The organism is Streptomyces sp. NPDC006339, assembly GCF_040612775.1.
Taxonomy (GTDB): Bacteria; Actinomycetota; Actinomycetes; order Streptomycetales; family Streptomycetaceae; genus Streptomyces.
In genome coordinates this window covers 1-55863 of record NZ_JBEXQW010000040.1, presented here as the reverse complement: position 1 = coordinate 55863, position 55863 = coordinate 1, and the positions used below count along the sequence as shown (strand labels likewise).

The 55863-nt window shown below is 70.1% G+C and carries 57 protein-coding genes, 5 pseudogenes and 1 riboswitch (1 of these 63 only partly in view); of the genes and pseudogenes, 39 read left to right on the top strand and 23 right to left on the bottom strand.

Going from position 1 to position 55863, the window contains the following annotated elements; genetic code table 11:
* The 4 genes in view from ABZ135_RS28370 to ABZ135_RS28355 are tightly spaced (at most 15 nt apart) and all read left to right on the top strand, a layout consistent with a single transcriptional unit that may run on beyond the window.
* A protein-coding gene (locus ABZ135_RS28370) for a hypothetical protein (RefSeq protein WP_356699431.1) crosses the window boundary here: on the top strand, nt 1-81 show its end. 783 nt of this gene lie to the left of the window's left edge; only the last 81 of its 864 coding nucleotides appear in the window; its start codon lies off the left edge, out of view; its stop codon occupies nt 79-81.
* Nucleotides 78-1367 carry a DNA cytosine methyltransferase gene (locus tag ABZ135_RS28365; RefSeq protein ID WP_356699429.1) on the top strand — a complete coding sequence of 430 codons (1290 nt, stop codon included), beginning with the start codon at nt 78-80 and terminating at the stop codon, nt 1365-1367. The genes ABZ135_RS28370 and ABZ135_RS28365 overlap by 4 nt, the downstream gene beginning before the upstream one ends.
* Nucleotides 1367-2512: a DnaB-like helicase N-terminal domain-containing protein gene (locus ABZ135_RS28360; protein WP_356699503.1), complete on the top strand. Its 1146-nt coding sequence runs from the start codon at nt 1367-1369 to the stop codon at nt 2510-2512. Before ABZ135_RS28365 ends, ABZ135_RS28360 begins: the two co-directional genes overlap by 1 nt.
* Before the next feature lie 15 nt (nt 2513-2527).
* Entirely contained in the window at nt 2528-3820 is a 1293-nt protein-coding gene (locus tag ABZ135_RS28355) for a DUF317 domain-containing protein (RefSeq protein ID WP_356699428.1), read from the top strand.
* A 574-nt stretch (nt 3821-4394) separates the two neighbouring features.
* Here the strand turns inward: ABZ135_RS28355 and ABZ135_RS28350 are convergent.
* On the bottom strand, nt 4395-5159 hold the full coding sequence (locus ABZ135_RS28350) for a DUF5655 domain-containing protein (RefSeq protein ID WP_356699502.1): 765 nt from the start codon (nt 5157-5159) through the stop codon (nt 4395-4397).
* A gap of 375 nt (nt 5160-5534) precedes the next feature.
* Nucleotides 5535-6287 (bottom strand): annotated as a pseudogene (locus ABZ135_RS28345) (IS5 family transposase).
* A 174-nt stretch (nt 6288-6461) separates the two neighbouring features.
* Between ABZ135_RS28345 and ABZ135_RS28340 the strand changes: the two are divergent.
* The 4 genes from ABZ135_RS28340 (at nt 6462) to ABZ135_RS28325 (ending at nt 11246) form a co-directional block, all read left to right on the top strand.
* A complete protein-coding gene (locus ABZ135_RS28340) occupies nt 6462-6680 on the top strand; it encodes a cation transporter (protein ID WP_356699427.1) in 219 nt (72 codons plus the stop codon).
* A 37-nt stretch (nt 6681-6717) separates the two neighbouring features.
* The gene (locus tag ABZ135_RS28335; protein WP_356699426.1) at nt 6718-8985 is read left to right on the top strand and encodes a heavy metal translocating P-type ATPase; all 2268 of its coding nucleotides are present in this window, start codon (nt 6718-6720) and stop codon (nt 8983-8985) included.
* 295 nt (nt 8986-9280) lie between these two features.
* A complete protein-coding gene (locus tag ABZ135_RS28330) occupies nt 9281-10192 on the top strand; it encodes a F510_1955 family glycosylhydrolase (protein ID WP_356699424.1) in 912 nt (303 codons plus the stop codon).
* Between the two features lie 268 nt (nt 10193-10460).
* Nucleotides 10461-11246 (top strand): SGNH/GDSL hydrolase family protein, encoded by a 786-nt coding sequence (locus ABZ135_RS28325; RefSeq protein ID WP_356699422.1) that lies wholly within the window; start codon nt 10461-10463, stop codon nt 11244-11246.
* Between the two features lie 28 nt (nt 11247-11274).
* Here the strand turns inward: ABZ135_RS28325 and ABZ135_RS28320 are convergent, their stop codons facing one another.
* Nucleotides 11275-11859 (bottom strand): histidine phosphatase family protein, encoded by a 585-nt coding sequence (locus tag ABZ135_RS28320; RefSeq protein WP_356699420.1) that lies wholly within the window; start codon nt 11857-11859, stop codon nt 11275-11277.
* Between the two features lie 256 nt (nt 11860-12115).
* Here ABZ135_RS28320 and ABZ135_RS28315 point away from each other — a divergent pair, with 256 nt between their 5' ends.
* Nucleotides 12116-13156, top strand: a complete 1041-nt coding sequence (locus ABZ135_RS28315) for an NlpC/P60 family protein (RefSeq protein WP_356699418.1) — start codon at nt 12116-12118, stop codon at nt 13154-13156.
* 59 nt (nt 13157-13215) lie between these two features.
* Here ABZ135_RS28315 and ABZ135_RS28310 read toward each other — a convergent pair whose 3' ends face one another.
* The 3 genes and pseudogenes from ABZ135_RS28310 to ABZ135_RS28300 form a co-directional block, all read right to left on the bottom strand.
* On the bottom strand, nt 13216-13980 hold the full coding sequence (locus ABZ135_RS28310; RefSeq protein WP_356699417.1) for a CbtA family protein: 765 nt from the start codon (nt 13978-13980) through the stop codon (nt 13216-13218).
* A gap of 20 nt (nt 13981-14000) precedes the next feature.
* Nucleotides 14001-14215 (bottom strand): annotated as a pseudogene (locus ABZ135_RS28305) (CbtB-domain containing protein).
* 35 nt (nt 14216-14250) lie between these two features.
* A riboswitch (cobalamin riboswitch) is annotated at nt 14251-14427 on the bottom strand.
* Nucleotides 14428-14490: 63 nt separating this feature from the next.
* Nucleotides 14491-15669, bottom strand: coding sequence for a peptidoglycan bridge formation glycyltransferase FemA/FemB family protein (locus ABZ135_RS28300; RefSeq protein WP_356699415.1), 1179 nt, complete (start codon nt 15667-15669; stop codon nt 14491-14493).
* Nucleotides 15670-15893: 224 nt separating this feature from the next.
* Between ABZ135_RS28300 and murJ the strand changes: the two genes are divergently transcribed.
* From murJ to ABZ135_RS28265, 7 genes are all read left to right on the top strand, one after another.
* Nucleotides 15894-17513, top strand: coding sequence for a murein biosynthesis integral membrane protein MurJ (gene murJ, locus ABZ135_RS28295; RefSeq protein WP_356699500.1), 1620 nt, complete (start codon nt 15894-15896; stop codon nt 17511-17513).
* Nucleotides 17510-18085, top strand: coding sequence for a SigE family RNA polymerase sigma factor (locus ABZ135_RS28290; RefSeq protein ID WP_356699413.1), 576 nt, complete (start codon nt 17510-17512; stop codon nt 18083-18085). The genes murJ and ABZ135_RS28290 overlap by 4 nt, the downstream gene beginning before the upstream one ends.
* Nucleotides 18078-18908 (top strand): hypothetical protein, encoded by an 831-nt coding sequence (locus tag ABZ135_RS28285; RefSeq protein WP_356699411.1) that lies wholly within the window; start codon nt 18078-18080, stop codon nt 18906-18908. The genes ABZ135_RS28290 and ABZ135_RS28285 overlap by 8 nt, the downstream gene beginning before the upstream one ends.
* 740 nt (nt 18909-19648) lie before the next feature.
* Nucleotides 19649-20011 carry a hypothetical protein gene (locus ABZ135_RS28280; protein WP_356699410.1) on the top strand — a complete coding sequence of 121 codons (363 nt, stop codon included), beginning with the start codon at nt 19649-19651 and terminating at the stop codon, nt 20009-20011.
* An 82-nt stretch (nt 20012-20093) separates the two neighbouring features.
* On the top strand, nt 20094-21245 hold the full coding sequence (locus ABZ135_RS28275) for a PLP-dependent cysteine synthase family protein (RefSeq protein ID WP_356699408.1): 1152 nt from the start codon (nt 20094-20096) through the stop codon (nt 21243-21245).
* Nucleotides 21245-22540, top strand: coding sequence for an MFS transporter (locus ABZ135_RS28270; RefSeq protein WP_356699406.1), 1296 nt, complete (start codon nt 21245-21247; stop codon nt 22538-22540). Before ABZ135_RS28275 ends, ABZ135_RS28270 begins: the two co-directional genes overlap by 1 nt.
* Nucleotides 22541-22618: 78 nt before the next feature.
* The gene (locus ABZ135_RS28265; protein WP_356699404.1) at nt 22619-23842 is read left to right on the top strand and encodes a DUF1015 domain-containing protein; all 1224 of its coding nucleotides are present in this window, start codon (nt 22619-22621) and stop codon (nt 23840-23842) included.
* Nucleotides 23843-24060: 218 nt separating this feature from the next.
* On the opposite strand, the gene ABZ135_RS28260 is transcribed toward ABZ135_RS28265, so the two are convergent.
* The 5 genes and pseudogenes from ABZ135_RS28260 to ABZ135_RS28240 form a co-directional block, all read right to left on the bottom strand.
* Nucleotides 24061-24294, bottom strand: coding sequence for a helix-turn-helix domain-containing protein (locus tag ABZ135_RS28260; protein WP_356699402.1), 234 nt, complete (start codon nt 24292-24294; stop codon nt 24061-24063).
* A 169-nt stretch (nt 24295-24463) separates the two neighbouring features.
* Nucleotides 24464-24739: pseudogene (locus ABZ135_RS28255) on the bottom strand (response regulator); the annotation flags it as partial.
* A 194-nt stretch (nt 24740-24933) separates the two neighbouring features.
* Complete coding sequence (locus tag ABZ135_RS28250; protein ID WP_356699400.1) at nt 24934-25572, bottom strand: DUF305 domain-containing protein; 639 nt, start codon at nt 25570-25572, stop codon at nt 24934-24936.
* A gap of 93 nt (nt 25573-25665) precedes the next feature.
* A complete protein-coding gene (locus ABZ135_RS28245) occupies nt 25666-26013 on the bottom strand; it encodes a DUF6153 family protein (RefSeq protein WP_356699498.1) in 348 nt (115 codons plus the stop codon).
* A 129-nt stretch (nt 26014-26142) separates the two neighbouring features.
* Nucleotides 26143-27297, bottom strand: a complete 1155-nt coding sequence (locus ABZ135_RS28240) for an aminotransferase class V-fold PLP-dependent enzyme (RefSeq protein WP_356699398.1) — start codon at nt 27295-27297, stop codon at nt 26143-26145.
* Between the two features lie 356 nt (nt 27298-27653).
* On the opposite strand from ABZ135_RS28240, the gene ABZ135_RS28235 reads away from it, so the two are divergent.
* Both ABZ135_RS28235 and ABZ135_RS28230 read left to right on the top strand, forming a co-directional pair.
* Nucleotides 27654-28022, top strand: coding sequence for a BlaI/MecI/CopY family transcriptional regulator (locus ABZ135_RS28235; RefSeq protein ID WP_356699396.1), 369 nt, complete (start codon nt 27654-27656; stop codon nt 28020-28022).
* The gene (locus tag ABZ135_RS28230; protein ID WP_356699395.1) at nt 28019-28927 is read left to right on the top strand and encodes a M56 family metallopeptidase; all 909 of its coding nucleotides are present in this window, start codon (nt 28019-28021) and stop codon (nt 28925-28927) included. Before ABZ135_RS28235 ends, ABZ135_RS28230 begins: the two co-directional genes overlap by 4 nt.
* A gap of 90 nt (nt 28928-29017) precedes the next feature.
* On the opposite strand, the gene ABZ135_RS28225 is transcribed toward ABZ135_RS28230, so the two are convergent.
* A complete protein-coding gene (locus ABZ135_RS28225) occupies nt 29018-29164 on the bottom strand; it encodes a hypothetical protein (protein ID WP_356699393.1) in 147 nt (48 codons plus the stop codon).
* 94 nt (nt 29165-29258) lie between these two features.
* Here ABZ135_RS28225 and ABZ135_RS28220 point away from each other — a divergent pair, with 94 nt between their 5' ends.
* The 5 genes from ABZ135_RS28220 to ABZ135_RS28200 all read left to right on the top strand — a co-directional run bounded on the left by ABZ135_RS28220 (nt 29259) and on the right by ABZ135_RS28200 (nt 32983).
* Nucleotides 29259-29675 (top strand): MerR family transcriptional regulator, encoded by a 417-nt coding sequence (locus tag ABZ135_RS28220; protein WP_356699391.1) that lies wholly within the window; start codon nt 29259-29261, stop codon nt 29673-29675.
* A 46-nt stretch (nt 29676-29721) separates the two neighbouring features.
* Entirely contained in the window at nt 29722-30138 is a 417-nt protein-coding gene (locus ABZ135_RS28215; protein WP_356699390.1) for a hypothetical protein, read from the top strand.
* A 206-nt stretch (nt 30139-30344) separates the two neighbouring features.
* Nucleotides 30345-31079, top strand: coding sequence for a hypothetical protein (locus tag ABZ135_RS28210; RefSeq protein WP_356699388.1), 735 nt, complete (start codon nt 30345-30347; stop codon nt 31077-31079).
* 91 nt (nt 31080-31170) lie between these two features.
* Nucleotides 31171-32373, top strand: coding sequence for an Ig-like domain-containing protein (locus tag ABZ135_RS28205; protein ID WP_356699386.1), 1203 nt, complete (start codon nt 31171-31173; stop codon nt 32371-32373).
* Nucleotides 32374-32527: 154 nt separating this feature from the next.
* Entirely contained in the window at nt 32528-32983 is a 456-nt protein-coding gene (locus ABZ135_RS28200; protein ID WP_356699384.1) for a hypothetical protein, read from the top strand.
* 152 nt (nt 32984-33135) lie between these two features.
* Here the strand turns inward: ABZ135_RS28200 and ABZ135_RS28195 are convergent, their stop codons facing one another.
* The gene (locus tag ABZ135_RS28195) at nt 33136-33798 is read right to left on the bottom strand and encodes a hypothetical protein (RefSeq protein WP_356699382.1); all 663 of its coding nucleotides are present in this window, start codon (nt 33796-33798) and stop codon (nt 33136-33138) included.
* Nucleotides 33799-34727: 929 nt separating this feature from the next.
* Here ABZ135_RS28195 and ABZ135_RS28190 point away from each other — a divergent pair.
* Entirely contained in the window at nt 34728-35027 is a 300-nt protein-coding gene (locus ABZ135_RS28190; protein ID WP_356699496.1) for an NADH-quinone oxidoreductase subunit A, read from the top strand.
* Between the two features lie 362 nt (nt 35028-35389).
* Here the strand turns inward: ABZ135_RS28190 and ABZ135_RS28185 are convergent, their stop codons facing one another.
* The gene (locus ABZ135_RS28185; protein WP_356699381.1) at nt 35390-35554 is read right to left on the bottom strand and encodes a hypothetical protein; all 165 of its coding nucleotides are present in this window, start codon (nt 35552-35554) and stop codon (nt 35390-35392) included.
* Between the two features lie 6 nt (nt 35555-35560).
* On the opposite strand from ABZ135_RS28185, the gene ABZ135_RS28180 reads away from it, so the two are divergent.
* The 12 genes and pseudogenes from ABZ135_RS28180 (at nt 35561) to ABZ135_RS28125 (ending at nt 46714) form a co-directional block, all read left to right on the top strand.
* Nucleotides 35561-36385, top strand: a complete 825-nt coding sequence (locus ABZ135_RS28180) for a hypothetical protein (RefSeq protein ID WP_356699379.1) — start codon at nt 35561-35563, stop codon at nt 36383-36385.
* The gene (locus ABZ135_RS28175) at nt 36378-37265 is read left to right on the top strand and encodes an NADH-quinone oxidoreductase subunit H (RefSeq protein WP_356699377.1); all 888 of its coding nucleotides are present in this window, start codon (nt 36378-36380) and stop codon (nt 37263-37265) included. The genes ABZ135_RS28180 and ABZ135_RS28175 overlap by 8 nt, the downstream gene beginning before the upstream one ends.
* A gap of 7 nt (nt 37266-37272) precedes the next feature.
* Nucleotides 37273-37833: an NADH-quinone oxidoreductase subunit J gene (locus tag ABZ135_RS28170; protein ID WP_356699375.1), complete on the top strand. Its 561-nt coding sequence runs from the start codon at nt 37273-37275 to the stop codon at nt 37831-37833.
* Nucleotides 37830-38135, top strand: a complete 306-nt coding sequence (locus tag ABZ135_RS28165; protein WP_356699373.1) for an NADH-quinone oxidoreductase subunit K — start codon at nt 37830-37832, stop codon at nt 38133-38135. The genes ABZ135_RS28170 and ABZ135_RS28165 overlap by 4 nt, the downstream gene beginning before the upstream one ends.
* Complete coding sequence (locus tag ABZ135_RS28160; RefSeq protein WP_356699371.1) at nt 38132-39979, top strand: proton-conducting transporter membrane subunit; 1848 nt, start codon at nt 38132-38134, stop codon at nt 39977-39979. Before ABZ135_RS28165 ends, ABZ135_RS28160 begins: the two co-directional genes overlap by 4 nt.
* Nucleotides 39980-39983: 4 nt before the next feature.
* Nucleotides 39984-41489, top strand: a complete 1506-nt coding sequence (locus ABZ135_RS28155; RefSeq protein WP_356699369.1) for an NADH-quinone oxidoreductase subunit M — start codon at nt 39984-39986, stop codon at nt 41487-41489.
* 5 nt (nt 41490-41494) lie between these two features.
* Nucleotides 41495-42913, top strand: coding sequence for an NADH-quinone oxidoreductase subunit N (locus ABZ135_RS28150; RefSeq protein WP_356699367.1), 1419 nt, complete (start codon nt 41495-41497; stop codon nt 42911-42913).
* 372 nt (nt 42914-43285) lie between these two features.
* A complete protein-coding gene (locus tag ABZ135_RS28145; RefSeq protein WP_356699365.1) occupies nt 43286-43927 on the top strand; it encodes a DUF1326 domain-containing protein in 642 nt (213 codons plus the stop codon).
* A 119-nt stretch (nt 43928-44046) separates the two neighbouring features.
* Nucleotides 44047-44680, top strand: a pseudogene (locus ABZ135_RS28140) (DUF3105 domain-containing protein).
* A gap of 60 nt (nt 44681-44740) precedes the next feature.
* Entirely contained in the window at nt 44741-45166 is a 426-nt protein-coding gene (locus ABZ135_RS28135; protein ID WP_356699363.1) for a hypothetical protein, read from the top strand.
* Nucleotides 45167-45281: 115 nt separating this feature from the next.
* Nucleotides 45282-46439 carry a sulfite exporter TauE/SafE family protein gene (locus ABZ135_RS28130; RefSeq protein ID WP_356699361.1) on the top strand — a complete coding sequence of 386 codons (1158 nt, stop codon included), beginning with the start codon at nt 45282-45284 and terminating at the stop codon, nt 46437-46439.
* Nucleotides 46436-46714 carry a heavy metal-associated domain-containing protein gene (locus ABZ135_RS28125; RefSeq protein WP_356699359.1) on the top strand — a complete coding sequence of 93 codons (279 nt, stop codon included), beginning with the start codon at nt 46436-46438 and terminating at the stop codon, nt 46712-46714. The genes ABZ135_RS28130 and ABZ135_RS28125 overlap by 4 nt, the downstream gene beginning before the upstream one ends.
* A 43-nt stretch (nt 46715-46757) precedes the next feature.
* On the opposite strand, the gene ABZ135_RS28120 is transcribed toward ABZ135_RS28125, so the two are convergent.
* The 7 genes from ABZ135_RS28120 to ABZ135_RS28090 all read right to left on the bottom strand — a co-directional run bounded on the left by ABZ135_RS28120 (nt 46758) and on the right by ABZ135_RS28090 (nt 52850).
* Nucleotides 46758-48371 (bottom strand): multicopper oxidase family protein, encoded by a 1614-nt coding sequence (locus tag ABZ135_RS28120; protein WP_356699357.1) that lies wholly within the window; start codon nt 48369-48371, stop codon nt 46758-46760.
* Between the two features lie 75 nt (nt 48372-48446).
* Nucleotides 48447-48830, bottom strand: coding sequence for a hypothetical protein (locus ABZ135_RS28115; RefSeq protein ID WP_356699355.1), 384 nt, complete (start codon nt 48828-48830; stop codon nt 48447-48449).
* A gap of 151 nt (nt 48831-48981) precedes the next feature.
* Entirely contained in the window at nt 48982-49710 is a 729-nt protein-coding gene (locus ABZ135_RS28110) for an ElyC/SanA/YdcF family protein (protein ID WP_356699353.1), read from the bottom strand.
* Nucleotides 49711-50054: 344 nt separating this feature from the next.
* The gene (locus ABZ135_RS28105) at nt 50055-50465 is read right to left on the bottom strand and encodes a four-helix bundle copper-binding protein (RefSeq protein WP_356699351.1); all 411 of its coding nucleotides are present in this window, start codon (nt 50463-50465) and stop codon (nt 50055-50057) included.
* A gap of 140 nt (nt 50466-50605) precedes the next feature.
* On the bottom strand, nt 50606-51295 hold the full coding sequence (locus ABZ135_RS28100; RefSeq protein ID WP_356699349.1) for a class F sortase: 690 nt from the start codon (nt 51293-51295) through the stop codon (nt 50606-50608).
* The gene (locus ABZ135_RS28095; RefSeq protein ID WP_356699347.1) at nt 51223-51891 is read right to left on the bottom strand and encodes a DUF305 domain-containing protein; all 669 of its coding nucleotides are present in this window, start codon (nt 51889-51891) and stop codon (nt 51223-51225) included. Before ABZ135_RS28095 ends, ABZ135_RS28100 begins: the two co-directional genes overlap by 73 nt.
* Before the next feature lie 299 nt (nt 51892-52190).
* Entirely contained in the window at nt 52191-52850 is a 660-nt protein-coding gene (locus ABZ135_RS28090) for a TetR/AcrR family transcriptional regulator (RefSeq protein WP_356699346.1), read from the bottom strand.
* Nucleotides 52851-53096: 246 nt separating this feature from the next.
* Between ABZ135_RS28090 and ABZ135_RS28085 the strand changes: the two genes are divergently transcribed.
* Nucleotides 53097-53663 carry a hypothetical protein gene (locus ABZ135_RS28085; RefSeq protein WP_356699344.1) on the top strand — a complete coding sequence of 189 codons (567 nt, stop codon included), beginning with the start codon at nt 53097-53099 and terminating at the stop codon, nt 53661-53663.
* Here the strand turns inward: ABZ135_RS28085 and ABZ135_RS28080 are convergent.
* The gene (locus ABZ135_RS28080) at nt 53612-53839 is read right to left on the bottom strand and encodes a 2Fe-2S iron-sulfur cluster binding domain-containing protein (RefSeq protein ID WP_356699343.1); all 228 of its coding nucleotides are present in this window, start codon (nt 53837-53839) and stop codon (nt 53612-53614) included. The genes ABZ135_RS28085 and ABZ135_RS28080 overlap by 52 nt on opposite strands.
* Before the next feature lie 329 nt (nt 53840-54168).
* Between ABZ135_RS28080 and ABZ135_RS28075 the strand changes: the two are divergent.
* Nucleotides 54169-54216: pseudogene (locus ABZ135_RS28075) on the top strand (hypothetical protein); the annotation flags it as partial.
* A gap of 67 nt (nt 54217-54283) precedes the next feature.
* Nucleotides 54284-54502, top strand: a complete 219-nt coding sequence (locus ABZ135_RS28070; RefSeq protein WP_356699341.1) for a MerR family DNA-binding protein — start codon at nt 54284-54286, stop codon at nt 54500-54502.
* Nucleotides 54503-54511: 9 nt separating this feature from the next.
* On the opposite strand, the gene ABZ135_RS28065 is transcribed toward ABZ135_RS28070, so the two are convergent.
* Entirely contained in the window at nt 54512-55189 is a 678-nt protein-coding gene (locus ABZ135_RS28065) for a TVP38/TMEM64 family protein (protein ID WP_356699494.1), read from the bottom strand.
* Nucleotides 55190-55863 lie beyond the last annotated feature (674 nt).

Genomic DNA, 55863 nt, shown 5'->3' with positions numbered 1-55863 from the left:
GAGCTGGGCGTGCTGAACGGCTGCTCCCCCTGGAGCTGCCGCGGCGACGCCGAGCAGGACGACTTCGGTCTGGCGTCGTGATCCCGCCGAAGGGGCTCGTGCTCGACCTGTTCGCCGGCCCCGGCGGCTGGAGCGTTCCCCTGCACCGCTTCGGGATCCGCGACGTCGGGCTGGAATGGGACGAATGGGCCTGCAAGACGAGGGCGGCGGCCGGCCTGCTGACGATCCGCACCGATGTGGCGATGTACCCGGCATGGATCTTCGCCGGCAGGGTCCGCGGGTTCATCGCTTCGCCGCCGTGCCAGGCATGGTCCATGGCGGGCAAGCGTCTCGGCCTGGTGGACCAGCCACACGTCCACCAAGCGGTCGCCGATCTCGCCGCCGGCCTCGACACCCGCACCAAGCTCCTGGCCGCCTGTCGCGACGAACGCTCCCTGCTCGCGGCCGAGCCGATGCGCTACCTCCACGCCCTGAACACGGTGGGCGAGCCGGAGTGGGTGGCCATGGAGGAGGTCCCCGACGTGCTGCCGCTGTGGAAGCAGTACGCGCAGATCCTGAGATCCTGGGGCTTCTCCGTGTGGTGCGGCATCCTCAACTCCGCGGACTACGGGGTGCCGCAGACCCGGCGGCGGGCGATCCTGCTCGCCTCCCGCGTCCGTCCGGCCGAACCCCCGACGCCGACCCACGCCCAGGTTTCCGAACCCGAGAGCCTCTTCGGGCCGGGCCGCGCCCGCTGGGTGTCCATGGCCGAGGCCCTCGGCTGGGGAGCGACCGACCGCCCCGTCCCGACCGTCTGCGCCGGTGGCGGGCCGGGCGGCGGGCCCGAGCCGTTCCCGTCGGGTTCCCGCAAGACTCTCAGCGACGCGCGGGAGCGCGGCACCTGGATGCCGCGTCCGGACGGAGTGGTCCTGAACTCCCGCCGCGAAGGCGCAGGGTGGGCGGCCCGGCACGGCACCCGCGAGAACCGTGCCGCCACCGCCCCGGCGCCGACGTTCACCGCCGAGGCGCATCGCTGGTCGTGGTCTCTGCGCAGCAACAACCAGGCCAACGCCACCGTCCGGTCCATCGAGGAGCCGGCAGGCACGCTGTTCTTCGGACACCGTGCCAACGAGTGCACCTGGGTCGCCGAACCGGTCCCGACGTCGCCGCAGGACGGGGACGTGCCCGTAGTGCCGGAACCGATCCGGATCACCGCTCGCGAGGCCGGCCTGCTGCAGACCTTCCCCGGCGACTACCCGTGGGCCGGGAACAAAGGCCAGCAGTTCTCGCAGATCGGCAACGCGGTCCCCCCGCGTCTGGCCGCTCACCTCCTCGCCCCGCACCTCGGTGTCACCCTGGACCCGACCGACTTCGCCCTGGCCGCTTGATGCCCCACAGCCCCGATCCGGACGAGGACGACCTCGGCACGATCCCGGCGCCGCCGCCGGTGTTCCATGTCGAGCAAGCCCTCCTCGGCGCCCTTCTTCTCGATCCGCGACGCCTCGGCGACGTGACCGGGATCTGCGCCGACTCGTTCTCCACCGCCGCGCACGCCGGCCTGTTCGCCGCGATCAACGCCCTGCCGCCACCCGACCCGGATGAGCACGCGAGGAACATCACGTGGCTCAACAAGGTGCTCGCCGCAGGCCGGGAGCAGGCACGCGGCTTGACCGCCTCCTACCTGCACACCCTCATCCAGGTCTGCCCCTGGCCGAGGCACGCGGCGGCCTACGCACGGATGGTCGAGGCCGAACACGCCCGCCGCCGGCTACGCGCCGCCACAGAACACCTCCTCCAGACCGCCCACGACGACACCCTCCCGGAGCCCGTCCCGTCGGTGCTCGCCGAGGCCGACGCGCTCGCCGCGGTCGTGGACGACATCGCCACACGCTTCCCTCCACGCGCCGGCGCCCTGCCCCGCACGCCTGTGTCCCCGCCGGCCGTCGTGCCCGACCACACCGAGGCGGCGGAGGAGGAGCAGTTGCTGCTCGCAACCGCCACCGCCCGCCCGGCCGACATCGAGTCCGTACGGTGGCTGCTGCCCGAGGACTTCACCCAGCCCCTGCACGCCGGTCTGTGGCAGTGCCTCACCACCCTCGTCCGCCGCCACGAGCCCGTTGATCCCGTCACCGTCCTGTGGGAAGCCCAGCAGCGCGGCCTCCTGCACGACGGAAGCGAGCCGAGCGACGTACTGCGTCTTCTCGCCGAACCGGCAGGCTCCGTCGAGCACTGGAGCCAACGCGCCCTCATGCGCTCGCTCCTGACCACGGTGGACGACGCCGCCCGCCGCATCCAGGCGTACTCCGACGACCCGATGAACACACCGTTCCAGCTCGTCGCCGGTGCCCGCCGGACCCTCGCCGACATCGGCGCCGTCCGTACCCGCTGGCAGCATGCCACCGGCCGCCCGCTGTCCCAGCGAGCGCGGGCCGCGCCCACCACACGCGCCGGCCCCTCGACGCGCCGTACCCCCGTCGTCTCGCCGCCGTCCGCCCGCCCCGTCGCACGGGCCGCCACCGGGCGAACCCCCTGACCTACGAAGGACCCGATGCCGTACGCCCCCGCCGACGCCCACGTCCGTTTCGCGCTCCACTCCGACCACCAGCCCGCCGTCATCGCCACCACGACAGGCCCCACGGCAGACGCCGCCCGCTCCCACCTCCACGACCACGGCTTCCGCAGCACCGGCCCGACCACGATGGTCCTGGCCCGCATCGACCACGAAGCGCCCCACTACACCGCCCAGGCCGCCGAACAGCTCCGGCGGTACGGCTTCACCACCGAGATCGACCCCGCCCTCCAGGAGGAAATCGACACCGAGTGGACCTGGGCGAACTACTCCATGCCCTGGTGCTCCCGCGCGGAGATCCGCCAGGTCGGCGCCGCGGCCCAGCGCATCCACGACGACATCGCCGAAGGCCGCCTGACCATCCACCTGCACGCCGACGACGGCCACACCACCGTCGCCGTCGGCTCGTACGCAACCGGCGTGCGCCGGCACGTCCACCTCCACGGGGAGAACCACCTCCGACAGGTCTCCACCTCGTACGACACCGAAGCCGAGGCCGTCGCCGAGTTCCACCGGCTCTACTCCGTCGCCGTCCGCCCCGGCCCCGCCCCGCTCACCGACCTCGAACAGACCGTCCGCCGGCTCCTCGCGGGCACGACCCCGTCCACCTCCGAGGGGACCTCTGCGCCCGCGGCCGAGCCTCCGGTCGCGGAGCCCGGCGAGCACGAGGCGTTCCTCGCCGCCCTCTTCGACCAGGACCGCCAGTGGGAGAGGTACCGCCCCTTCGACGAGACGACCATCGCCTCCCACGAATCCCTCACCGTACGAGTCGAGTTCACCCACGAGGCCCGGCACCGCACCGACGTCGCCTGGACGATCGCGGAGTACGACGGCCCCGTCGGCGAGCGCCTCTGGCACGCCACCATCACCGCCTGCACCCCCGTCTCCCTCATCCACACGATGCTCCAGTACCTCGACGCCCCGCCGCTCGCCACCGCAGACCACCCCGACGGCGTCCTGCACGACGCCGCCTGGCACCCGGCGAGCCACCCCGCCCGCACCACCTGGGCCGCGCCGGACCGGAGCATCGTCTTCGAGTCCGCCCCACACGCCGTGGCGGACCGATGGATGTTGTACGGCGGAGAGGACCTCGACCGAGCTGCGTGGACCATCCGCCTGTCCGCCGGCGTTCCCCTCCCCCTCTTGGCCGAGCTCGCCGAGAGCGCTGCCGACCTGTTTCCGTCACCCACACGGCCGACCACGCGGTCGCTCCCGTCGCCCGCCCGCGGGCTCCCCGCTGCCGTGCCCGCCCAGCGCACCCGCGGCCGGTAGTCGGCCCCGGCCCGGCAGCCTCCGACACGCCTCGTCCTGGGCCGGTACGACGAAAACGGTGCCCTGCGCCCGGTCGGCCGGACCGTGCCCCTCTCACCGGATGCCGCCCGCCAGATCGCCGGGCACCTCCGTCCGGCCCCGTCCGGCCACCCGTGGACTGGAGTGCGGTTCTCCTCGACCTGGGGCTCCCGCGAATCTCTGGAGGTGGTCCTCGTCGCGCCCGACGTGGTCGCGGAGGTGGATGCCGACACGGCCATCGACCGAGGGGCCTGGCGCCACCCCCTGCGGTTCGTCCGCCCGCGGCAGGACGTCGCTGTCGATGACGTTCCCCGCTTCGGTGAAGGAACCGTCGCCGGATGACGCCAGCCGCTCCGGACCCTTGACCCGCCCCGACCCGGCCGGGTCACGAGCAGAACATGGCCGTGGAACATAGCTCGGAATCGCCGGTTGGCCAAACCGGCGATACCACGGAGTATTGATGGTCCACCGCCACGCCCTGCCCGTCCGTCGAAGGGAACAGACGACGACCACAGACCACCCACGAAGCGCGCACTGCCGACAAGGCGGCAGACGATCACGCCGCCGCGTAGCTCGCCCGGAAGAGATCGTGTGCCCGTTCCACGTCCCTCGGCGTACGGAGCTGCACCTCCAGATCGCCCGTCCCGTGGTGCCCGAGACCGGACACGTCCCGGGTGAAGCCCGGAACAAGATCGACATCTTTCGGGTCGACCTTCAGATAGACCAGGAGCTTGCTCCGCTGCGGCGGACACACGCAGGCGAAGTTCCGCAGCCGCTGGTACGCCCGGTACATCTTGCGCTCGACGCGGTTCACGCCGTCACCGAGACCGAGCAGCGCCTCGTCGACCGCGCTCGCCAACTCCGCCATCGACGCGCCCTGGACGTCGGCTGCCGCCCGAGCAACCGCCTGCCGGCGAGTCTGGCGGGCCACCCGCGTACCGCTGCTGCCGGACGCCACGGTCTCAAGCCCGAGCAGATCGCTACCGAAGAGTCGGTAGCGGACCAGGTGCTCGAACTCGGCTCGGTGGTCCACCAGCCAGCTGAGATAGAACAGGCCCTGGTTGATGACGCCGGCGTCGACCCCTCGCTTGTACTCGACGATGACCGGCGATCCGTTCTCGTCCAGCCCAAGCGAGTCGATCCGGCCGCCGTGGACGGGTCCCGTGCCGTACTCGCTCGCCAAGAACCGGACGCCCAACAGCGTCTCCATGTTCTTCTCGACGAGACCCTGTACATCAGCCTCGACCTCGGCAAGACGCGGCGTGACCTCAGTCACGCCGCTTCTCGTTGCGTCCGTACGGAACAGCTTCAAGCCAACCACCCCCCATATCGCGTGGGAGATCAACAACGTCGGGCAGGTGGAGATTTGTTTCCGCAACGGCCGTTAACCCTGTGAAGAACGTGTGCGGAAGAGCCTCCCGAGCCGGGATCCGCAACCGCCGACTCATGCCCGCACCCCTACATGCTCGCGCGGCCCGTCGGCATCCAGCACGAATCCAGCACGGTACGGAGTATGAGGGGTGATGACAGGTGACGAGAGGTCAGAAAATCCAGCACCTATCCAGCACGGTAAAAACGAAGGGGCCCGACCCCGAAGAGTCGGACCCCATCTGACCTGCATGTTTGCCAGATCATCAACGTGGTGCTATGTGACGCACTACACGTTGAAGCGGAATTCCACCACCAAGACCGTGTCCTATGCGGTGAGGCGGAGGAGTCGCTTGTAGCAGCAGATGGCGGCGGCGAGGCCGAGAAAGGCCAGGTAGGTGCGGGGGTGTCGTTCGTAGCGGTGGCTGAACCGGCGGTAGCCGGTCAGCCAGGACATGGTCCGCTCGATCACCCACCTGCGGCGCCCGAGTCGTTCGCTGGCCTCGATGCCCTTGCGTGCGATGCGAACGCCGATACGTTTCCGCGGAGCCAGTTCCGCAGTTCAGGTATGCCGTAAACCTTGTCAGCATGCAGACGCTGGGGTTTGAAGTTCCGGCCTCGGTGGGGGTCATGTCTCGTTTGGTCGAGGACCATGGGGTTCAGCCCTGGCTGTCGTGGGTGTTGGCGGCCGAGAGGCCGCCAGTGAGGGGCAGTCCGTTCGCGTCCGACAGGACGTGCGTTTTGTAACCCGCTTTGCCCCGGTCCGCGGGGCTCGGGCCGGTGAGGTCGCCCCATTTTCGCCCGGACGCGGACAGAGTCGGCTGACCGCCCGGGACAGGTCGAGCAAGCCGGCGTCGTCGAGGCGGTGCAGGATCTCCTCGTGCAGCCGGCCCCACGCCCCGGCACGCGACCAGATCAGGAACCGGCGATGGGCCGTGGACTTCGATATGCCGGAACAGGGTGGCAAGGCCCGCCAGGCGCAGCCACTGACCAGGACGTACACGATCGCGGCAAACAGGGTCTCATCGGGTGTGTCCTGCGTCCCGCCGTCCTGCGGCCGCACCTTCGACGGCGGGGTCAACGGCTTCGCGAGCTCCCACCGTCCGTGACGACACCACTCGGGAGGTCTTCAGGCGGGACACCTAGCGATACCCCTCGGGGGTATTCGTTGCTGTTGCACTCCAAGCGAGCAACGCGATATACATGAACCTAGATATACCCCCCGGGGGTATCCCCTTAGGGTCTAGGAGGTTCCATGTCCGCGTACTCCGCCACTTACAAGGTCGCCGGCGTCAACAGCGGCCACTGCAAGGCGATCGTCAGCAGTGCCTTGCGGGAGCTCGACGCGGTCGACACCGTTCATGTTGAGATCTCCACCGGCCTGGTGACCGTGAACAGCGCCGCCCTTCTGGACGACAAGCTCATTGAGGAGACCATCGAGGACGCCGGCTACGACTTCGTCGGCCGCGCCTGACCGTAACGATCGCCATCACGAACGAGGAGCAGCAGTCATGAGCACCCCCACGACGGCAGGCGTCGCCCAGGTCGAGCTCGCCATCGGCGGCATGACCTGCGCCTCGTGCGCGGCCCGTATCGAGAAGAAGCTCAACCGCATGGACGGGGTCGAGGCCACCGTCAACTACGCGACCGAGAAGGCGAAGGTCACCTTCTCCGCCGACGTCTCCGTCCAGGACCTGATCGCCACCGTCGAGGCCACCGGCTACACCGCCGAGGAGCCCGCTCCCCCGCGGACGGAGTCCGGCGGCGAGGACGGGCCCTCCGACGAGGAGAAGGCCGACGAGGAGCTGCGGCCGCTGAAGCAGCGCCTGGTCACCGCCGTCGCCCTCGCCGTGCCGGTCATCGCGATGGCGATGGTCCCGGCCCTGCAGATCGAGTACTGGCAGTGGCTGAGCCTCACGCTCGCCGCGCCGGTCGTCACGTACGCCGCCTGGCCCTTCCACCGGGCCGCCTGGACCAACGCCAGGCACGGCGCGGCCACCATGGACACGCTGATCTCGGTCGGCACCATCGCCGCTTTCCTCTGGTCGCTGTGGGCGCTGTTCTTCGGCACCGCCGGCACGCCCGGCATGACGCACCCCTTCGAGTTCACCATCGCCCGCACCGACGGCGCCGGGAACATCTACCTGGAGGCCGCGGCCGGTGTCACCGCGTTCATCCTGGCCGGCCGCTACTTCGAGGCCCGTTCGAAGCGCAAGGCGGGCGCCGCGCTCAAGGCGCTGATGCAGCTGGGCGCCAAGGAGGTCACCGTCCTGCGGGGCGGCCGCGAGGTCACCGTACCCACCGCCGAACTCGCCGTCGGGGACCGCTTCCTGGTCCGCCCGGGCGAGAAGATCGCCACCGACGGCACCGTCGTCGAGGGCTCGTCCGCCGTCGACGCCTCCATGCTGACCGGCGAGTCCGTCCCGGTCGAGGTCTCCGCCGGCGACTCCGTCACCGGCGCCACCCTGAACGCCGGGGGCCGGCTCGTCGTCGAGGCCACCCGCGTCGGCGCCGACACCCAGCTCGCCCGGATGGCCAAGCTGGTGGAGGACGCGCAGAACGGCAAGGCCGCGGCCCAGCGCCTCGCCGACCGGATCTCCGCCGTCTTCGTGCCGGTCGTCATCGCGCTCGCGCTCGGTACCCTCGGCTTCTGGCTCGGCACCGGGCAGGGACTCACCGCCGCGTTCACCGCCGCCGTCGCCGTCCTGATCATCGCCTGCCCCTGCGCCCTGGGCCTCGCCACCCCGACCGCCCTCATGGTCGGCACGGGCCGCGGCGCCCAGCTCGGCATCCTCATCAAGGGCCCCGAGGTCCTGGAGACGACCCGCAAGGTCGACACGATCGTCCTGGACAAGACCGGCACCGTCACCACCGGCCGGATGACCCTCATCAAGGTCCACACCGCCGCCGGTACGGACGAGAGGGACGTGCTGCGGCTCGCGGGCGCCCTGGAGCACTCCTCGGAGCACCCGATCGCGCAGGCCGTCGCCACCGGCGCCGCGGCCAGGGTGGGCACGCTGCCGACGCCCGAGGACTTCGCCAACGTCCCCGGTCTCGGCGTGCAGGGCGTCGTCGAGGGCCACGCCGTCCTCGTCGGCCGCGAGAAGCTGCTCGGCGAGTGGGCGATGGAGCTGCCGAAGTCGCTGAAGTCCGCCAAGGACGCGGCGGAGACGGCCGGCAGGACCGCCATCGCGGTCGCCTGGGACGGCGAGGCCCGCGCGGTCCTGGAGGTCGCCGACGCCGTCAAGGAGACCAGCCCGGAGGCCATCCGGCGGCTGCGCGCCCTCGGTCTGACCCCGATCCTGCTCACCGGCGACAACAAGGCCGTCGCCGAGGCCGTCGCCGCCGAGGTCGGCATCGACGAGGTCATCGCCGAGGTCATGCCGCAGGACAAGGTCGACGTCGTCAAGAAGCTCCAGGGCGAGGGCCGTTCCGTCGCCATGATCGGCGACGGCGTCAACGACGCCGCCGCGCTCGCCCAGGCCGACCTGGGTCTCGCGATGGGCACCGGCACGGACGCCGCCATCGAGGCCGGCGACCTGACCCTCGTACGGGGCGACCTGCGGGCCGCGGCCGACGCCATCCGACTCTCCCGCAGGACCCTCGGCACCATCCGGTCCAACCTCTTCTGGGCCTTCGCCTACAACGTGGCCGCCCTCCCGCTCGCCGCGGCCGGCCTGCTCAACCCCATGATCGCGGGAGCCGCCATGGCCTTCTCCTCGGTCTTCGTCGTCGGCAACAGCCTGCGCCTGCGAGGCTTCCAACCCATCGACAAGTAAGGCGAACCAACACCGAGGGGCGGACCCGGCCGGGTCCGCCCCTCTTCCGTGCCCCGTCGCCCCCCTCACGCCAGCCGCCGCCCGCCGAGGCGCCTTCGTCCGGCTCTCGTCTCCCACCCCGCCCGGCCACCCGTGGGCGGGGCACGGTTGACTGTCGGAGGGGCGGGCCGCGCCCCGCCGTGTGAAGCCAGACCGCCCGGCTGCCAGCCCTCAGTCAGGCGTCGCGCGCAGCCGCCGCCGACCTCCCCTACAACCGACCGACCCCGACATCACGAACAGCACGAGGTGAAGCACCATGTCCCCCTCCTCGACTCCTTTCCCCCGAAAGCGCACCCACGGTCTTCTCGCGCCGGGCGCCATCGCCGCCGCAACCGTCCTGCTCGCCGCATGCGGCGGGGGCAGCCCCTCTGATAGCGCCGCTGCCCCGGGCGAGGAGCCGCAGCCCGCGCTGCACAGCCACATCCACGGACTCGGAATCGACCCGGAGGACGGCCGGCTCTACGTGGCCACCCACGAGGGGATCTACACCGCGGACGACAAGGGAAGCCCTCAGCTCGTCGGGAACAGCAGGGACGACTTCATGGGCTTCACCGTGACCGGTGCCAAGACCTTCCTGGCCAGCGGCCACCCGGCCCCCGGCAGTGACCAGCCGGACAACCACGGGCTGATCAAGAGCACCGATGCCGGAAAGTCCTGGAAGACCGCCTCACTCAAGGGCGAGGCGGACTTCCACAGCCTCGACCACGCCAAGGGCATCACTTACGGGTACGACAGCACGGGCGGTCTGCTGCGCGTCAGCAAGGACGGCACGACCTGGCAGGACCGGGCCCGCCTGCAGGCCCTCGACTTCGCGGTGAACCCCGCCGACCCGAACCAGCTCGTCGCCACCACGGCGGAGGGCGTCGCACGCAGCACCGACGGAGGCGCGACCTTCGCCCCCGGCCAGGGGCCGGGTATGGAATTCCTGTCCTGGGCATCCCCGGAATCCCTCTTCGGCGTCGACTTCACCGGTGCCCTCAGCATCAGCTCGGACGGCGGAAGCACCTGGAAGAAGACGGCTTCCGTACCCGGAGGCCAGCCGCAGGCCCTGACCGCCGTCGACGAAAAGCACATCCTCGCGGCCACCCAAGACGGCATCTACGAGTCCCGGGACGCGGGGAAGACGTTCACCAAGCGCCTGTCCGTAGCGAGCGGCGATCACCACTGACGAAAGCGGCATCCTGGCGTGATCACGCCATCGCGTGTTGCCGCAAGGGAATGCGCTTGTCGAGCGCCGCGCGCCCACGCCAGGATGCTTCACGGCTCGGGATCCGGCGTCCCGGTACCGAGCCACAACGACCAGGACCGGGCGATGCCCCAGGGTTGCAGGCACGTCTGCGGCACATCCCCCGCCCGCCCGGCGTACCTCACGGTGCTCGCCCGGTCCTACGGCTTCTCGAGACGCGACAAAATCGGGTGTCCAGGGGAGGGCGAGAATGCTGGAGAGGCAGAGCACAGTTGGCAGCGTCCCCATCGGCTCGTTCGTAGCCTTGGGAGACAGCTTCACCGAGGGGCTCGGCGACGAGACTCCCGACGGCACTCTCCTGGGGTGGGCCGATCGCCTCGCCGACCTGCTGGCCAGCCGCTCGCCGGTGCCCTTCCGCTACGCCAATCTCGCCGTTCGTGGCCGGCTCATCGACGAGATCCTCGAGGAGCAGGTGCCGCAGGTGGCGAAACTGACGCCGGACCTGGTGAGCTTCTGCGCCGGCGGCAACGACATTTTACGGCTGGGCAGTTCCGTGGATCGCATCGCCGAGCGGTTCGAGGAAGGAGTCGTCGAGCTCAGCTCCACCGCGAAGACCGTGCTCGTGTTCACCGGCTTCGATCCCCGGGGAACGCCCGTACTGCGCCGACTGCGCGGAAAGATCGCCACTTACACCGCGCACATCCACGCCATAGCGGACCGGCACGGATGCCTGGTCGTGGACCTCTGGTCGATGAAGGCCCTCCAGCATCCCCGCGCGTGGAGCGATGACCGACTGCACCTGTCGTCCGAAGGGCACCGACAGGTCGCACTACGAGCCGCAGGCGTTCTGGGGCTACGCCCGATGCTAAGCACACCCGCAACCCACGCGCTGCAGGGACGCGTACGACAGCCCCAGAGGCTGGACGACCTCCGCTGGGCCAAGGAACACTTCCTTCCCTGGCTCGGCCAGCACCTGCTCGGCAGGGCATCCGACGAGGTCCTGGAGCCGAAGCGTCCGCAACTGCTGCCCCTGTAGCTCCCCGATGGCCCCCTGCCGTCGGCAGTCAGTTCTCTTCCCAGTTCCGCACGGCCGAGAGCACCTCCATCCGCAGGTTCCAGCGGCCGTTCCGCCCCGTGAGCTGCACAGCCGCCAGGGGTGGCACATCGATCCGCCAGAACAGCGCCCGCGGCATGCCCAACGCACCGACAACCGCCGCACGCACCACCGACTGCTCCGCGACAGCCAGCACCCGCCCGGCGTCAGCGGGCAATCCGTCGAGCCAGACTGCGACCCGCTCGCACACCTCTGACACGGACTCGCCACCATGCGGCGCCGCTTCGAGGTCGGTCGTCCAGGCCGCGAGCCCGTCGCTCTCCCGCTCGGCGACTTCGCCGAGGGTCCGCCCTGCCCACCTGCCCATGTCCATGTCGCGAAGGGCCGGCTCCACTGTCACCACGTCCCACCGCAGGGCTCGGGCCGTCCGCTCGCACCGCTCCGACGGTGCCGAGTAGTGCAGTGAGGCTCGCGGCAGGGCAGCAGCCATCTCCCCGGCCCGCCGCAGCGCCCGTTCGTCCAGCGGCGCCTCGCCGAATCGCACATCGCGCTCCACAGCGGCGGGAGCGCACAACAACGTGAGCCGGACGTTCACGAGCGGTCCCTTCGTTGTGCACAGAACCGGATCATCGTAAGACGCTTACGACGAGGGCTTTCGCAGCAATTTCCGACCCGCTTGTGGCACGCCTCACATCGCGCCGCATGGACCCTCATTGAGACTAAGTCTCTAAGCAGCTTAGTATTCGCGGAGTCTTCGCACAGCCGGTCGCCCACTCGGGGCGGCGACGGAGACGCCGCCGTGCCCGCTGTATGCCCCGCCCTTCGGCGGCCAAGGAAGAAGGAGCTCCGCCGTGGCCTCCCACCGCCGCCCGAAGCAGTCCAATCCGCGCTACACCGGCGTCATCACCGCCACCGCCGCGGCGGCCGTGGCCCTGTCCACCCAGACGGCCTCGGCCGACCCGCTGCCTGACCCCAACAAGAAGGGGGTCAAGGCGCAGGTGGACCGCCTCTATGAGCAGGCGACCCAGGCCACCGAGAAGTACAACGGAGCCAAGGAGAAGGCCGACGAGCTCAAGAAGCAGGTCGCGACGCTCCAGGACACCGCCGCCCGCAAGCAGGGCGAGCTGAATGAACTGCGTGACCGGATCGGCACGGTGGCCGCCGGCCAGTACCGTTCCGGCGGATTGGACCCGGCCCTCCAGCTGTTCCTCTCCGAAGACCCCGACACGTACTTGGAGAAGGCGTCCGCCCTGGACCGCGCCGGCGACCGGCAGGCTGCCGTACTGCAGCAGTTCCTCTCCCAGCAGCGGGTCCTCCAGCAGCAACGCACGGAGGCGTCGGAGAAGCTGCGCGATCTGGACTCCGTTCAGAAGGAGCTGGGCAAGCGGAAGACGGAGATCCAGGGCAAGCTGCGCGAGGCCCAGCGCCTCCTCAACACCCTGTCGGCGAAGGAGCGGGCCCGGATCAACGAAGAGGAGGACCGGGCCAACCGGGCCAGCGCACGGGTCGACCTCGGCAACGAGGCGAGCGCCTCGCAGCGCGCCGCCGCGGCCTTCGCCGCCGCCAAGAGCAGGGTCGGCATGCCCTACGTCTGGGGCGCGAGCGGCCCGAGCTCCTTCGACTGCTCCGGCCTCACCTCCTGGGCGTACCGCCAGGCCGGCGTGACGATACCCCGCACCTCCCAGGCCCAGGCGAACGCCGGCACACGCATCAACTCCCTCAGCGACCTGAAGCCCGGCGATCTGATCCTCATGCGCAGCGACCTCAGCCACGTCGGCTTCTACGCCGGCAACGGACAGATCCTCCACTCCCCCAAGCCGGGCGCGCAGGTGCGTTACGAGTCCATCGCCCGCAGCGGCATGCCCTTCATGTGGGGCGTACGCATCGGCTGACGCACACAGCAGAGGGGGCGCCGGTACGAGACCGGCGCCCCCTCCCGTGTGGACGGGCATCAGGCCGAGGGCGCCACCGCTCTCGGCTCCGCGGCCCCGATCCGCGCGCCTGCCCGGCGCGGCTGCAGCAACCGCTCGGCCAGCACGCCGAAGACGAGACCGAATCCGGCCCACAGCACCGCCTGGACAGCGAGCGCGGAGATGCGGAACTGCCAGACGACCTCGGCCGGGAAGTCCTTCGGCATCTCGTTGACCGCCGGCAGGAACGCGTACGCGAGTCCGACGGCGAGGACGAAGAACGCGCCTGCCGCGATGGTCGCGTTCCAGTTGCCCAGACGGGGCGCGAGCCGCTTGCCGAGGATCACCGCGGCGACGGCGAGCAGCACGCTGAGCACCACCATGAGCAGGTAGAGGGTGGTGCGCTGGCTGATGGTGGCCGCGTCGCTGACCGCAGGCGGGTTGGCCGGGTACTTGAGGAACGGCACGATGTAGACCGCGACCAGGCCGCTGAGCGACAGAAGACCAGCCGTGGCGCGGGGGCCGAACGCGCCGACGCGGCCCAGGGCGAAGCAGTACGCCAGCGCGGCGATGCCGCCCAGGCCGACGCCGTAGACGAGGACACCGGTCGCGAGACCAGTGGTGGACTGGGCCGCACGGCTGACGAGTTCCTCGCCCTCTTCGTGACTGTGCGCTGCTTCGTAGGCGATGCCCGCCTCGGTCGGCGGCTCGCCGAGGAAGTAGGCGACGACCAGGGCGAGGAGACCGGCCACGAGGCCGGCCGCCATCCCACGCGCGAGGAGCTTGCCGACAATTGTCGAGTTCATGATGTGTGGTTTTCCCTGTCTCAGTGGCAGGGGAAGCCGAGCAGGTGACGGCCGTCGTGCACCCACTCGTGGACGCCTTCGCCGGCGAAGATCGCGGTGGCGCCCTGCTCGGCGCCGACGAGGAAGAGCGCGAGCAGCATCAGGGCCCCGAAGAAGACGGCCAGGGCAGGATCGACTTGATGGGGAGTACGGTGGGGGTGGCAACGGCACTCGGCTGAGCGGTGGCCTGAGCCATGGCAGGACCTCCAAGGGGAACACGCGTCCCGGTCGGTGGAGCTCGACCGACGGGGCGAGTCTGACTTGCCGGACCGCACCGCTCAGAAGATGAGCGGCTGCCGCCGAGCACACAGTGGCGCGACCGTGCCGGATTCCCACTGGCTTCCGCTGCCCGTCGATTGACTTGTCCTGGTCAAGGTAGCCGAAGGCACCCGGCCCCACCAAGCTTCTAAATAACTTAGAAGGATCGATTAGGGTTCCCCCATGACCGATCCACATGCCCCGGGGGTGGCCTCAGCGGCGCGACAGGTACGCCTGCATGGCGCGGTGCAGGGTCCTGTTCACCGTCCCCTGCAGGGGCAGCTCCCACTCACCGAGGGTCTCCGCCACTTCCCCTCCGGTGCCGAGCTTCCAGCGCATCAGCCCGAAGGACCGCTCTGCGGGGTCGAGGGTGTCCGGTACGCCCCGCATGTCGTAGACGGTAGCCCCCAGGGAGTGCGCGTCGCGGATCAGTCGCCACTGCAGGGCGTTGCTCGGCCTTACCTCGCGGCGGTGATCGGCGGAGGCTCCGGTCTGGTACCAGGCCCGCCGGCCCGCCACGATCATGGTGTGGGCGGCGAGCACCTCGCCGTCGTGCCGTGCGAGGTAGAGCCGCATGCGCCCGTTCTCCTCCGCGTTGAGCTCTCGGTGCTGCCGCTGGAAGTACGGAAGCGAGCGCCCCAGGCGGAAGCCGTCACGCCGCTCGGTGACCTGCAGCAGGTCGTAGAAGGCGGGAAGGTCCTCGGCGGTGCCGAGGTAGGTCTCCACCCCGGCTGTCTGCGCCTTCTTGATGTTGCGCCGCCACTCCTGATTGAAGCCGGACCACAGGTCGTCGGTGCTCCGGCCGGCCAGCGGAAGCTCGAACAGGTGGCGCGGCTGGGCGTCGCCCGCGCCGCCGACCTCGCCGCAGCGCCGCCATCCGGCCGCCCGCAGCCGGTCCGCCACGGCCGATCCGACCGGCTCGACGACGTCCGGCAGCACGTCTCCGACCCGGCGCCCGGGGCCCACGGCCGCCTTGAGCGTCGCGGCGCTCCAGCGGCGGTACGCCAGGGGCGGCCCCATCCGTACGGCGAAGGCGCCGGCTGCCCGCAGGTGGTCGAGGAGCAGCTGAAGGACGTCCATCAGGGCCGGGTCGGCCCAGTCCAGCACCGGGCCCTCCGGGATGTAGGCGAAGTACCGCCGGGTCCCGGGCAGCGGCCGGTACAGCACCTGGGCGGCGGCACGCTGGCGTCCTGTCCCGTCGAACCAGCCGATCCACTCGGCCCGCCACCCCTCCTTGACGGCGCTCCAGGAGGGGAGCTGGAGGAAGCTGACCTGCTCGCCCCGTGCACGCCCCGAGAGGGAGTCGAGGTAGGCCAGGTGCTGCTCAGGGGTCGTGGGCATGATCTCCAGGGCACCGGCACTGTGGGTCATCTGCACCTCGGCGACAGCCATGTCGAAGGTCTCCTCGTTCTGGTCCTTGCGCCCCCTTCGGGAGGGCGGCGGGATACCCCCGCCTGTCTCATGCACGCCCGGCGGCACCGGAATGTGGCAGACGACTTCGCAGGGATCCGCGGAACCGGCTCGCGGGCAGGTGCGGCGTGACGGGGACAAGGCCGGCGGGAGCCGATGTCGACGCCCTGAAGACGGACACGGGCAGCGGGCGCGGCAAGGCGTCGATGATGCTCGGTTCGCTCGTCTCCCGGATCACGGGTTTCGTACGGAGCGCGGTGGTCGTCGCGGCCCTGGGGACGGCCTTGCTGGCCGACGCCTACAACGTCGCCAACACGGTGCCGAACATCGTCTACATCCTGCTCATGGGCGGGGCGCTCAACTCGGTCTTCATGCCCGAGCTGGTGCGTGCGGCAAAGGAGCACGAGGACGGCGGGGCGGCGTACACCGACCGGCTCATCACCCTCTGCCTGCTCGCGCTCACCGCGATCACCGCCGTGGCTGTGCTCGCGGCGCCGTGGATCGTCACCGCGTACACGGACTACGCCGACGCCCAGCGCGACCTCACGGTGGCCCTGGCCCGCTACTGCTTGCCGCAGATCCTCTTCTACGGCGCCTTCACCGTGCTCGGGCAGGTGCTCAACGCTCGGGGTCGGCTCGGCGCGATGATGTGGACGCCGGTCCTCAACAACGTCGTCGTGATCGCCGTCTTCGGGATCTACCTCGTGGTCGCCGCGACGGCGACCAGCGCCGGCGAGGTCACCGAAGGACAGCTGCTCCTCCTCGGCCTCGGCAGCACGGCCGGAATCGCGGTACAGGCGCTCGCCCTGCTGCCCGCCCTGCGGTCGGCCGGGTTCCGGTGGCGCCCACGGTTCGACTGGCGCAACTCCGGGCTCGGCCGACCGGTGCGGGCCGCGGTGTGGACGCTGCTGCTCGTGCTCGTGAACCAGGTCGCGTACTGGGTGGTGACCCTGCTCACGACGACGGCCGGTGTGAGGGCGGACGCCGAGGGCATCGCGGCGGGTGTCGGGTACACGGCGTACGGCAGCGCGTATCAGCTGTGGGTCGTCCCGCAGGGCATCATCACGGTCTCCCTGGTGACGGCTCTGCTGCCCGTGATGAGCCGCGCGGCCGTCGACGGCGACCCCGGCCGGATCGGCGCGGAGCTCACCCGCTGCCTCAAGACCACGGCGGTGGCGATCGTCCCCGCCGGCATCGTCTTCCTGCTCCTCGCACCCCGCCTCACGGGCGTGGCCTACCAGTACGGGCAGGTGACCGAGGCCGACGCACAGGCGATCGGCTGGGTCCTCGCCGCCTTCGCTCCGGGCCTCGCGGCGTTCTCCGCGCAGTACGTCCTCGCCCGGGGCTTCTACGCGCTGGGGGACACCCGTACACCCTTCTTCCTCACCCTCGTCATCGCCGGCCTCAACGCCGGCCTGTCACTCGCCGCCTACGCGCTACTGCCCGCGCGCTGGGCCGTGGTCGGCATCGCCGACGCGTACGCATTGGCCTGCACGGCTGGACTCGCGTGTACGGCAACCGTGCTACGACGGCGTCTGGGGCGGGGCTTCGAGGGCGCGCTCCGAACGCACCTGCGGCTCGCCGTCGCATGCCTGCCGGGTGCCGGAGCGGCGCTCGCCGTCGACCAGCTGAGCATCCGTGTGCTGGGCGACGGCCCGCTCGTCGACGCAGCCGTGTTGCTGGCGGGCGCGGGGTCCATCGGTCTGTCCGTGCTGTTGCTCGCCCGCCCGCTCGGTGTGCCGGAGGCGGACGCCCTCCTGACACCGCTGCGGCGACTGGGCGCCCGCGGCCGGCACCGTACGGAACGACCAGGAGGCGGCCTGTGAACACTCCGGTGCACGACTCCGCCGAGCGGGACTTCGAGAGGTTCTACGCGGAAAGCGTGCGGCGCATGATCGTCGTCGTGTACGCGGTCACGGGCGACATCGCCGAGGCGGAGGACGCCGTACAGGAGGCGTACGCGCGAGCCTGGCCGCGTTGGTCGGAGCTGGCCGAGCAGGGAGATCCCACCCCGTGGGTCCGGACGGTCGCCCTGCGGCTGGCGGTCAGTTCCTGGCGCCGGACCCGCAACCGGGTCAAGGCACACTTCCGACACGGGCCGCCCTCGGACGTACCCGGTCTCGACCCGGACCACGTGGCCCTGGTCGCCGCCATGCGTCACCTCTCCCCTGAGCAGCGACGCGCCGTCGTCCTGCATCATCTGGCCGACCTGCCCGTGGAAGAGGTGGCCCGGCAGACCGGCTCGACCAGCACGGCGGTACGCTCCCGCCTCATGCGTGCCCGGCGCATCCTGAACAGCCATCTTTCCGACCCCGCCGCGTCGGAGCCTCCGGCGCGCGCCCGCTCACAGGCGGTCGCACCGTACCGGCCTCGACAGGAGGCGTATCCGCATGAATGACGACAGGTCCACGCCGCTCGCCACGGAACTGGATGCGCGGCTCCAGGACTTCGCGGTCGAGGCCGGTTCCCTCGTCGCGCCCGCCGGCGGAGTCGCCGACGTACGACTCCGAGCCCTACGGCGGCGCGCTCGCCGCCGCACGGGGGCCGCAACCACTGTCGTCGCCTTGGCGCTCACGGCCGGCTGGTGGGTCCTCCCCCGCCCCACGGACGCACGCCTTTCGGCGCAGCCCGGCCCGGTGACCGGCCAACTGGTCGCGGCGGCCTCGATCCTCCCCTCCCCCGGCTCGGGACGCGGGCTGGCTCCCGACTCCCTGCTCTCCCCCACGACCCTGCCCTGGAACGCGACGTACCGCTGGCGGACGGTCTCCACCGGAGACGGGTCGACGGCGACGCTGCCGAGCGGGGGCACCCACCCGTGCACTCTGGTCTGGTTCTCCGAGTCGAGCGCGAGCGACCAGATCGTCCGTACGTACAGCGGCCAGGGACGTGCCACGGCTCAGCACCGGATCGTCGACTTTCCAACCGAAGACCAGGCCCGGCGGAGCGTCGACGACGTGACCGAGGCGCTGCGACACTGCGGCTGGCACGGAGCCCGGACATCAGGGCCGGGAGAAGGACACGGCCCGGACGCACCTGTCGTTTACGACTACGCCTTGGCGAGCGACTCCGGAGCGCCGCTACGCCTCACGCTCGTTCAGTCGGACCACCGCGTGGCCGTGCTGATACTGGCCGCGGCGCACAGCGCCGACCCGACGCACACCGATCCACGCACGGAACGCTGCATGGGGTCGACACCAGGTCGACAGGAGGAACGTTGTTGAGCGGTAAATTTATTTCTTAGTTGCTTAGTAAAGACCCTGACCGATTCCTCCAAATCGGACAATCGAGCGAGCATCTGCACGACTTATTCACGCCATGTTTCGGATGGAATTCCGAACCACCCCGAAGAGATGGTTAAGATAACGGCGTGATTACACCCAGGCCGCGCTCACGTGCGTCGCAAGCCCGCCTTTCGGTGAGGCTGCGACGGCTGCTCGGCTTGGCTGCGCTTCTGTTCGGCCTCTTGGCCGGCCATGGAGTGCACACGGACATGAACGGGGCCGCGGTGACCGCGTCGCCCGCCATGACCAGCGTCTCCCACAGCACAGTGGAACGCTCCGGCGACCTCGATCCGGCACACCCGACACACCCGCCACACGAATGCTCGCCGGAACCACCGGAGGGAACACCGGCACCCAATACGCCGTGCCCCTCACGGCAGCTCGATGTGCCCTATTTCGCCGGGTCCAGCATCGGGACCCAAGCCGACATGGTCAAGGCGACCACAGCACCGTCCGCACCCCCGAGAGCCTCGACGGTTCTTCAGGTCTAGAACGCCCTGCCGCCCGCTCCCTTTCCGCCCACGCGCCCGCGTGCCCGGGGCGAGACGAGCGGCGCGTTCTGCCCCCATGCCCCACCTTTCTCGCGGGTACCGCTCCCTCCTGTCGCTAGGGACCGAGCCGGTACGGCCCCGCCCGGAGGAACTGTGCCTCGCCACCCCAACACCCCTTTAATCGCCGCCATGATCGGCACCCTGCTGCTGTCAGCCTTCCTCTGCTTCACGCCTCTGCACGAAGCCGGGCACCCCCCGGTGGACAGAGACACCGTCACCACCACCGCACTCGGCCCCGATGCCGAGCGCGTGGAAGACCGGTCCCCGCAGCACCGGCACAGCGGCCACGGCATCGACTGTTCTTCACCGGGCGTCGTACCGGAGACCCAGGTCGCGACCCGGCACGTGTCCTACGCCATCGCGCTCGCCGCATCCTTCGGCGACACCACGACCGCGGCGGTCACCGAGGGACGTGCTCCGCCCGACGGCCGAACGGCCATATACGGATCAGGCCGTTCGACGCAGATCCGCGTCTGCCGGTGGCGCATCTAGACCGTTCGGCTCCCGGCCGCGTGCAACGCGGCCGCACTCCCGAACGAGTACTCGACGCGCACCACCGAAATGAGAGCGGATCATGCACTCCTCGACCACCGACGTCACACCCCCCACCCGCTCCGCCCTTTCCGGGCTGGTAGGCAACACCCCGCTGCTCCACATCTCGGAACCGCTCGCCCCCGCCGGCCGCGGCTTCTGGGCCAAGCTGGAGGGCTTCAACCCCGGCGGCATCAAGGACCGCCCCGGCCTGCACATGGTCGAACGGGCCCGCGCCCGTGGCGACCTTCGCCCTGGCGCCCGGATCATCGAATCCACCAGCGGCACCCTCGGGCTCGGCCTCGCCCTCGCCGGCATGGTCTACGGCCACCCCGTCACCCTGGTCACCGACCCGGGCCTGGAAATGTCCATGACCCGGCTGCTGACCGCGTACGGCGCCCAGGTCAACGTCGTCGCCGAACCGCACCCCACCGGCGGCTGGCAGCAGGCCCGCCGCGACCGCGTCGCCCAGCTCCTCGAACAGCACCCCGGGTCCTGGTGCCCGGACCAGTACAACAACCCCGACAACACCACCGCGTACACACCTCTCGCCCTCGAACTCGCCACCGAACTCGGCCACATCGACGTCCTGGTGTGCAGCGTGGGCACCGGCGGACACTCGGCCGGCGTCTCCCGCGTCCTGCGTCAGCTCTATCCGGACCTGACCCTCGTCGGAGTCGACACCATCGGCTCCACGATCTTCGGCCAGCCGGCCCGCACCCGCCTCATGCGCGGGCTCGGATCCAGCATCTACCCCCGAAACGTGGCGTACGAGCAGTTCAGCGAGGTGCACTGGGTGGCGCCGAGCGAGGCGGTGTGGTCCTGCCGTCAGCTCGCCACCTCCCACTACGCCACGGGCGGCTGGAGCGTCGGCGCCGTTGCCCTGGTCGCCGGCTGGCTCGCCCGCTCCCTCCCCAAGGAGACACGGATCGCCGCAATCTTCCCGGACGGCCCGCAGCGCTACCTCGGCACCGTGTACGACGACGACTACTGCGCCGCCCACGGTCTGCTCGACGGGCCCCCCGCGATCGAGCCCGACGTCATCGGCCGCCTCGACGAGAAGGAGGTCACCCGCTGGACCCGCTGCGCCACCGTGGTCGACCCCCTCACGCTCACCGACACGGACGCTGACACGGACGTGAACGTGGACGTGGACGGCGAGGACCTCGCGGACTCCGCGGAGGAGCAGATCTGATGAAGGGCACGATCTCTCAAGTCCGTTCGTACGACCGCAGCGTGCAGCTGTTGATGGTGAACCAGTTCACGATCAACCTCGGCTTCTACATGCTGATGCCCTATCTCGCGGCGCATCTCGCCGGGCCTCTCGGCCTCGCCGGCTGGCTCGTCGGGCTGATCCTCGGCGTACGGAACTTCAGCCAGCAGGGCATGTTCCTCGTCGGCGGCACCCTCGCGGACCGGCTCGGCTACAAGCCGATGATCATCGCCGGCCTCGTCCTGCGGACCGTCGGCTTCACGACCCTTGGCCTGGTGGACTCCGTCCCCGCGCTGATCGCCGCCTCAGCGGCGACGGGCCTGGCCGGTGCCCTCTTCAACCCGGCCACCCGCGCCTATCTCGCCGCCGACGCAGGTGAGCGCCGGGTCGAGGCGTTCGCACTCTTCAACGTCTTCTACCAAGCGGGAATCCTTCTCGGCCCGCTGGTGGGCATGGTGCTGACAGGCGTGGACTTCCGCGTCACGTGCCTCGTCGCAGCAGGCACCTTCGCCGTGCTCAGCGTGGTGCAGATCCGCGCCCTCCCCGCCCGCCGGGCCAAGGAGACGAAGGAGAAGGAGGGACAGAGCGTGCTCGCCGAGTGGCGCGGCATCCTCGCCAACCGACCGTTCCTGCTCTTCTCCGTGGCCATGATCGGCTCGTACGTCATGTCCTTCCAGGTCTACCTGGCCCTTCCCCTGGAGGTCCGGCGCCTCGGCGGAGAAGGCCAGTTCGGCACGACGGCCGTCGCCATGCTGTTCGCGGTCTCCGGGCTCAGCACCATCCTCTTCCAGACGAGGGTGACCGCCTGGTGCAAGGCCCGTATGGAGCCGGGACGCGCCCTCACCTGGGGTCTGCTCACCATGGGCGTGGCGTTCGTGCCTCTCCTCGCCGCCACCGCGGTTCCCGTACCGAGCGGAGGCATCGGGCTGTGGCTGCTGGCCGCCGTACCGCCGACGCTGGCCGCACTGCTGCTGGCGATCGGGACGATGATCGCCTACCCCTTCGAGATGGACACCATCGTCCGGCTCTCCGGCAACCGCCTCGTCGCCACGCACTACGGCCTCTACAACACCATCTGCGGAGTCGGCATCACCTTCGGCAACCTCCTGACCGGCGCGGCGCTCGACGCCGCCCGCAAGGCCGGCCTGTCCGCCCTGCCCTGGCTGGCGCTGACCGCGCTCGGCCTGACGTGCACCGCCGCCCTGTACGGCCTGCACCGCACCGGCCGCCTCGCCGAACCACCGGCCGAGACCCAGCCGCAACCCGTGACCGTCTGACCTGACGCCGGCGGCAGGGGGCGGGCGCCCACGACGCGCCCGCCCCCGCACCGCCATGCCCATCTTCGGGAGTGAACCTTGACGACCGTCCCGTCGCGGAAGGCGCGTACCGCCGTGCGGCTCTATCCGTTCCGCGCCGTCCGATATGCCCCGGCGCGAGCCGGCCAACTGTCCGCCGTACTCAGCCCCCCGTACGACGACATGAGCCCCGCCTACGCCCGCGCCCAGCGCGCACGCCCCCACCACATAGCCCGTCTGCTCTTCGCGCCCGATCCGCAGGACGCCGCAGGTCAGATGGAACGGTGGCTGGAGCGCGGCGTTCTGCGCCGAGATCCTGAGCCTTCCCTGTACGTCTACGAGCAACGGCTCGGCCCCCGGCTGCTCCAGCGCGGCCTGATTGGCGAACTCGCCCTCTCCGGCGGGCAGGCCGAGCCCGTGGTCCCTCACGAGGATGTGCGGGATCACGTGGTACAGCAGCGCGCGGTCCACATGTCCCGCCTGCGTGCGCAGTTGGAACCCCTCCTGCTCACCCACCGTGCTGCCGAGGGTACCGGCCGCCGCCTTGCGGCCTGGGTAGCCGAACACCCCCGCGTCGCGTCCGCCCAGCTCGGCGGTATCACGCACTACCTGTGGCGGTGCTCTGACCGCGCCGATCAGGCCATGCTCACCGCCGGCCTTGCCACGAGCCAGGTCCCGCTGGTCGCGGACGGCCATCACCGCCTTGCGGCCTGTCAGCGCCTCAGCAGGTGGCGGGACGGCCTCCCCTGGAACCGCAGTCTCGCCCTGCTCGTCGACTCGGCCTCTACACCACTGCGGCTGACTGCGATCCACCGCGTACTTCCCGGCCTTGACGCGGAGAAGGCCGCACGGGCGGCGGCCGGCGTGGCCCGCGTCCGCCCGCTACCGTCCGGTCCACGCCTGCCCCGGCCCGACGAGCTGGTCCTCGTCGGCGGCGGGAATGCGTGGAGCGTGACGGATCCGAGCTCGGCGGCGGTCGTGGACGCGCTGGAGGGGCTGCCATCCGCATGGCACCGGCAGCCGGCCGCGGTCACCGACCACCTCCTCATCGCGCGCTGCTGGTCAGTGCCGGATCTGCCCGGCACGGTCACGTACCTGCACGACGCGAACCGGGCCGTGGCCGCCGTGACGGCCGAGGGGTCGGGCACTGCCGTCCTCCTGCCCACACCAATCACGGGAGAAGTCCGCGAACTCGCCGAGCAAGGGGTGCTCATGCCGCGCAAGTCGACCTCTTTCGGCCCCAAGCCCGCAGCTGGTCTGGCGATGCGGGTTCTCACCCCATAGGGCAGGCGGTGTGGTCGGGGTCGCCGCGTCCGGCAGGACCGGCCCCCGACCACACGTGCCGCTTGATCGGGCAGAACCGGAACCTGGCCACGGTTGATAGTGGCTTCCCGCAGCGGAGCGCGGTGGCCGTCCGCCCAAGCCGTCCTGGACGAGGACCAGTGACTCCGGCCAGAGCCGCGAGCACCCAGCGCGGATCACCGAACGGACGGCCGGACTACTCAGCCGCCCTCAGAGTCGAGCAGGTACCCAGCGCCACGAACGGTGCGGATGGCATGCCGGCCGAACGGCGCGTCGATCTTCATCCGCAAGTAGCGGATGTAGACATCGATGACGCTCTCGCTGCCGTCGTAGTCGGCGTCCCAGACGTCGCTCAGGATGTCTGCCGTGTCGAGCGCCTTGCCTTTGTGGCGCATGAGGAATTCCAGCACGTGGAACTCGTGCGAGGTCAGCACTATGGAGGTGTGGCCACGGGCCACGCGATGTCGGGAGGGGTCCAGTGTGAGGTCGCCGGCCACGAGCGCCGCAGAACGCGCGGCTGAGGCCGCACCGCGACAGAACTCTCAGCCGTGCGACCAAGTCCACCAAAGAGAAGGGCTTGGTCAGGTAGTCGTTGGCGCCCAGGTCGAACGCGGCGGCCTCGTCATCCTCACCGTACTTGGCGGTGAGCATCAGCACGGGCGTCCACACGTCCCGCGAGCGCATCCGCTGGAGAACCTCGTACCCCTTGAGGCCGGTCAGCATGGTGTCGACGACCACGACGTCGTAGTCGCGCTCTGTCGCAGCCCAGAGCCCGTCGACGCCGTTGGACACCGCATCGACCTCGATGTGCTCTGAGAGCAGGGCCCGCTGGACCGTCTCGGCGATCCGCGGCTCATCCTCCACTAGCAGGATCCGCATCAGCCGCTCTCCAACTATTGCGGCGGCGCAGCTCGGCCGGGGTGACCGCGACAGGCGGCGCACTGCGGCTTCGATGCCGAGCTCATCTCCGGCCAACCCGGGGTTCGGGCGAAGGGGGACGCGCCGACCCGCCACCCCGCCCTGCCGCGGCAAGCGCCCCTCACCGCGGCAGAGCGGTCGGTTCCTCGGTGGGGTCAGCTCCTACCGAGCATCTTGTTCATCTGCTCGATCTCGGCCGTCTGGGCCTTGATCACCTCGTCGGCCAGCTTGAGGGCGGGGCCATACTTACCCTCCGCCTTCTCCTTCTTGGCCATCTCGATGGCACCCTCGTGGTGCTTGATCATCATCTCGGCGAACATCTTGTCGAACTCGGCGCCCTTGGCCTTCATGAGTGCGTCCATGTCCGCCTTGCTCATCATGCCGGGCATGCCGTTCGCCATGTCGTGGCCCTGGCCGGACATGTCGGCGGGGACCTCCTCGCCCCACGAGGTGAGCCAGCCGGACATGGTCTTGATCTCCGGATCCTGGGCGCCCTTGATCTTCGCGGCCAGTTCCTTGGTCTCCGCGGACTCCGCCCGCGTCGGGGCCAGGTCGGCCATCTCCACGGCCTGCCGGTGGTGCTGGATCATGTCCTTGGCGAAGGAGACGTCCGCCGTGTTGTGGTCACCGGTCTGCGCCGGCGCGCTGGTGGCGGGGGCGGAGGTCGTGGACTCCATGGAGCCCATGTCGTGGCCGCTTCCGCCGTTGCCACCACAGGCGGCGAGCACCAGGGCGGCGACGCCACCGGTGGCGACGAGGGCGGTACGACGGATCAGCTTACGGTGCGTGTTCATGTATGACTCCTGCGTTCACTTCGGAAGGTATGCCGGTGAGCGCCGCCTCGCCCGATGGGACGAGCCACATGGGGAACGGCGCCGCGGTGCTTCCTAGATCCGCAGGAGCTGAAGTTCGGCGAGGGAGGGCGGAGCACGGCCGCCGTCGGCTGCAGCGGTGTCCGCGATCACGAGGCCGGCGGCCGGCTCGGCCGGGCAGATCACCGTGGGCTGGAGCGGGGGGAGCGAGGCCGAGGCTCCGAGAGCGGCCGTGGCGCACGTCGGATCGGCATGGTCGCCAGGCTCTCCGTGCCCCGAGCAGTCGTGATCGCAGTGCTCAGTCGCCGCGTCGATCACCACCACCGCGGGCTGGGACGAGCCGCTCGCCTGCGCGATCGCGGGTACGGGCCCCATGGCGTGCATGCCCAGCAGCCCAAGGAGCACGGCCAGGACAAGAAGCACGTGCAAGCGCATCCTCTTCGGCTGCCCCGCACACGTCCTGTCGGCCCTCATAGCCCCATCGTAGGCCCTGGTCCGTATGGCTACGGCAAGGCGGTGTGCAGCGTTTCGCTGAGCTGTCCGGAGCGGATCTCAGCGGGTGAGATCGGTCAGACTGTTGAGTGCGGTGTCGATCTCCGCCGGCGTGTTGATCACGGCCGTGCCGATGCGGGTGTAGTTCAAGGTGGACAGCCGCACACGGCGGGCGGCGGCGTGGTCGACGACCTGCTGGTGGGTATACCCGACCACGCTGAAGCAGGTGATGCCGGCTGAAAGATCCGGGCCGGCAGGTGTGTGCACGGTGACCCCGGGGATGCGGCCCAGTCCTTGCTTCGCCCGTGTCGACAGCTGTGTGATGCGGGCGGCAACGCGTGCTCGGCCCAGGCGCTCATGCAGCTCTACCGCCGCCGGCAGGGCGAAGGCATGCTCGAACGCCAGGAACCCGCCGGGCGACAGGGACGCTGTTCCTCCGCTCGCGATGAAGCTCACGAACGTGGGCCGCAGCTGGTCGAGGACATCCGGCGCCACCCAGACCAGTCCCGTTCCCCTGGGGCCGAACAGCCACTTGTGCGTTCCCGCGACCACCACGTCCGCGCCCAGCCCGGCGGCGTCCTCGTCCACTGCCGCAAGCCCGTGCACGCCGTCGACGACCAGCAGGCACCGGTCGGCAGAACTGCGCCCTTCATTGGCCCGGCGCACCGCCTCGGCCACCGCCCGCACCGGCATACGGAGCCCCGTGCTCGACTGCACCCAGGTGATCCCGACGACTCTGGTGTTCGGGCGGATCGCCTCGCCGACCGCCGCTGCGATGCCCTCGGCCGTCGCGGTGGCCGAGTCGGCGAACCAGGAGGCCAACCGCACCGTGTTGCCGTGCTTCTCGGCGGCCAGCCGGGCGGCGGTGCGATGGGAGTTGTGGTCGAGCTCCGTCAGCAGGAACTCTTGTCCCGGACGGGTCACGACGCCGTTGTAGACGACGCCCAGCCCGATACTCGTGCTCGCCGTCATCGCGATCTCCTCGGCCCGGCCACCCAGATAGCCGGCAAGCGCCTGGCGTACCCGGGGCCATCCGGTCGGGCCGTCGGGCAACGACAGCCCCGATGGCACCGACAGAGGATTGGCGTCGACCTGAGCACTCAGATGATCCACCGCATCTCGCACCACCTTCGGATGCGACGCCAGGTAGAACAACGCGAGGTTCACCCATCCCGGCTCCAGACGGAACTGCGCGCGCAAGGCGTCCCAGTCCACTCGCCCATCAGGCGTAGTGACCGGCCGCTCCGGCGGTGTGCTCGCCCCTGCCACGCAGGCGCTGGGCGCGAGGGTGACCGCCACCGCTCCCGCGGATCTCACCAGAAGATCACGCCGGCTCGTCATCGACATCCAGCACCCCTTTGCACCACGACCGGCGAAGCGGCGGCGGAATAGCTGTCGGTGCCCTTCTGGTGACGACGTTACGCAAGGTCGCTGCGGGTGCCCACATACCATCACCCGGACGGCGTGAACCGGGCTTCGTAGGAACAGCCCCTCCGCCTGAGCGGGACTGCCCTCTGAGCTGCCCGTCTACTATGAACGCGAATGCGGGATCAGCGGAGAGGACACGGGCCATGCGTCGGCTGGGGGAGCTTGAGGCGGAGATCATGGACCGCTTCTGGAGATGGAACCGCCCCGCCACCGTGCGTGAGGTCGTCGACGACATCAACCTCCATCGGGATGTCGCGTACACGACCGTGACGACGGTCACCAGCATCCTCTTCAACAAGGGCTACCTCACACGCGCCCGAGACGGTCGGATCTGGCGGTACAAGGCCGTCGCTACCCGCGAGGCGTACTCGGCCGCGCTCATGGAGGACGGCCTGGAAGCGAGTGAGGACCGACCCGCGGCCCTCGTCCAGTTCGTGGAAAACCTCGACGACGACGAGATCACGGCACTCCGCAAGGCCCTTCGAGACGTCGGACGACGGGCGAAGCAGTGAACGCGGCGCCTGCGCTCCTGGGATACGCGGCCGTCGTGGGCGTCGCTGCCCCACGTCTGATGATGCGCAGCGCCTGGCCACACCGAGCACCGGCGCTCGCAGCGGCCATATGGCTCGCCCTCATGCTGTCGTTCACCCTCGCGACCGCGCTCGCCGCGTCCCAGCTGGCCACCCCCACGGAGCACCTGCACGCGGGACTCGTGGGGCTGCTCCACGCCTGCGGCCTGGGTACGGGAGCTTCGGAACCCAACCCGACCACCGCCGACCGGCTGGCCCTGGCGATGCCCCTCGCCGTTGTCACCGCCTTCGCCGGCGCCTACCTCTTTCACGTCGCGCGAGCGGGAATCGTGCGTGCCCGGCACCGCGACCGGCTCGACAAGGTGGGGGTGCGCTCCGACCGCCTGCGCGCCACTGTCCTGCCGCACGGCACCCCCGCCGCGTACTGCCTCCCAGGTCTCCGTTCCCGCATCGTCGTGAGCGAGGCCGCCGTGCGACTGCTCACGGAAGAGCAGCTCGACGCCGTACTGGAGCACGAGCGGGCGCACATCGCCGGCCGCCATCATCTGCTGATCGCGGCCGCACAGGCGTTCGCGACTGTCTTCCCCTGGGTGCCGCTCGCCCGCCGGGGACGGGAGGAGATGGCTGTGCTCCTCGAGATGATCGCGGACGACCGCGCCCTGCGAAGCCACTCCCACGAGGTTTTGGCGACCGCGATGTACGAGATGGCCGCCGGCCGGGCGCCGAAGGCCGCGTTCGGCGCGGGCGGCTCGACAGCCCTCCTCCGCATGAAGCGCATCCTCGGTCCGCGCCGGGCTCCTCACCCGGCTCTCTGGGGCTCGGTGGCCTCCGTCGCCCTGGCCATCCCGCTGCTGCCGCTGCTGGTGGCCTGCCCGCCCGGCGTCTGACCGTACGCACCGACTCCGCCGTCCGACGCACTCACGCCGCTCATCAGGTGGCCCGGGAGGTACGCCCCCGGACCACCTCTCACGGCTCCTTCACGCCACCTTGACCATGGTCTGTCCGCAGCAGCAGGTCGGAGCCTGCTGACCGCCGCACGTCGCCGGGGCGCCCTTCGTCACCGTCAGCTCACAACCGCAGCCCTCGTCGGGACACCGGTAGACCTCGCCCTCACGGAACGGCATTCCGCTCACCTTCTTCTCGCTCGTCGGTCCGTCACGAGCAATGCTGGAACCCGGCCCCTGGGGCCAGGTCAACACTGGAGGTGAGGAGGAGAACATGACATCGCGAGCCCTGACCATCGGCCAAGCCGCGCGCGCGGCGGGCGTGACCCGCAAGGCCATCCGCGTGTACGAGACGAAGGGCCTGCTGCCACGGCCGGAGCGGACATCGACCGGCTACCGGCTCTTCTCCCAGGACGACGTGGAGCTCTTGACCTTCATCCGACGCGCCCGTGCCCTGGGACTGCGTCTCGACGATGTGCACGCTGTACTCGACATCCGCCGTGGCGGGCGGCCGCCGTGCGATGCCGTCCGCGATCTCCTCGACGTGCGCATCGCGGAGATCGACGCCACCGTCGACGACCTCCTTGCCTTGCGCCGGTCCCTTGCCGAGGCCCGGAAGGCCGCCGAGAACGACCGCTCGTGCGGCGAACCGACGCTGGTCTGCTCCATCATCGAGAAGCCCCGGGTCTAAAGGCCCCCGGTCCCGACGCGTCACCCGGGCTGGTTATGATCGCGCCGTGGTAACGGAACCTACGGCGGTGAGCAAGCGCCGCACGCGCGCTCTGGTCCCGCCGTGGTCGCGACTGCTGTGGCTCGGAGCGCTGCTCTTCGGGCTCCTGTACGCACACGGCCTCCACGCCGACAGCAACGCCGGACACACGGCACCGGGCAGTGTCGCCACCGCCGCCGTCGGACACGTCCACGACCGGGTCCAGGCGTCCTTCGACGACCAAGACCCCGATGGGGACCGGGCGCACGCCGTCCAGGACTGCGCGACCGGGCAGCCCCCCGCAGGGTTCGACATCCTTCCGCCCGTAGTGTCCCCGTTTGCCGTGGAGCACGCTCTCGACGACGCGGCCGGCACCGGCAAAGCCGCGGTAACGGTTCCTCCCGCAGCGGGATCCTGCCCCGCCTCGGCCGTTCTGCGTATCTAGCAGGCACTCGGGGCGGCAAGCCGCCTCTTGGGCTCGAGCCCCGCCCCCTTCACTCGGCTCACCGCCAGGTCATCTCTTCGCGTCCGAAGCGCCGTCTCGCCGACAGGCCACGCTTCGGGCCCGCTCCCTCGCGCGTTCCGGCGCCGCTTCCGCCCACTCGGCGGACGGCCGGCTGCCACGCGCCCACCGCACCATGGAAGGCACCCGTGTCCCTGCTCACCGACCGGCCCGCACCTCATGACACCGCGCCACACTCCCCACCCGGAGGACGTGCGGCCACCCGGCGCGCCGGCCGATCCCGCCGAAAGCGCAAGCAACCGCTGGCCGGCCGCTATATCGGCTATGTCCTCTACTTCGTCGGCGCCGGCCTGATCAGCGGCGCCGTGGTGCACCATCCGCTCGACCCCGCCCGTTACACCGTGGTGGCCGTCATCGGCGTCCTCGTCTTCCTCGTCGCTACGCTCGTCAACGAGTTCCTGCTGGCCCAGGACCGGCCGCCGCTCGCCCGCGGGCTCATGGTGATCGGCGCCTCCCTGCTGCTGTCTTTCGGCATCGGCATGCTCAGCGGCGGCCTCCAGCACTTCGAGGACTTCCCGGCGCGCGCGGCGATCCTCGTCCCACTGGGGATCGTCGTCTCGTTCATCGCCTTCGTACTCAAGGACGCGGAGACCTCCTCCCGCCGCATCTTCAGCCCTCTCGGGCTGGCCGTCCTACTTCTCGCCGGCGGTTGCTACTTCGGTCTGAGCACCCTCGCTGCCGGTATGGCCGGTGAGACGGCCGAGGGCGGCGGACACAGCCACGGGGGCAGCGCACCGGAGACCGACGACCACGGTGCCGAGTCCGAACCGTCGGATCCTTCCACGACCACCGAACCGAGCGGGCCCGGCGAGGCGTCCACGAGCGCCGAGCCCGAAGATGCGGCCGATGGTCACGCTCACTGAACTCGGGGCCGGCTCCTGCCCGTCGGGCGGGAACCGCACCGCACTCGCATTCGTCTTCTAAGTCACTTAGAGCATTAGTCGGAGGGTCGCTATGAAGAACACGAGATCCCACAACCAGCGCCGCGCCGTACACATGGTCGCGCTCACCTCGGCCGCCGCACTCCTCGTCGCCGGATGCAGCTCGGCAGGGGCGACCGACTCCGGCACCGAAGGCGCCGGAAAGCCGGCGAAGGAGACCGCGAAGAGCGGCGGACCGTCCTCGATAGCCATCGACACCAAGACGTCCGGAAAGATCACGGTTAAAGCCGACGGAGGCGCGCTGACCTCCGTGGACGTGAGCGCCCCAGGCCCCGGAAAAGTCGAAGGGACGCTCTCCGAGGACAAGTCCGTCTGGACCTCGACCACCCCCCTGGCGCCCGGCGCCACCTACACGATCTCCGCCCGGGGCACCGGAGGTGACGGTGCACCCCTGAGCAAGTCGACGAGCTACACGACCCCGGCGGCCGCACAGACCTTCGTCGGCACGTACAACGCCGACAAGGGGTCCACCGTCGGCGTCGCCCTGCCGGTCTCGATCACGTTCAACAAGCCCATCCACGACAAGGCCGCCGTCGAGCGGAAGCTCAAGGTGACCTCGTCCCCGGCGATCGAGGGCGCCTGGAGCTGGATGAAGGACCGGGACGGAAAGGACCGGATCGACTACCGGCCGAAGGAGTACTGGAAGCCGGGCACCTCGGTCACGCTGCGCATGGACCTCGCCGGCGTGGACGCGGGCGGCGGTGTCTACGGCACCCAGCAGCGCGTCGTGAACTTCCGCATCGGCGACGCCGTGACCAGCACCGTCGACGTCGTGAAGAAGACCATGACGGTCTCCCGTAACGGGAAGGTCCTGCGGACCCTCAAGGTCTCCACCGGCAAGGAGACCTTCGAGACCTGGAACGGCACCATGGTCGTCCTGAGCAAGGTCCCCTCGATCCGGATGAACTCCGCCACCGTCGGCATCTTCGGGCCCGAGGCGTACGACCTCGGCGATGTGAAGTGGGACGTCCAGCTCACCCCGTCCGGTACGTACGCGCACGCCGCGCCATGGAACGAGGGCAAGTTCGGCCGCGTCAACGCCAGTCACGGATGCATCGGCATGAGCACGGCGGACGCCAAGTGGTTCTACGACCAGGTGCGCTTCGGCGACCCGGTCACCGTCGTGAACTCCAAGGACACGGTCGCGGTGAACAACGGCTACGGCGCCTGGAACGTCGACTGGGAGACCTGGAAGAAGGGGAGCGCCCTCTCCTGACTTCGCCCGTCCGGTAGTGACGAAGATCCTGCTGTTCTTCTAAGCAGTTTCGTAGATTACGATCGGTTCCGCCGTCGGCCGGTCCTCAGAGCAGGCTCCCCCGCAGTGGCGTGCTCACTCGGCCGACGGCATCCCTCTTCGAAGGAGTACGCCCATGGGCAGCTGGCCTCTGCGGAGATGGGCCGTCGCCATGGCGGTGGCCCTCCTCACGGCGATCGTGATCGGCGTGCCCACCGGTGTCGTCCCGTCGCCCTTGTACACGCGGATGACGCCGGTCCTCTGGTGGAACTACCCGGTGTGGATCACCAGCTCGGTTCTTGAGGGCTTGCTGGTGGCGACGTACATCCGCGTGGGCCCCCGCCCCGCCGACGAGCGGGCCCCGGAGAACCGGCCCGTGACGGCGCGGGCCCTGGGCGCCGGCCTGCTCTCGGCCTTCGCGGTGGGCTGCCCCATCTGCAACAAGCTCGTCGTGCTCGCCATCGGCGTGAGCGGCGCCCTGTCCTTCTGGGCCCCGCTCCAGCCCGTTCTGGCGCTCGCCTCGATGAGCCTTCTCCTGTACGCGCTGATCCGCCGGCTCCGCACCGCCGAGAACTGCCCCGTACCTGCCTGACGCTCGACGGTCCTTCCCGCGGTCGGCGGAAGATGGTCGCACCGGCATCCCGAGCCCGCCGACGGCAAGTGAAGGCGCCGTGAGCTGACTGCGAGCCCACCGTGGTCCACGCGTGGGCCCGCGAGAACGGCTACGGAGTGGCCGAACCAGGGTCAGTGGCTATGGGATCCATGTCCATCCTCCGTCGGCTCGGCCGGTGCCTTGGCCGGAGGCTCCTGCTCAACGGGAGCCTGGTCCGACTTTGCGGGGGTCCCGGTCGTGGAGCCGTGGTCGTGGCTATGACCGTCGGAGCTGATGGTGCCGGCGAGGGCGGTCATGCCCAGCCAGGCGAGGGCCGCTATGACGACGACGACGGCCGCGAACGGGCTCACGAGGTGCCGCCAGCGGCCCTTGGAGTCCTTGGCGACGAACGCGACGTACGACATGAGCAGGCCGAGGGGGGTCATCCAGGCGCTGCGCTCGGGGAACTGCTCGAAGTGCTGGATGCCGCCGCCGACCAGGCCGACACCGAAGGACAGCAGCAGGGAGAACGCGACGAGCGAGATTGCCTGGCTCAGCGCCGGACGCTCGTCTGCCAGCACGAACTCGTTGACGATGGTGCCGAGGAGGAACACGACGGCGCCGACGACGCAGATGATCGCGTACAGCGACGGATCGATCGGGTAGTGGACGACGGCGCCGGCGATGAGGGCGGCGCCCATGAAGTAGAGCATCTGGCCGCTGTAGCGAGCCGGGAGTGATTTCTTGTCGAAGGTCGGGCGGCGATGTCTCGTGGCGGGGGTCTGGTCGAGCTCGGGCTCGATAACGGTGGTCACGCGGATAGGGCCTTTCAGATCTTGGATATGTGAGAGCAGGCAGAAGCGGCGCCGACACCAATGGCACGGCGCATGCTGGTGCGACTCTCAGCAGCGCAGGATCGAAAGACGGTGCAAGCACGGCGGGTCGCCAGTGCGGCTGATCCAGGGACGCGCGCGGCTTGCCCATCGGCGGAGGACGCGATCGGAGTCCCCACGTCTGAGGAGGAACGTGAACAGGGTGGCGACGATGCACAGCAGCGCCAGGCAGCTCTCTCCGACTCCGCCGTGGTCACAGGGGATTCGCCGTCCGGGTTGTCCAATGTTTTGGTGGCATCGCCGAGGGCGACGTCAGAGTGAGCGTGCTGGCCCTTGTTCCCTGCGTCGATCAGCGATGACTCGACGGCGTGCCCGCTGTGGACCGGGTGATGTGAGGCCACGACGTGCATCGCGAATACGGCAAGGACCACCGCGAGGAGCGTTGCCCGCAGCAACGCTCCCGTGTGATGGTCGCGACGGACCTTGCCTGAGATCACGCTTCACGACCATAGAAGGGCTTGGTAGTGGGAAGGCCGACACGGGCGTCCCCATCTGGACTGGGAGGAAGATAGCACCAGGTGTGAATGCGTCTGCGCGGCGTCCCACGGCGTGGGCTCCACCGTGCTGGCCGGTCCCGTCCTACGAACGGGGGTGCGCCCACTTCCTGGTCGTCGCCATCGGGCGGAGAGCCCGAGCAATGGCCCGACCGAGCAGGCGACCGCCTCCCCGCCGCCCGCGACGAGTGCTGAAATTTCGCTTCTGTACGTGTTGCTCCTTCTTTCCAGGCTTTGTCGCTGAGATGCTGCCTGCCGATGGCGGGCAGGAGCGGTCCGCTCGCCGGGAAGGGGGATCACGTGGAAGCCGCGCGATGGGAGCCGGTCGCTTCTCTCCTCGTGGTCGCCCCGGCCGGCGTGTTCCTGCTGCACTGCCTCGGGGCCGTTGTCCGCACCGCCCGAGAACCGCTGCACGCCAGCCCGTTCAGCGGCGGCCTCGAACCCCAGGAGCATCCGGTATCGCGCTTCCATGTGCGCTGGTACCCCGTGACGATGATCTTCCTCGCGTTCGACATGGAAATGCTCTTCATGTACCCGTGGACGAAGGTCGTACCGGGGATCGGCACACCTGCGGTCGTCGAGATGTTCCTGTTCCTCGGCATCCTGCTCGCCGGCGTCGGCTACGCCTGGCGCGAGGGGGCCTTCCGGTGGACCTGAGGACAAGCATCAGCAGGACGGCCCTGGCCAGGCCGGCCGTTCTGATCGCGGCGAGTCGGGGCGCTACGCGCGAAAGACTGGCCGTCGAGGCGGAACTCGCGCGCAGGGGGTGGCCGCAGGCCGCCGGTCCCGCCTCCGCGGACCTGGTGGTCTTCGCGGGCACCCCGCTTCCCGTACGCAACGGTGACTGGGCGGAGCGGCTCTGGCAAGGCGTACCGAATCCGAGGGCGCGAGTCACTGTCACGGACGCCGATCGCACGGCGCACGCACTGGACCAGGCGCACGCCGCCCTCCTACAGCCGGTCTCCCGGCCCGCCCAGCACACGGCACAACCGGATCATCCGGAGGGCCACGCCTCGGCATCAGGGCACGACGCCGGGCACGGCGGCCATAACGGTCGCCATGGCCACGAGGAGCATGGTGGACACGAGCTGGGCCATCGTGATCATCACGCGGGCGGTGACCACGCCGGGCACGACCCGCATCAGGCAGCCGGCCATGCGGACCACGGCGGTGGCATGGATCACCCCCACATGTCCCACGGCTCTATGGCCCATGACCACATGGGACACGGCGACCACGGCCACCACATGGGCACGGTCGCCGGTCTTCCGATGGCCGAGAGGGCTGACGACCGGGATGGGCTGCGGCTCGACCGGCTGCATGTGCCGCTCGGGCCCGCGCTCCCGGACTGGCCGGCGGGACTGGTGCTGCATCTCGAACTCCAGGGCGACGTCGTGCAGCGCGCGGAGGTCGAAGCCGTGCCCGGGCCTTCCCCTTCCGGGCCCGCGTTCTGGAACGAGCCGTGGCTCAGGGCCATGGCCGGTGGCCCGGTGACGGTCGGCGAGGCCGCTCGGCGGCGATGTGCGGCACACCTCGACAGCCTCGGCAGACTCCTCGGTGTCGCCGGCTGGCGGGAGGCGGCGACCAGAGCACGCGTCGCCCGCGATCGCACGCTCGGCGGTGCCCCTCGAGCACAACTCCAGTCGCTCGTCCGCCCTTTGGCTCGGCGCGTGCGCAAGTCGTGGACACTGCGGTGGCTCACGGTGGGGGTCGGCGAACAGGTCGGGATGCAGCCAGGGGGTGACGTGCATGGGAGGCTGATCGCGTGGCTGGACGGGCTCGAGCAGGCCCTCGGCCACGTCGACGACCGCGGCCCGCTCTCCGCCCATCACCCGGTCGGCCCTCGGGGGCGCCTCGACTCCAAGACGCCCCCGTCCCAGGCCCTGCTCGACGCGCTGCCCGGGCTGCTTGAAGGCACCGAGTTCGCCTGCGCACGCCTCATCGTGGCGAGCTTGGACCCCGACCTCGACGAACTGGCCCCTCAGCACGTGCCGGGAGCCCGTGGTCATGGTTGAGTCCACTCCCCTCTGGGCCGCCTTCGTCCTCCCATTCGCGCTGGCATGGGCGGCCTGGGTCACGGCCACCGCCGACGCGATGTCGACCGGCGTGGGCCGCGAGGTCCTGCGGCTGTTGGTGAAGCAGCGGCGGATCACGCGGGCCGCCGACGTCCCTCTCGTACGGCTGGGGACGACGCTGCTCCCGGTCGCCGCCGTCCTTGCCGCCGTCGTCCTCCCCTTCGGCTTCCGGTCGGTGTCGGATCTGCCGGACGGGATCGTGTGGTTCAACGCCATGGAGGCGCTGGCGTGGGCGGCCGTGTGGCTGGCGGGCTGGGGGCCGAACTCGACCCTGTCGCTGGTCGGCGGTTACCGCTTCCTGGCGCAGGGGCTCGCGTACGAGCTGCCGCACATGCTGGCGATCACGACGGCGGCGCTCGGCGCGGAGTCCTTGCGGGTGGGCGCGGTGGTGGATGCCCAGGCCGGGCTCTGGTTCGCAGTGTGGATGCCGGCGGCGTTCGGGATCTACCTGCTCAGCGCGCTCGCCATGGCCTTCTGGGGACCGTTCGACCAGCCGGTTGGCGCGGACGCGGCGGGCGGCGCGGCGGCCGAGCTGTCCGGGGTGGACCGACTGCTGTTCCTCGGCGGGCGGTGGCTGCTGCTCGTGGTGGCCGCCGCCTTCTCCGTACCGCTGTTCCTGGGTGGCGGGCACGGTCCGCTGCTGCCGGGCTGGGCCTGGACCGTACTGAAAACCGGCGCCGTTCTGGGTTTCCTGCTCTGGCTGCGGCGCAGGATGCCGACCGTACGGATGGAGCGGTACGTCGAGCTGGCCTGGGTGGTCCTGACGCCGCTGGCGGTGGCGCAGGCGCTGGTGGTGGCCGTGGTGGTGCTCGGACGGTGAGGCAGCGATGACTACGGTGGCGTTCTGGGTGCTGGCGGTGCTCGCCGTGGCGAGCGGCGTCATGGTGTTCGTCTTCGACTCGATGGCGCGCGCGACTTTCTCCCTGCTCACCTCGCTGCTGTGCGTGGGCGGGGAGCTGATCGTGCTGGGCTTGGACTACCTCGGCATCGTGACCGTGCTGATGATGACGATCGAGATGGCCATCATGGCCGTCTTCATGATCATGTTCATGATGAACCCGGCCGGGCTCATGCCGATGACGATGATCCACAACAAGCGGGGAGCGGCCGTGATCTGCGCCGTGTCCTTCGTCTTGCTCGTCGTCGGCATCCTCCTCGCACCTTGGCCGCCACGGAGCGGACGGCCTCCCGACGATCCGACCATGGACCTGGGCCTGTCTCTGATGGGGCCGCAGATGCTCACCATGATGACGCTGGGAATGGCGCTGTTCGCGACCATCGTGGCGACCGTCGTGCTCTCCACCCGGCGCGGCCGGTACGACCGCTTCGGCGACGACCTCCGGGCCGCCCGCCCCGAAGACCCTGTACGGGGCGGGGTGGGCCGGTGAGCCTGGAGCTGTTCCTCGTCCTCGCCTCGGCCCTGTTCTGCGTCGGGCTGTTCGGGGCGCTGACGCAGCAGTCGGTCGTGATGCTGATGATGGGCCTGGAGCTGATGCTGGGCGGTGTGATCCTCGCCGCCGGCGCGGCCTGGCACTACATCGCGCCCGCCACGGCCGACGGTCAGGTCCTGATCGTGGTCGCCATCACCGCCATGGCGGTGGAGATGGCGATCGGCTTCGCCGTCGTCACGGCCCTGTTCCGCTCCCGTGAGATCGACATGACCGACATGGCGGCGGAGTTGAGGGAATGAGCGCTCTGCTGTGGACGCTGATCGCCCTGCCGCTGGGCGCCGGTGCGCTGCTGGCTCTGGCCGGGCGGCCCGCGGACCGGGCCGCCCCGCTGCTCGCGGTCGGTGTCTCGGCGGCGTCCCTGGGACTCGCGATCACGGCGTCTCTCCGGCACCCGGCCGTCGAGGCGCCCCTGATGGAGGGCCTCCCCTTCCGGATCGCGGTGGACGGCCTGTCCGGTGTCCTCGTGGTCACCGTCGCCGCCGTCACCCTCGCCGTACTCCTCTTCAGCATGGCGGAGTTCGGCGCCGACGAGGCGCGGGCCCGCTTCTTCGGGCTGATGCTCCTCTTCGCGGGGAGCATGCTCGTCACCGTCACCGCCACCACCCTCCCGACTCTCCTCATGGGCTGGGAGGTTATGGGCGCGACCTCCTGGGCCCTGATCGGGTACTGGTGGCGCGAGCCGGAACGTACCGCCGCGGCCGACACCGCCTTCCTGACGACCCGCACCGCCGATCTGGGTCTGTATCTCGCGGCCGGCGCCGCCCTCGCGGCAGGTCCCGGTCCGCTCACCCTCGACGGGCTCGCGTCTCTCGACGAACCCTGGTTGTCCTTCCTGACGGCGGGCATTCTCGTCGCAGCGTTCGGAAAGTCCGCGCAATTCCCCTTCAGCTTCTGGCTGTCGCGGGCCATGCAGGGTCCGAGCCCCGTGTCGGCGCTTCTGCACTCCGCGGCGATGGTGGTCGCCGGCGCCTACCTGCTGCTGCGGGCCGGACCGCTCCTCGACGCCTCCGGGTGGGGCGCGGACGCGGCGGCGTGGGTGGGCGCGGCGACCGCTGTCGCCCTCGGGGTCGTCGCCGTCGCACAGACCGACCTGAAGCAGCTGCTCGCCGCCTCCACCTGCGCGCAGATCGGGTTCATGGTGCTGGCCGCCGGTGTGGGAGCGACCACAGGAGGTGCGCTGCAGCTGACGGCCCACGCCGCCGCGAAGAGCCTGCTCTTCCTGGTGGCCGGAGCCTGGCTGACGGCATGGGGCACGCAGCGGCTCCCCGAGCTGCGCGGGGCCGCCCAGGCGTACCGAACCGTCGGCGTGCTCTGCACCGTGGGTGCCCTCTCGCTCGCCGGACTGCCCCCACTCTCGCTCTGGGCCGCGAAGGACGTCCTGCTCGCCGGGGCCCTTGAGGACAGTCCGTGGCTGTACGCCACCGGGCTCGCGGCAGCGGTTCTCTCCGCCGTTTACAGCGTGAAGCTCCTCCGCTTCGTATGGGACCGCCCCGAGCGGCAGATCTCTGACGGGCCACCGATCCCCCTCGGAGCCGTCGCACCGCTCACGCTTCTAGCGCTCGCCTGCCTCGCGCTGACGCCCGCGGCGTTTCCGCCCCTCGGAGACACCCTCAGCAAATACCTCGGCACCCAAGGCCAACCAACACCGCTGGTCTGGGAGTTCGCACTCTCCGGCGCGCTCGCGCTCGCCGCCTCCGCCATCGCCTGGGGATGGGGCACCCGCCGCGTCCCGCTGCCCGGCCGGCTGAAGGCGGGAAGCGAGAACTGGCTCGGTCTCGAACGGTCCGCACACGTCCTCCTCGTCTCCCCCACCATGCGGATCGCCCGTGCCGCCGCCGCATTCGACGACCAGGTCCTGGACCGCTCAGTGGAGGCTTCGGCCCGGGGCACTCTGAAGCTCGCCCGATGGACCAACCGGCTGGTGGAGGGGGCCGTCGACGGCGCGGTCGAGGGCGTCGCGACCGCGTCCCGGCGGCTCGGCACCTGGGCCCGCCGCCCGCAGACCGGCCAGCTGCACCAGTACCTCGCCCAGGCCGTCGCCGCCTTCTCCGTCATCGCCGTCGTGCTCGTCCTCGTGAGGTAGCCCGTTGCTCACCGCCCTCGTCTTCGCCCCGACCGCGGTCGCCCTGCTACTCCTCGCGCTCCCGTCCCGTATCCCCGTACGGGCGCTGCGCGCCGTCTGGGTGGCGACGGCCGCCGCCGAGCTGGCTCTGGTAGTCGCCCTGTGGACCGGTTACCGGACCGGGGGCGGCATCCAGTACGAGCTGCGGGCCCGCTGGATCCCCGACGCAGGCGTCAGTTACCACATCGGCGTCGACGGCCTGTCCCTGCCTCTGCTCGCCCTCACTTGCGTCCTGTTCCTCGCCTGCGCGCTGTACTCGCTGCGCGAGAGCCGCCGCTTCCGGGAGTTCGCCGCGCTCTTCCTCTTCCTCCAGACCACGTGCCTGGGGCTGTTCGTCTCTCTCGACCTGATCCTGTTCTTCGTCTTCTTCGACCTGTCGATCGTGGCGATGTTCTTCATCATCGCGGGGTGGGGCCACCGCGACGCGAAGCGGGCGGCGCTGAAGTTCTTCCTCTACACGTTCATCGGCTCGCTGGCCCTGCTCCTCGGCTTCATCGGCCTCTACCTGGCCGCCACCCCGCACACCTTCGACATCGTCGATCTGACCCGGCAAAACCCTCTCGTCGGCCGCTCCGCGTACGCCGCCCTCGTCCTGCTCGCCGTGGTGGTCGGGCTCGCCGTGAAGACGCCGACGGTCCCGTTCCACACCTGGCTGCCGCCGGCCCATACCGAAGCGCCGGCGGCTGGCTCCGCGATCCTCGCCGGGGTGCTCCTGAAGATGGGAACGTACGGGTTCCTGCGCATCGCCATGCCCCTGCTGCCGGACGCCTGGCGCCGGTACGCGATCGTGCTCGTCGTCATCGGTGTCGTGTCCGTCCTCCACGGCGCCCTGGTGGCGCTCGCCCAGACCGACTTCAAGCGGATGGTGGCGTACACCTCCGTCAACCACATGGGCTACATCATCCTGGCTGTCGGCGCCGCCGCAGCGACCGCCGACACTTCCGCCCAGGCGCGCTCTCTCGCGATCACGGGCTCGGTCACCCAGATGGTCAGCCACGGCCTGATCACCGGTGCGCTGTTCCTCCTCGCGGGTGTGATGTACGAGCGGGGACGGACGTACGACATGAGCGCGTACGGAGGTCTCGCCGCCACCGCCCCCGTCTTCGCGGCCCTCACCGGCGCGGCGGCCTTCGCGTCGCTCGGGCTGCCCGGCTTCTCCGGCTTCATCGCGGAGTTCCAGATCTTCACCGGCTCCCTCGGGCCGAGGCCGCTCGCCACCGCCCTGTCCGTGCTCGGCATCCTACTCACCGCAGGGCTGTTCCTGCGCGCGCTGCGGCAAATCCTCATGGGGCCGCTGCGACTGCCGGACGCACCCGGTACGCCACGCGTGTTCCCGGACCTACGAGCCCACGAGTACGCGGGCATCGTCCCGCTCCTCGTCCTCGCCGTGATCCTCGGCGTCGCGCCGCACTTCCTCCTCGACGTCATCGAACCGGCCTCCCGCACGGTCCTGGAGCAGCTCGCACGATGAACGTCATGAGCGAGATGAACGAGAACCCGCTCGACATCCTCCCCGAGGTGCTGCTCGCCGCCTCGGCCGTGCTCGGACTGCTCCTCGGCGCCTGGCTGCCGCGCCGCAGGCAGTGGCCCGTGGGGCTTCTCGCGACGGTGGCCGCAGGCGCGGGGATCGTGGCGGCGGCCGTCGCCGCGGCACGCCCCGACGTGACCGCGTTCGGCGAGGCTTTCACCGTCGACCCGGTCACCAGCACGTCCCGGATTGTCGTCCTGGCGGCCGTCCTGCTCGTCCTCGCCGTCTTCACGAGGCCGTTCCACGCCCACGCGCGTGAGAGCGAGACGTACGTCCTCCTTCAGCTGTCCGCCCTCGGCGCGCTCGTCATGGCCGGCACCCAGGACCTGCTGCTGCTCGCCGCCGGATACCTCCTGGCGAGCATCCCCGCGTACACGCTCGCCGGCTTCCGCAAGGACGGCCCGGGCACCGAGGCCGCCCTCAAGTACTACGTGATCGGCGCGCTGCTCGGCGTACTGATGCTGGCCGGCATCACCGTCCTCTACGCCGCCGGGCGGGCGACCGGCTATCCCTCGCTCGGGCCCACGCTGTCCGGGGCCCCCGAGGGGCTCGTCGCGGCCGGGGCCGTCGGGCTCCTCTCCGGGGTGCTGTTCAAGGCCGGTGCCGCCCCCGCCCACTTCTGGGTGCCGGACGCCGTCCAGGGCAGTACGGCGCCGGTCGCCGCCTTCCTGACCACGATCCCGAAGATCGGCGCCCTGGCCGCCCTGCTGCGGCTGGGCGAGGCGGTCCTCGCCGACAGCGGGATGCCGTGGGCCGAGCTTGTCGGGGTGATCGCGGCCGCGTCGATGACCTTGGGCAACCTCGCCGCCTTCTTCCAGGACGACGTCAAACGGCTCCTCGCATACTCGTCCATCAGCCAGGTCGGCTACCTGCTGCTGCCTGTCGCTGTCACCGGCCGGTCGGACCTCGCCCAGCCGGCCCTGCTGTACTACCTGGCCGCGTACGCCGTCACGAACCTGGGCGCGTTCGCCGTGGTCTGCGCCCTCCCCCGGGCCACCCGGCTCGCCGACTACCGCGGCCTCGCTCGACGGGCCCCACTCCTCGCCGCGAGCCTCGTCATCTGCCTCCTCGGCCTCGTCGGCACACCGCCGACCGCCGTGTTCGTCGGCAAGCTGGAGGCATTCAGCGCCGCCATCGACGGCGGCTACACCTGGCTCGTGATCCTGGCCGCCATCAACACCGTCGCCTCCCTCTTCTACTACCTGCGCTGGATCGGCCCCGCGGTCTCGCGGGGTGACGGTGCCGCTCTCACCGACGGGGACCGATCGGCGCGAGGGGTCGCCTACGCGGCCGCCCTGACCTCCGTGGGACTCGGACTCGCTGCTGGCCCCGTACTCCCCGCCCTGGGCAGTTCCCTCGCCACCTAGCGGCCGCGGCGCGGGACAATGGAGGGAGCAACTTCCCGCTGCGTACCGCAGGGGTGATGACCGTGGTGGTTGCCGTTCTGGCCATAGTTGCGGGGGCGCTCATCGCGGCCGCCGTCTGGTACGACATCCTGCGGCTAAGCGATACGAAAGAGCGACGCTGTCCTCCCCTGGCGCGCCTGCGGGGGCGGGATGCCGCTCTGGCGGCCGCCGAACGATGGTGCACCGGCCTCCTTGTGCACGGCCGCATCGACGGCGACGAGTACCGACGGCGGATGAGGACGATCGCACTCGGCCACCGGGTGAGTGGCCGGTTAGAGGCGAACGCAATTTCGAGCGCGCATACCCCCTAGGGGTACCGGGAATCCGGAGTTCATGGACAAGACGAACTGGCACCTCAAAGGCGAGTGGTTCGACGTGTGCAGCTGCTCCATGCCCTGCCCCTGCACTTTCGCCCAGGCCCCCACGAACGGCGCTTGCCTGTTCACGCTGGTGTGGCACATCCACGAAGGGCACTACGGCAACGAACGGCTGGACGGCCTCGGCGTCGTCGCGCTGGGAGAGTTCGCCGGCAACATGTGGGCCGACGACACCGACGCCACCATGACGGTCATGTTCTACATCGACGCGAAGGGCACGCCGGCGCAACGGGACGCCATGGAAGAGATCTTCCGTGGGAACGTCGGCGGATGGCCCGGCAAGTTCGGTTCCCTGATCAGCGACGTACGTGAAGTCCGGTACGCGCCGATCGACTTCGAAGCCGCGCAAGATCTCCAGTACTGGCGCGCGACCGTCTCGGACAAGGTGAGCGTGGGCGCCACCGCCCTGACCGGCCCCACCGCGGACCCCAACCGCCGCGTGCAACTGATCAACGCTCCCGGGGCCGAGGTGGGGCCCGGCCAGGTCGCGACGTGGGGCGTCGTGAACGCGGACCACGCCGAAGGGTTCGCCTTCTCCCGCACGTACCGCGGAGGATCGAGCAAGCACTTCCCGTTCGACTGGCGCCCCAGCACGTGACAGCCGACGGCGCGGCCCCCTGAGCGAACGCTCCCCCGGCAACGGGGGCCGCCGAGGCGACTCCGCCGCGCCTACGATGGGAACGGAGGAAGACCGCGGCCGCGGGAGGTGCGCCGCTCATGGGATATCCCGGTTCGAACGGAAAATCCGCCGCCCGCCGTGCACGGGCGGAAGAGCTGCGAAGAGCGGAGCGCGCCCGGGAGCACCGCAGGCGTGTCACCACGTTCGCCGTCTCGGCCGCGATTCTGGCGGCTGCGGTCGGCGGTGTCGGCTACCTCGTCACCAGCGACGACTCGGGAGGGAAGCCCGGCCGCGCCGATCGTCGGCGAGCGGAGCTGGCCCGACCTCGGCCGCAACCACGTCACCGGTGACGTCACCTACCCGATGGCGCCGCCCGCCGGCGGCGATCACGATCCCGTCTGGCAGAACTGCGACGGCGATGTGTACGCGAAGCCGATACGGGACGAGAACGCGGTGCACTCGCTGGAGCACGGCGCCGTATGGGTGACGTATACGAACAAGGCCACAGCAGCCGATGTCAAGACGCTGAGCGAGCGCGTGACCAAGACGCCGTACACGCTAATGAGCCCGCGCGCTGAGCAGTCGGCGCCGATCGTCCTCACGGCCTGGGGGCAGCAGGTGGGGGTGAGCAGCGCTTCCGACTCCCGCGTGGACGCCTTCCTCGACCGGTATGTCCAGGGGCCGCAGGCTCCGGAACCGGGTGCCACGTGCAGTGGCGGGGTCACATCCTGACCATGCCGTAGCGGCGATCCACTGCCCGCAGGGGTGGTCAGTGCTACTACGATGCCGCTCGTGACCACTGCCGCGCCCTCCCGCCTCAGGCTGCTGCCTGCGTTGCTGGTGGCGTGTGTCGTCACGCTGTGCCTCACCGGGATGGCGCGTCCGGCCATGGCCATGCCGGGCATGATCGGTTCTATGCCGTCCATGGGCATGGACATGAACCAGATGATGATTGGGATGCACGCGGCCGAGAACGGCACGGCTCCGGCCGTCTCTGATCCGCACGACTTCCAGCAGTCCTGCCCGATGTCGAGTGTCAGTGACTGCGCCCAGCCGTCCGTTCCGCCGGTCGGCGGCGACCGGAGCGGTTGCGCGCACGCCGAAGACTCGCCTACTCCTGCGTTCGCACAGCCAGAGCCGCCCCTCTCCGGTGTCCCGCCGCCCCTCGCTCCTCCCTCGCCTCCTGAACTGACCCGCCTCTGCGTCAGCCGGACCTGACGGCGGCCCGTCCGCGGAAGACCCCTTCCTCGGACGCGCCCGCCCTCACGTCCATCTCGGCACGCGCTCGTACCCGTGCGCTCGTGCCGCCCTTGCCGTTCAGGAGACTCGACGTATGCCGTCGTCCCTCACCCTGCTCGTCACCGGTCTCACGACCGGTCTGCTCGCCGGTGGTGCCTCGTGCGCCGCCGTTCAAGGGGGTCTGCTCGCCGGTGCGGTCACCCGCCGCGCTTCCGCCGACGCGCCGCCGGCCCGCGTGCCCACCCTGGCCGGAGCACGCCGCTCGACCACGAACGCGGCACCGCCCGCTCCCCCGGAGCCCAAGGCGCTCACCCCCGTCGGCGCCTTCCTCGTCGGCAAGCTGGTCTCGCATACTCTCCTCGGAGCATTGCTGGGCGTCTTCGGTGACGCCCTCGAGCCCAGCCCCCGGGCGCGGGCCGTGATGCTCGTCGCCGCCGGCCTGCTCATGGTGCTGTTCGCGCTCGACCTGTTCGGGGTCAAGGCTGTGGCCCGGTTCGTGCCCCGGGCACCCGCCTCCTTCGGCCGGCTGTTCCGGCGGAGCGCCAAGACCGAGTCCCTGGCCACGCCCGCCCTCATCGGCCTGGCCACGGTCCTGGTCCCCTGCGGGGTCACGCTGTCCGTCGAGCTGATCGCCGTGACGTCCGTCTCGCCGGTGGCCGGCGCCGCCGTCATGGCCGGGTTCGTGATCGGTACGGCTCCTCTGTTCGCCGTCCTCGGCTATCTCTTCCGCCGCTCCACCCGGGCGCTCTCCGGGCAGCTCGCCTCGCTCACAGGCATCGTCGTCCTCGCGGTCGCCGTCTGGACGGTCGCCTCCGGGCTTCGGGCCGGCGGCTGGGTCGCCCTCGACAGCAGCACGAAGAACACGTCGGCCGCCGCCGTTCCGGTCTTCTCCCCCGAGCCCGGCTCCGGGGAGAGCGCGGACAGGGGTGACGAGGCCCAGGAGCCCGCACCGAACGATGCGCCGGTACGCGTCGATGCCTCCGGACGGCAAGTGATCACCCTGACCGTCACGGACTTCTACACCCCGACCCAGTTCACGGCGAAGGCCGGCCTACCAACCACGCTCATCCTCCGGGGCAAGGACTCCGGCGGCTGCGCACGCGCCTTCACCATTCCCGAGCTCGGCGTCCAGGAGATCGTCGAACGGAACGGCGACACCGAGATCGACCTCGGCACGCGCGACGCCGGGAAGCTCATGTTCTCGTGCGCCATGGGCATGCAGACCGGTTCCATCGACTTCGAGAAGGCGTGATCTTGCGACTGTTCGGCAGCAAGAAGAAGCAGGAAGCGGCCAGCTCGGGCCCTCAGGTGATCCTCGAAGTCGAGGGCATGCACTGCACGAGCTGCGGTCTGCTGATCGACGACGAGCTGGAGGAGATTCCGGGCGTCAGCTCGGCGCGGACCGACGTACGAACCGGACGCAGCACCGTCCGGTTCGAGGAGGGCGCGGTCGTGGACACGGACGCGCTGCTGGCCGCCGTGCGCCGGGCCGGTGAGTACGAGGCCCGCCCAGTCGGCTCAGCATGAGCTGGAGGCGGCCCGACCCGAGTTCCCGGGCCGGGCCGTCGCCCTACTTCAGGTAGCCGAGGACCGTCATCATCCCGGACTCGGCGTGGTAGACGTTGTGGCAGTGGATCATCCACAGACCAGGGTTGTCGGCGTCGAAGTCGACGTCGAGCGTCTTGCCCGGCAGCACGATCGAGGTGTCCTTGCGCGCGCCGCCGTCGGCGAGCGCGTAGGTGTGGCCGTGCAGGTGCATGGGGTGCCACATTGTCGTGTCGTTCACGAAGGACAGCCGGACGCGCTCACCCTTGCGGACCGGGTAGCGCTGGGCGGGGTCGTACTTCTTGCCGTTGATGGCCCAGTCGTACTTCGCCATCGAGCCGGTGAGCTTGAACTCGATCGTCCGGTCCGGGCGGCCGGACTCGAGCCGTACGGACTCGGCCGCCTTCAGCTGTCCGCCGTGCACGACCTTGCCGTTGAGCTCCTTGGGACGTACGGAAGCGGTGGGCACCGCTCCGCCGCCCGTGCGCAGGACGGCCAGGGCCGTGCGGTTCTTGCCCTCGGCGAGCGCGGTCAGCGGGAAAGTTCCGTTCCCCACGGTGACAAGGGCGTCGAGGCGTTCGCCCATGCCGAGGAGCAGCGCGTCGGCCTGTGTCTGCTCGACAGGGAAGCCGTCGGTGTGCGTGACGGTGAAGTTGTGGCCGCCGAGGGCGATCCGGAAGGCGGTGTCGCCGCCCGCGTTGATGATCCGGAGCCGGATCCGGTCGCCGGGCTTGGCCGTGAAGGTCTGCGGCTTGTCCGGCGTACGGCCGTTGATCAGGTAGTGCGGGTACCCGACATCGCCGGCGTCGCCGCCCAGCAGGTCGCTCGTGGCGCCCATCAGCATCCGGGAGGGACCCGACGGCTTCGGGGACGGGGACTTCTGAGCGGTCATCGACCTGCTCGACATGCCGTGGCCCTCGTGACCGTTCGCGCCGCCGGAGCCGCCGGAGCTTCCGTGGTCCATGCCGCCCATGCCCTTGCTCAGCTCGGCGAGCACGGCGTCCGGCGTGGAGCCGTCAACGCCGTCGACCCAGTCGTCGAGGACGATCACCCACTCCTTGTCGTACTTCAGCGGCTCCCTGGGGTCCTCGACGATCAGCGGCGCGTACAGGCCGCGGTCCTGCTGGACGCCGGAGTGCGGGTGGAACCAGTACGTGCCCGGGTGGGAGACGGCGAAGCGGTAGTCGAAGGAGGCGCCCGGCTTGATGTCGCGCTGGGTGAGGCCGGGAACGCCGTCCATGTCGTTGCGCAGGGCGAGCCCGTGCCAGTGAACGCTCGTCGCCTCGGGAAGGTTGTTGGCTAGGGTGAGCGCGACGGTGTCGCCAGCGGTGACCCTGACCTCCTTGCCGGGGAGGTCGTCCCCGTAGGCCCAGGAGCGGACCGTCCGTCCGCCGCCGAGGTCGAGCGGGGTCTCGACCGCGGTCAGCTTGAACCTGCGCTCGGGGCCGGGCTTGCGCAGCGCTTCCGTCGCGCCGATCTCCTTGCTGTCGGGGGTGAGGTAGTCGGCGCTCGGCAACATGCCGTTGCCGCCTGAGGAGTGGTCCATGCCGCTCATCGAGCCTGAGCAAGCGGTCAGCAGACCGGTTCCTGCTGCGGCGAGGCCGGCGCCGAGGATGGTGCGGCGGGTGAATCGGGACATGACTGTGGAACCTCTTGGCATTGTCGTTGCATGACAGGGCGGCATTCCGCTCAGGATGTGGAGCGGGCGGTCTGCCTATATGCGCAACAACGAGAGGCGTGTCAGGACGGACCTGGGATGGGCCGACGGCGGTATCCCGCGGAGGGCGTGAGCGAGCCGTACGGCCGGCAGCAGCGCCTCGGCCCCGCGATACCCGCGTGCGAGGGCGCGACGGACCACCAGGAGGAGGCCGATTCCGGCGCCGAGCACCGCCACACAGACGGCCGCGACTCCGGCACCGTGGGCGGGATCCGGATGCGACGCGCGGACCGCGTCGGCCGCCACATGCTCCACCGCCGCGGCGGCGTGCATGGCTGTCGTCAGATGATTCCCGGACGGGAGCGTCGGGGCCGCATGGTCGCCGGGGTGGCCGAGGACGTGCATCAGCACGATGCCCACGAGCAACGCAACGGCGAGCACGAACCGGCCCCACCCTGTCGCTGCCCTGGAGCGCCCTGCCTCTGCCACCTCAGTCTCCGTTCTCCGCCCGGAACGACGAACACCGAACTCCTCGCACATCATACGGGGAGGGGGTATCGGAACTGCTCGGAGGGACGGCTGCCGGCTTGGCTCATCGCTCAACCGTGAGCGCCCGTCGCACCGCCGGCTCCTTCGGGCCAAGGAATGTGGGGTCCGGCTGGAAGGCCGCGTCGAGGCTCGCCTTGCCCGCCGCCATAATCTCCCGTACGCCGCTGTAGTACCAGGTCGCGTTGCGTACGCCGGGGACCCCGACGCCGTAGGAATCGACGCCCGCCGCCTCGCACAGGGCGACCGCTCGCCGAATGTGGAAGCCCTGGCTGATGAGGACCGCTCGGTCGACACCGAAGATCTTCTTGGCGCGCACGCACGAGTCCCAGGTGTCGAAGCCGGCGAAGTCGCTGACGATGCGCGCGTGGGGCACACCACGCTTGGTCAAATACATACTCATCGCGTGCGGTTCGTCGTAGTCGTGGCGGCTGTTGTCGCCGGTCACCAGAATCACCTGGACACGTCCCTGCCTGTAGAGGTCGGCCGCTGTGTCCAGACGGTGCACCAGATAGGAGCCGGGTTCCCCGCCCCGCAGGCCCGCGCCGAACACCACCGCCACATCGGTGCGCGGCACACTTTCGACAGTCCGCAGCCGGTCGTCCGACACCGTGAAGATCCACGTCGCCGGCAGAAGCGCCAGCACACAGAGCATCATCACCGCTTGAGCGGTCCGCCGACGCCCGGCACGGGTGCGCGGCAACCAAGCCCGGCGCAGGCTTCGCGGCTTCCGGTCGGTGCGGTACGGAGCACGTGTGACGCTGGGCAGGTGCATGGCGAAAGTCTTCCTGGATCGTCGGCCGCGGCGTCCGGCGATCGTCCTCCGCCGGCTCCCCGTCCCTCGGCCGTGTGGTGCGCGGCGGGTCCGCCGTCTCAACGACTCCCACCGCCTTGATCAACGACGACGCCACCTCGTGCGATCCGGTATCACCTTCAGTGTGATCAGCCTCACCAACCGACGGCTACGCACGCTGCTCCGCTCGTGCCACGGCCCGTGCCACGGCTCGGCGACACCCACCGGCCGCGAGGGATATCGGCAAGAGCTGGGTGCGGACGGCACACGGGGGTGCCCCGGAAGCGCGTCAGCTTCCGGGGCACCGCCGTGGGGCCCGAGCAAGCTCAGCCCAGAGAGGCGATCAGGTCGTTGCACGCCTGCTCGCAGCGGCGGCAGGCTTCGGCGCAGACGCGGCAGTGTTCGTGCATGTCGGCGTGACGCCCGCACTCGTCGCCGCACGCCTTGCACGCGGTGGCGCAGGCGGTGAGGATCGCGCGGGTGATGTTGGCGTCGTAGCCGGTGTGACGGGACAACACCGCCGCGGTGGCGGTGCAGATGTCGGCGCAATCGGCGTTGGTTCGCATGCACTTGGTCAGCTCGGCAACCATCTCCTCCGACATGCAGGCGTCCGCGCACGCGGTACACGCCTGTGCGCAGGCGATGCATTCCTCGATGCAGCGGGCGAGCTTCTCGCGATCGACGCCCCCCAGGTCCGCGGGATAGGTGTCGAGCATGTCGTTGACGGCTGTGGTCATGGTTCAGCCCTCCGATACTTTTGGGTTGCTTCTAGCGGGCAGCTGCCCGGCTTTGTACGCGTAACACCGGACGGGGTGCGGGAAACCGTCTGCGGCTCGCGTCCGCCGCCTGGTCCGGTCGGTACGGCCGTTCTGCCGTGTCATCGGTTCGCCGGCCCAGCGGGAGCGGCGTCGAGGTAGAGGCGGTCGCGGTAGCCACCGGCTTGCTGGTACGGCCCCGTGCAGGTGACCAGCACGAGCCGGTGAGGGCCGGTGGTGGAGATGTACTCGGCAGGCAGTGCGGCACCGCGGCGCACGATCACCGCCGTGACGCGGTAGCTCACAGGGCCGGCCGACGTCGAAACGGTGATCTGGTCACCTGGCTTCGACCGCGTCAAGGGCGCGAAGACAGCGGGCCCCTGGCGTGAGTCGAGATGTCCGGCGATGACGGTGCTGCCCTGAGAACTGCCGGGCTCGGCGGTGTCCCTCCACCATCCGGCCGTCGTGCTGTCGCTCGGCACGTCCAGGCCCCCGTCGTCGGCCACGCCAATAGGCACCACCGCCGTGTCCAGGCCCACGCCGGGCAGAGCGAGGCGGACCGGCGTCCGGCCTCCCTGGGGCACGGTGGGGGCACCAGTCCTCTGATGCGGCACCGCCGTGAGCGATGCCGCATCAGAGTTCACAGCGACGGGTCCCGGGGCGCTGGCAGCCGCGAACGCGACGATCCAGAGCGCCAGCGTGGCCAGCGCCCCCAGGTCCTGCCCGACGCAGCGCCCAGTCACTGACGACGCAGGCGACGCCCCACGGCGGCGGTGCCCAGCGCTGCGGCCACGCCGGCCGCAGCCAGCCATCCTGCCGCGCCGGTGCTGTTGGAGGGGGCGGCCAGGCCGCCCTGGCCGGTGTGTACGGTGATCGGCTTACCAGCGATGACTGCCTCGAACCTGCCGATCTCCTCGGCCTGGGTCTTGTACATCTTGTCGCACATCGCGCGCAGCTCGCCGTGGTCGGCGTGCTTGCGGCACTTGTCCGCGTCGGACAGGAACTCGCGGTGGTGCTCGGCGAAGTCTCGGGAGAGTTCCATGTCGAAGGCTCGGCCCGACAGACCGGAGAGTTTGTCGAGCATCGGCTTCGTGCTCGGGGGCACACTCGGTGTCTCGTCGGTGTGGTACCACGACTTGAGCCACGAGCGCATCGTGGCGATCTCCTCCGACTGCGCCTCCTTGATCTTTCCGCACAGGCCCTTGAGGTCGGCCCGCGTCGCCTTGTCGACGCAGAGTTCGGCCATGCGCACACCGCCGAAGTGGTGATCGACGGTCATGGTGAGGAACTCTTCTTCGTTGAACTCGGTGCTCTCGTTCGCGAGCGCGGCGGGCGCTGACACGGCTGCGAGGCTCGCGGCCATGAGTGCGGTCGCGCACACGCGGCTGGCGGCTATCCGGCGGTTCATGGGTGACTCCGATCGGTCGGTCAATGGGACGGTGCCGAAAGCCAAATTCCTGCCAACCCGCCGGTAACCGACGCAGACGCCAGCACTTCACCCATATGCCCTGCGTGTCCCACTCGCCCGGCGCCCCCACCCCACCACGCCGTCCAGCGGCCAGGCACCAGACCAGGCACCGAATCTCAGGCCGGCCGGCGTGTCCTCCCCGCCGCCTCCCTCCATGCGTCGGCGGCTTGGTCGATCACCAGACCTCGCGTCCGAGGCCGGAGCCGCGTGAGGACGGCAGTACCGCTCTCCGCGGCCGCTCAGTGAGAGCCGTGACGAGGGTGGTGACCGTTGCCGTGTCCCGCGCCGTCCCAGGTCGCCGACGTACCGTCCCCGACGGGGCGGTTTGAGGGCCGCAGCCCGGCCAGAGTTACTTCGACGAGTCGCCGGACCGCCGCCTTCGACGAGAGGCCCGCCGCCGCGCCGAGGGCGTGGAGGCAGTACGCGGCGAGCTCATCGGCGGCAACGTCAGCGCGCAGCGCACTGCTGGCGGCACCCTCGGCGACCAGATCCCGGACAAGCACCAGGAGCCGCTCGTGCGCCTGAGTGATGGCCGGGCCCTGATGCAGCAGGGCGGACACGTCGGTTCCGTGATGGCCGTGGCGGTCGTACGAGATGAGCGCGTACGTCTCCAGCACGGCGTGGAGCCGCCGACCGGGGTCCGCAATGCGGTCCCGTACTGCTTCGAGCTGTTCGAGGTGGTAGGCGACCTGGCGCTCGTGCCAGGCGGCGAGGATCGACTCGACGTCCGGGAAGTACTTGTAGAGCGTCGCCCGCCCGATGCCGGTCTCCTGAGCAATCCGCGACATGGTCACCGACATCAGGCCGTGCTCGGCGACCAGCGCGGCGGTCGCGTCGAGCGTCGCGTCCCGCACGGCGCTGCGGTGTTCCTCAATCGTCTCGTTCCACAGCTTCGGCATTCCCACAATGTACGGGACGACGCGAGCGTGACACTATGACTTGACAGAGACAGACTGTATCGAAAAAGTCGGCGCAGCATCCGCCGTCCCCATACCGCATCGGAGTCTTCTTATGCCCGAGCAGGCCCCTCCCCCGCACGCTCCCCGGCCTCGCTGGGTGACCGCGCTCCTGATCGGTGCGGCGATCCTCATCATGGCTTTCCTCGCCCTCCACCTGGCAGGCGGCGGCATGCGAGGCCACGGCTGATGGCGATGGCACCGCGCGTGCGCAAGCTCGCCCTCACCGCTCATGTGACCGCCTCCGTGGGCTGGTTCGGCGCAGTCGCGGTCTTCCTCGCCCTCGCCGTCACCGGAGTGACCGCGCAGGACGCGCTGACGGTGCGGTCGGTGTACGTCACGATGGGCGTGACCGGATGGTACGTCATCGTGCCGTTCTGCTTCGCCTCGCTGGCGACCGGCGTCGTCTCCTCACTCGGAACGACGTGGGGCCTCCTGCGCTACTACTGGGTGACCGTGAAGCTCGCGATCACCGTCCTCGCGACCGGCGCCCTGCTCTTCCACATGCCGCCCATCAGCCACATCGCCCGCGTGGCGGCAGCGCCGAACTGGACGGCCGACACCCTCGCCGGCTTGCGGACCCAGCTCGTCGTCCAGTCTGCCGCGGCCCTGGTCGTGCTCCTGTTGGCGATTGTCCTGTCGATGTACAAGCCGCAGGGCCGGACCCGCTATGGGCAGCGCAAGCAGCAGCGTTCCGGACCTGATCAGAGGTTCAGTGTGAGCGTCGGGCTCCGGGCACGGGAGACGCACGGATAGATCACGTCACGGCGGTCACGGTCGACCACCGGGAGCACACTGTCCCGGTGGTCCGGGACCCTCTCCAGGACCCGCCACTCGCAGCTGCCGCAGATCCCTTCCCCACAGGAGTAGTCGATGTCGGGGACGGCGGTGCGGAGGACATCGAGAAGGTTGCGATCGCCGGGGACGGGCAACGCCGATCAGAGCGCCTGAGTTTCACCTCGAAAGCCCTTCCACCTTCGGAGGGCGCGGCGTGCAGGGAGCGCTCGAAACGTTCCGCGTGCAGGTGCGGACGCCGGTCGGGACCACCGGTGGCGACAGCCGACTCCACAGCCCTGAGCAGGGGGTCGGGGCCACAGGCGTAGACCGCCGTACGGGTCGACGCGTCCTTGATCACCCCGGCGATGTCGGGCAGACCGTCGGTGTCCTGCGGAACGAGGCGTACGCGGTCGCCGCCGAGGGCCTGGAGCGCGTCGGCGAAGGGCATGGCGGAGCGGGAGCGGGAGTTCAAGAGCGGAGTGCCATGAAGATCGGTGAAGTGGCTGACCTCACAGGGACCAGCACCAAGACCATCTGTTTCTACGAGGATTCCGGCCTGGTCCCGTCGGCATGTCCCTCCAGGACGACAGATCCTCACCGTGCGCGACAGCGGCGAGAGCCCCTGCGCCCATGTCGGACGCGTGCTGACCGACCACCTCGACCACGTACGCGCCCAGATCGCCGAGCTCGTCACGCTCGAAGCGCACCTGGAGAAGCTTCTGAACCACGCCGCCCAGGACAGGCCCACCGAGCACGACAACGCGGCAGCCTGCTGGATCCTCGAGGCGGACTTTGCGGAGGGCGCGGCAACCGGCTGATCCGCCCCGTCAGGCCACACCGTGGGTGGGCGCACCCTGGGCGCCCGCTGCGGTGACCGCCCGCCGCGACCGCCACATCGAGACGATGGTGAGCGTTGTCAGGGCGAGCATGACGCCGACCGAGATCACGAACGCCGGCGATGTGGGCGACGAAGCCGAGGCGCCGGCGACGACGTAGGCGGCAGTCCCCGGCAGCACGCCCAGGGCCGTGGCGGCAACGAAGGAGCGCAGCCGTACGCCGGAGAAGGCGGCGGCGAAGTTGACCGCTGGGAAGGGAACGCCGGGCACCACCCGCAGCAGGAACACGCTGCGGAAACCCTGCTGGGTGAGCCTCCGGTCCAGCGCGACCAGGACCTTCCCCTTCAGGAGCGGCTGAAGCGCCTCGCGCCCGAGGCCGCGTCCCAGCCCGAAGGCCAGGACCGCGCCGAGCGTCGTCCCCGCCACGGCCAGCAGCAGACCCTCAGGGGCTCCGAAGAGGACCCCGGCAGCGACGTTGAGCACGGGCTTGGGGAAGAAGGCCAGGGTGCCGATCGCGAACACGAGCACGAAGGCGAGCCCCGCCCAGACAGGCGGGATGTCAGAGGCGAGTCCCTGTGTGAGCACGCGCTGCGGGCTCCACAGGAAAAGGGAACCGGCCGCCGCCGCCAGGATCGCAACGAGCAGACCCAGCCGGACGGACGGTGTCATACGCACAAGCCGAGTGTACGTGGACGGGTCTGACCGACCGAGCCGATGAAGGGGCGTCAAGATCACCAGGCCACCGCACAACCGGGCCCCTCCCTCGTCGCGCATCGGGGCGCGATGAGCGTCCGAAACGGGCGGCGCGGAGCGAAGAAGAACCACAGGCAGTCGCTCAGCGTGCTCTTGAAGCACCTCAGATGGGATAACGTCCCGTGCCACCACGGCCCACGCAATGGCGCCTCCTGGGGAGAATCTGGGGAGTATCGAAGGCTCTGGGGAGCGCGTGGGGAGAATCGACCGCACAACGCAGCACGATCCTGAAAGACGCTGAAAGATTCATCTGCGCAGGTCAAAAACGGTTTCAGCCGCATCGATGCAGGTCAGCGCCACCACGTAGACAACTTCATGACGTACGTGCCGAGATCGTCGGCCTCGACGATCCCGGGGAGCGAGCCGCCCTCACGCAAAGGCGTGACATAGCGGGTCGCTACAACCTCTTCCAACACTTTCCCAGGCCACCCATCTCTTCGACCTTGCAATCCACGGAAGGCTTCTCTGGAGCTTAGAGGCCGGGAACACGGGTCAACAGCGCTGGGGAGAATCTGGGGAGTTTCGGCTAGCAAGCTGATCCCCCGCGCTCCCCAAGCAGACCGTCGATGGTGCCGCGTCCCTTGCTGCCG

Bases quoted from the DNA above. Each gene is read 5' to 3' on its own strand.
- ABZ135_RS28360 (WP_356699503.1), top strand. From the start codon at position 1,367: ATGCCCCACAGCCCCGATCCGGACGAGGACGACCTCGGCACGATCCCG.
- ABZ135_RS28355 (WP_356699428.1), top strand. From the start codon at position 2,528: ATGCCGTACGCCCCCGCCGACGCCCACGTCCGTTTCGCGCTCCACTCC.
- ABZ135_RS28340 (WP_356699427.1), top strand. From the start codon at position 6,462: ATGTCCGCGTACTCCGCCACTTACAAGGTCGCCGGCGTCAACAGCGGC.
- ABZ135_RS28335 (WP_356699426.1), top strand. From the start codon at position 6,718: ATGAGCACCCCCACGACGGCAGGCGTCGCCCAGGTCGAGCTCGCCATC.
- ABZ135_RS28330 (WP_356699424.1), top strand. From the start codon at position 9,281: ATGTCCCCCTCCTCGACTCCTTTCCCCCGAAAGCGCACCCACGGTCTT.
- ABZ135_RS28325 (WP_356699422.1), top strand. From the start codon at position 10,461: ATGCTGGAGAGGCAGAGCACAGTTGGCAGCGTCCCCATCGGCTCGTTC.
- ABZ135_RS28310 (WP_356699417.1), bottom strand. From the start codon at position 13,980: ATGAACTCGACAATTGTCGGCAAGCTCCTCGCGCGTGGGATGGCGGCC.
- ABZ135_RS28300 (WP_356699415.1), bottom strand. From the start codon at position 15,669: ATGGCTGTCGCCGAGGTGCAGATGACCCACAGTGCCGGTGCCCTGGAG.
- murJ (WP_356699500.1), top strand. From the start codon at position 15,894: ATGATGCTCGGTTCGCTCGTCTCCCGGATCACGGGTTTCGTACGGAGC.
- ABZ135_RS28285 (WP_356699411.1), top strand. From the start codon at position 18,078: ATGAATGACGACAGGTCCACGCCGCTCGCCACGGAACTGGATGCGCGG.
- ABZ135_RS28280 (WP_356699410.1), top strand. From the start codon at position 19,649: ATGATCGGCACCCTGCTGCTGTCAGCCTTCCTCTGCTTCACGCCTCTG.
- ABZ135_RS28275 (WP_356699408.1), top strand. From the start codon at position 20,094: ATGCACTCCTCGACCACCGACGTCACACCCCCCACCCGCTCCGCCCTT.
- ABZ135_RS28270 (WP_356699406.1), top strand. From the start codon at position 21,245: ATGAAGGGCACGATCTCTCAAGTCCGTTCGTACGACCGCAGCGTGCAG.
- ABZ135_RS28250 (WP_356699400.1), bottom strand. From the start codon at position 25,572: ATGAACACGCACCGTAAGCTGATCCGTCGTACCGCCCTCGTCGCCACC.
- ABZ135_RS28235 (WP_356699396.1), top strand. From the start codon at position 27,654: ATGCGTCGGCTGGGGGAGCTTGAGGCGGAGATCATGGACCGCTTCTGG.
- ABZ135_RS28225 (WP_356699393.1), bottom strand. From the start codon at position 29,164: ATGCCGTTCCGTGAGGGCGAGGTCTACCGGTGTCCCGACGAGGGCTGC.
- ABZ135_RS28220 (WP_356699391.1), top strand. From the start codon at position 29,259: ATGACATCGCGAGCCCTGACCATCGGCCAAGCCGCGCGCGCGGCGGGC.
- ABZ135_RS28205 (WP_356699386.1), top strand. From the start codon at position 31,171: ATGAAGAACACGAGATCCCACAACCAGCGCCGCGCCGTACACATGGTC.
- ABZ135_RS28200 (WP_356699384.1), top strand. From the start codon at position 32,528: ATGGGCAGCTGGCCTCTGCGGAGATGGGCCGTCGCCATGGCGGTGGCC.
- ABZ135_RS28180 (WP_356699379.1), top strand. From the start codon at position 35,561: ATGTCCCACGGCTCTATGGCCCATGACCACATGGGACACGGCGACCAC.
- ABZ135_RS28175 (WP_356699377.1), top strand. From the start codon at position 36,378: ATGGTTGAGTCCACTCCCCTCTGGGCCGCCTTCGTCCTCCCATTCGCG.
- ABZ135_RS28170 (WP_356699375.1), top strand. From the start codon at position 37,273: ATGACTACGGTGGCGTTCTGGGTGCTGGCGGTGCTCGCCGTGGCGAGC.
- ABZ135_RS28160 (WP_356699371.1), top strand. From the start codon at position 38,132: ATGAGCGCTCTGCTGTGGACGCTGATCGCCCTGCCGCTGGGCGCCGGT.
- ABZ135_RS28150 (WP_356699367.1), top strand. From the start codon at position 41,495: ATGAGCGAGATGAACGAGAACCCGCTCGACATCCTCCCCGAGGTGCTG.
- ABZ135_RS28145 (WP_356699365.1), top strand. From the start codon at position 43,286: ATGGACAAGACGAACTGGCACCTCAAAGGCGAGTGGTTCGACGTGTGC.
- ABZ135_RS28130 (WP_356699361.1), top strand. From the start codon at position 45,282: ATGCCGTCGTCCCTCACCCTGCTCGTCACCGGTCTCACGACCGGTCTG.
- ABZ135_RS28120 (WP_356699357.1), bottom strand. From the start codon at position 48,371: ATGTCCCGATTCACCCGCCGCACCATCCTCGGCGCCGGCCTCGCCGCA.
- ABZ135_RS28110 (WP_356699353.1), bottom strand. From the start codon at position 49,710: ATGCACCTGCCCAGCGTCACACGTGCTCCGTACCGCACCGACCGGAAG.
- ABZ135_RS28105 (WP_356699351.1), bottom strand. From the start codon at position 50,465: ATGACCACAGCCGTCAACGACATGCTCGACACCTATCCCGCGGACCTG.
- ABZ135_RS28100 (WP_356699349.1), bottom strand. From the start codon at position 51,295: ATGGCTGGCTGCGGCCGGCGTGGCCGCAGCGCTGGGCACCGCCGCCGT.
- ABZ135_RS28095 (WP_356699347.1), bottom strand. From the start codon at position 51,891: ATGAACCGCCGGATAGCCGCCAGCCGCGTGTGCGCGACCGCACTCATG.
- ABZ135_RS28090 (WP_356699346.1), bottom strand. From the start codon at position 52,850: ATGCCGAAGCTGTGGAACGAGACGATTGAGGAACACCGCAGCGCCGTG.
- ABZ135_RS28085 (WP_356699344.1), top strand. From the start codon at position 53,097: ATGGCGATGGCACCGCGCGTGCGCAAGCTCGCCCTCACCGCTCATGTG.
- ABZ135_RS28065 (WP_356699494.1), bottom strand. From the start codon at position 55,189: ATGACACCGTCCGTCCGGCTGGGTCTGCTCGTTGCGATCCTGGCGGCG.